The organism is Paenibacillus durus, from assembly GCF_000756615.1.
In the GTDB taxonomy this organism is placed as follows: domain Bacteria; phylum Bacillota; class Bacilli; order Paenibacillales; family Paenibacillaceae; genus Paenibacillus_AQ; species Paenibacillus_AQ durus.
The window spans coordinates 3,689,183-3,746,853 of record NZ_CP009288.1 but is presented as its reverse complement, the minus strand read 5'-3'; the positions used below and the strand labels follow the sequence as shown (position 1 = coordinate 3,746,853).

The 57,671-nt window shown below is 51.4% G+C and carries 54 protein-coding genes and 1 pseudogene (2 of these 55 running past the window's edge); all 55 read left to right on the top strand.

All coding sequences use genetic code 11. The features are described 5' to 3' along the window. Positions 1–181, top strand: partial view of a flagellar motor switch phosphatase FliY gene (gene fliY / locus PDUR_RS15900; protein ID WP_042207134.1) — the 3' portion only. The gene continues 1,091 nt to the left of window position 1, outside the view; the window shows 181 of its 1,272 coding nt (coding positions 1,092–1,272); its start codon lies off the left edge, out of view; its stop codon occupies positions 179–181. 26 nt (positions 182–207) lie between these two features. Continuing rightward, complete coding sequence (locus PDUR_RS15895) at positions 208–573, top strand: response regulator (RefSeq protein WP_042207132.1); 366 nt, start codon at positions 208–210, stop codon at positions 571–573. Positions 574–581: 8 nt separating this feature from the next. Continuing rightward, entirely contained in the window at positions 582–1,109 is a 528-nt protein-coding gene (locus PDUR_RS15890; RefSeq protein WP_052410247.1) for a flagellar biosynthetic protein FliO, read from the top strand. Beyond that, positions 1,106–1,870, top strand: coding sequence for a flagellar type III secretion system pore protein FliP (gene fliP / locus PDUR_RS15885; RefSeq protein ID WP_042207131.1), 765 nt, complete (start codon positions 1,106–1,108; stop codon positions 1,868–1,870). The genes PDUR_RS15890 and fliP overlap by 4 nt, the downstream gene beginning before the upstream one ends. Positions 1,871–1,892: 22 nt before the next feature. Next, positions 1,893–2,162, top strand: a complete 270-nt coding sequence (gene fliQ, locus PDUR_RS15880) for a flagellar biosynthesis protein FliQ (RefSeq protein ID WP_042207129.1) — start codon at positions 1,893–1,895, stop codon at positions 2,160–2,162. 5 nt (positions 2,163–2,167) lie between these two features. Then, the gene (gene fliR, locus PDUR_RS15875) at positions 2,168–2,956 is read left to right on the top strand and encodes a flagellar biosynthetic protein FliR (protein ID WP_042207128.1); all 789 of its coding nucleotides are present in this window, start codon (positions 2,168–2,170) and stop codon (positions 2,954–2,956) included. 23 nt (positions 2,957–2,979) lie between these two features. After that, entirely contained in the window at positions 2,980–4,068 is a 1,089-nt protein-coding gene (gene flhB, locus PDUR_RS15870; protein WP_042207127.1) for a flagellar biosynthesis protein FlhB, read from the top strand. A 20-nt stretch (positions 4,069–4,088) separates the two neighbouring features. Further along, on the top strand, positions 4,089–6,122 hold the full coding sequence (gene flhA / locus PDUR_RS15865; protein WP_042207126.1) for a flagellar biosynthesis protein FlhA: 2,034 nt from the start codon (positions 4,089–4,091) through the stop codon (positions 6,120–6,122). Continuing rightward, entirely contained in the window at positions 6,119–7,489 is a 1,371-nt protein-coding gene (flhF, locus tag PDUR_RS15860) for a flagellar biosynthesis GTPase FlhF (RefSeq protein WP_042207125.1), read from the top strand. Before flhA ends, flhF begins: the two co-directional genes overlap by 4 nt. Next, on the top strand, positions 7,486–8,367 hold the full coding sequence (locus PDUR_RS15855; RefSeq protein WP_042207124.1) for a MinD/ParA family protein: 882 nt from the start codon (positions 7,486–7,488) through the stop codon (positions 8,365–8,367). The genes flhF and PDUR_RS15855 overlap by 4 nt, the downstream gene beginning before the upstream one ends. Positions 8,368–8,404: 37 nt before the next feature. Next, complete coding sequence (cheB, locus tag PDUR_RS15850; protein WP_042207122.1) at positions 8,405–9,808, top strand: chemotaxis-specific protein-glutamate methyltransferase CheB; 1,404 nt, start codon at positions 8,405–8,407, stop codon at positions 9,806–9,808. A gap of 34 nt (positions 9,809–9,842) precedes the next feature. Beyond that, entirely contained in the window at positions 9,843–11,912 is a 2,070-nt protein-coding gene (locus PDUR_RS15845; protein ID WP_042207121.1) for a chemotaxis protein CheA, read from the top strand. Positions 11,913–11,939: 27 nt separating this feature from the next. Further along, on the top strand, positions 11,940–12,401 hold the full coding sequence (locus PDUR_RS15840; protein WP_042207120.1) for a chemotaxis protein CheW: 462 nt from the start codon (positions 11,940–11,942) through the stop codon (positions 12,399–12,401). Positions 12,402–12,405: 4 nt separating this feature from the next. Next, positions 12,406–13,026, top strand: a complete 621-nt coding sequence (locus tag PDUR_RS15835) for a chemotaxis protein CheC (RefSeq protein ID WP_042207119.1) — start codon at positions 12,406–12,408, stop codon at positions 13,024–13,026. Further along, the gene (locus PDUR_RS15830) at positions 13,023–13,520 is read left to right on the top strand and encodes a chemotaxis protein CheD (protein ID WP_042207118.1); all 498 of its coding nucleotides are present in this window, start codon (positions 13,023–13,025) and stop codon (positions 13,518–13,520) included. Before PDUR_RS15835 ends, PDUR_RS15830 begins: the two co-directional genes overlap by 4 nt. A gap of 1 nt (position 13,521) precedes the next feature. Then, positions 13,522–13,941, top strand: coding sequence for a hypothetical protein (locus tag PDUR_RS15825; RefSeq protein WP_042207117.1), 420 nt, complete (start codon positions 13,522–13,524; stop codon positions 13,939–13,941). An 86-nt stretch (positions 13,942–14,027) separates the two neighbouring features. Further along, positions 14,028–14,816 (top strand): FliA/WhiG family RNA polymerase sigma factor, encoded by a 789-nt coding sequence (locus PDUR_RS15820; protein ID WP_042207115.1) that lies wholly within the window; start codon positions 14,028–14,030, stop codon positions 14,814–14,816. Between the two features lie 27 nt (positions 14,817–14,843). Further along, positions 14,844–16,250: a flagellar assembly protein A gene (locus PDUR_RS15815; protein WP_042207114.1), complete on the top strand. Its 1,407-nt coding sequence runs from the start codon at positions 14,844–14,846 to the stop codon at positions 16,248–16,250. 51 nt (positions 16,251–16,301) lie between these two features. Further along, positions 16,302–16,607: a hypothetical protein gene (locus PDUR_RS15810; protein WP_042207113.1), complete on the top strand. Its 306-nt coding sequence runs from the start codon at positions 16,302–16,304 to the stop codon at positions 16,605–16,607. A 78-nt stretch (positions 16,608–16,685) separates the two neighbouring features. After that, complete coding sequence (locus PDUR_RS15805) at positions 16,686–17,264, top strand: hypothetical protein (protein WP_042207112.1); 579 nt, start codon at positions 16,686–16,688, stop codon at positions 17,262–17,264. Then, a complete protein-coding gene (locus tag PDUR_RS15800) occupies positions 17,261–17,884 on the top strand; it encodes an endolytic transglycosylase MltG (RefSeq protein ID WP_042207111.1) in 624 nt (207 codons plus the stop codon). The genes PDUR_RS15805 and PDUR_RS15800 overlap by 4 nt, the downstream gene beginning before the upstream one ends. Before the next feature lie 248 nt (positions 17,885–18,132). Beyond that, positions 18,133–18,834, top strand: a complete 702-nt coding sequence (gene rpsB / locus PDUR_RS15795; RefSeq protein WP_042207109.1) for a 30S ribosomal protein S2 — start codon at positions 18,133–18,135, stop codon at positions 18,832–18,834. A gap of 209 nt (positions 18,835–19,043) precedes the next feature. Further along, the gene (tsf, locus tag PDUR_RS15790) at positions 19,044–19,694 is read left to right on the top strand and encodes a translation elongation factor Ts (RefSeq protein WP_036589126.1); all 651 of its coding nucleotides are present in this window, start codon (positions 19,044–19,046) and stop codon (positions 19,692–19,694) included. A 239-nt stretch (positions 19,695–19,933) separates the two neighbouring features. Continuing rightward, positions 19,934–20,662 carry a UMP kinase gene (pyrH, locus tag PDUR_RS15785; RefSeq protein WP_042207108.1) on the top strand — a complete coding sequence of 243 codons (729 nt, stop codon included), beginning with the start codon at positions 19,934–19,936 and terminating at the stop codon, positions 20,660–20,662. Further along, positions 20,662–21,216 (top strand): ribosome recycling factor, encoded by a 555-nt coding sequence (gene frr, locus PDUR_RS15780; RefSeq protein ID WP_025690375.1) that lies wholly within the window; start codon positions 20,662–20,664, stop codon positions 21,214–21,216. The genes pyrH and frr overlap by 1 nt, the downstream gene beginning before the upstream one ends. Before the next feature lie 78 nt (positions 21,217–21,294). Further along, positions 21,295–22,062, top strand: a complete 768-nt coding sequence (locus tag PDUR_RS15775) for an undecaprenyl pyrophosphate synthase (RefSeq protein WP_042207106.1) — start codon at positions 21,295–21,297, stop codon at positions 22,060–22,062. A gap of 20 nt (positions 22,063–22,082) precedes the next feature. Next, positions 22,083–22,886 carry a phosphatidate cytidylyltransferase gene (locus PDUR_RS15770; protein WP_042207105.1) on the top strand — a complete coding sequence of 268 codons (804 nt, stop codon included), beginning with the start codon at positions 22,083–22,085 and terminating at the stop codon, positions 22,884–22,886. 22 nt (positions 22,887–22,908) lie between these two features. Further along, on the top strand, positions 22,909–24,048 hold the full coding sequence (locus PDUR_RS15765) for a 1-deoxy-D-xylulose-5-phosphate reductoisomerase (RefSeq protein ID WP_042207103.1): 1,140 nt from the start codon (positions 22,909–22,911) through the stop codon (positions 24,046–24,048). A gap of 140 nt (positions 24,049–24,188) precedes the next feature. Then, complete coding sequence (gene rseP / locus PDUR_RS15760) at positions 24,189–25,463, top strand: RIP metalloprotease RseP (protein WP_042207102.1); 1,275 nt, start codon at positions 24,189–24,191, stop codon at positions 25,461–25,463. A gap of 68 nt (positions 25,464–25,531) precedes the next feature. Then, positions 25,532–26,980: a proline--tRNA ligase gene (gene proS / locus PDUR_RS15755; RefSeq protein WP_042207101.1), complete on the top strand. Its 1,449-nt coding sequence runs from the start codon at positions 25,532–25,534 to the stop codon at positions 26,978–26,980. Positions 26,981–27,286: 306 nt separating this feature from the next. Continuing rightward, complete coding sequence (locus tag PDUR_RS15750) at positions 27,287–31,612, top strand: PolC-type DNA polymerase III (RefSeq protein WP_042207100.1); 4,326 nt, start codon at positions 27,287–27,289, stop codon at positions 31,610–31,612. Between the two features lie 51 nt (positions 31,613–31,663). Next, positions 31,664–33,502, top strand: a complete 1,839-nt coding sequence (locus PDUR_RS15745) for a sensor histidine kinase (RefSeq protein ID WP_169744916.1) — start codon at positions 31,664–31,666, stop codon at positions 33,500–33,502. Between the two features lie 152 nt (positions 33,503–33,654). Next, a complete protein-coding gene (locus PDUR_RS15740) occupies positions 33,655–34,950 on the top strand; it encodes an ABC transporter substrate-binding protein (protein WP_042207096.1) in 1,296 nt (431 codons plus the stop codon). Positions 34,951–35,039: 89 nt separating this feature from the next. Beyond that, positions 35,040–35,957 carry a carbohydrate ABC transporter permease gene (locus PDUR_RS15735; RefSeq protein ID WP_218918408.1) on the top strand — a complete coding sequence of 306 codons (918 nt, stop codon included), beginning with the start codon at positions 35,040–35,042 and terminating at the stop codon, positions 35,955–35,957. 17 nt (positions 35,958–35,974) lie between these two features. After that, positions 35,975–36,805 (top strand): carbohydrate ABC transporter permease, encoded by an 831-nt coding sequence (locus tag PDUR_RS15730; RefSeq protein ID WP_042207095.1) that lies wholly within the window; start codon positions 35,975–35,977, stop codon positions 36,803–36,805. Between the two features lie 110 nt (positions 36,806–36,915). Next, entirely contained in the window at positions 36,916–38,532 is a 1,617-nt protein-coding gene (locus PDUR_RS15725) for a response regulator transcription factor (RefSeq protein WP_042207094.1), read from the top strand. 161 nt (positions 38,533–38,693) lie between these two features. After that, positions 38,694–39,155 (top strand): ribosome maturation factor RimP, encoded by a 462-nt coding sequence (gene rimP, locus PDUR_RS15720; protein WP_042207093.1) that lies wholly within the window; start codon positions 38,694–38,696, stop codon positions 39,153–39,155. A 26-nt stretch (positions 39,156–39,181) separates the two neighbouring features. Then, positions 39,182–40,279, top strand: coding sequence for a transcription termination factor NusA (gene nusA, locus PDUR_RS15715; RefSeq protein ID WP_042207092.1), 1,098 nt, complete (start codon positions 39,182–39,184; stop codon positions 40,277–40,279). 23 nt (positions 40,280–40,302) lie between these two features. Further along, positions 40,303–40,611: an RNase P modulator RnpM gene (rnpM, locus tag PDUR_RS15710; RefSeq protein ID WP_025691720.1), complete on the top strand. Its 309-nt coding sequence runs from the start codon at positions 40,303–40,305 to the stop codon at positions 40,609–40,611. After that, positions 40,604–40,925 (top strand): annotated as a pseudogene (locus PDUR_RS15705) (YlxQ family RNA-binding protein); the annotation flags it as partial. The gene rnpM and the pseudogene PDUR_RS15705, both read left to right, overlap by 8 nt. Beyond that, a complete protein-coding gene (gene infB / locus PDUR_RS15700) occupies positions 40,920–43,601 on the top strand; it encodes a translation initiation factor IF-2 (protein WP_042207090.1) in 2,682 nt (893 codons plus the stop codon). The pseudogene PDUR_RS15705 and the gene infB, both read left to right, overlap by 6 nt. A 20-nt stretch (positions 43,602–43,621) precedes the next feature. Further along, positions 43,622–43,981 carry a 30S ribosome-binding factor RbfA gene (rbfA, locus tag PDUR_RS15695; RefSeq protein WP_025335322.1) on the top strand — a complete coding sequence of 120 codons (360 nt, stop codon included), beginning with the start codon at positions 43,622–43,624 and terminating at the stop codon, positions 43,979–43,981. 16 nt (positions 43,982–43,997) lie between these two features. Next, positions 43,998–44,975, top strand: coding sequence for a DHH family phosphoesterase (locus tag PDUR_RS15690; protein ID WP_042207089.1), 978 nt, complete (start codon positions 43,998–44,000; stop codon positions 44,973–44,975). Next, the gene (gene truB, locus PDUR_RS15685; RefSeq protein ID WP_042207088.1) at positions 44,972–45,886 is read left to right on the top strand and encodes a tRNA pseudouridine(55) synthase TruB; all 915 of its coding nucleotides are present in this window, start codon (positions 44,972–44,974) and stop codon (positions 45,884–45,886) included. Before PDUR_RS15690 ends, truB begins: the two co-directional genes overlap by 4 nt. Before the next feature lie 98 nt (positions 45,887–45,984). After that, positions 45,985–46,929: a bifunctional riboflavin kinase/FAD synthetase gene (locus PDUR_RS15680; protein WP_042207087.1), complete on the top strand. Its 945-nt coding sequence runs from the start codon at positions 45,985–45,987 to the stop codon at positions 46,927–46,929. Positions 46,930–47,107: 178 nt separating this feature from the next. Beyond that, a complete protein-coding gene (rpsO, locus tag PDUR_RS15675; RefSeq protein WP_025690244.1) occupies positions 47,108–47,377 on the top strand; it encodes a 30S ribosomal protein S15 in 270 nt (89 codons plus the stop codon). A gap of 397 nt (positions 47,378–47,774) precedes the next feature. Beyond that, a complete protein-coding gene (gene pnp / locus PDUR_RS15670) occupies positions 47,775–49,871 on the top strand; it encodes a polyribonucleotide nucleotidyltransferase (RefSeq protein WP_042207086.1) in 2,097 nt (698 codons plus the stop codon). 325 nt (positions 49,872–50,196) lie between these two features. Continuing rightward, positions 50,197–51,180 (top strand): polysaccharide deacetylase family protein, encoded by a 984-nt coding sequence (locus PDUR_RS15665; protein WP_042207085.1) that lies wholly within the window; start codon positions 50,197–50,199, stop codon positions 51,178–51,180. 81 nt (positions 51,181–51,261) lie between these two features. Continuing rightward, on the top strand, positions 51,262–52,545 hold the full coding sequence (locus PDUR_RS15660) for a M16 family metallopeptidase (protein WP_042207084.1): 1,284 nt from the start codon (positions 51,262–51,264) through the stop codon (positions 52,543–52,545). Then, complete coding sequence (gene dut / locus PDUR_RS15655) at positions 52,505–52,951, top strand: dUTP diphosphatase (protein WP_179945162.1); 447 nt, start codon at positions 52,505–52,507, stop codon at positions 52,949–52,951. The genes PDUR_RS15660 and dut overlap by 41 nt, the downstream gene beginning before the upstream one ends. A gap of 154 nt (positions 52,952–53,105) precedes the next feature. Continuing rightward, the gene (gene dpsA / locus PDUR_RS15650) at positions 53,106–53,999 is read left to right on the top strand and encodes a dipicolinate synthase subunit DpsA (RefSeq protein ID WP_042207082.1); all 894 of its coding nucleotides are present in this window, start codon (positions 53,106–53,108) and stop codon (positions 53,997–53,999) included. A gap of 2 nt (positions 54,000–54,001) precedes the next feature. Then, the gene (locus PDUR_RS15645; RefSeq protein ID WP_042207081.1) at positions 54,002–54,598 is read left to right on the top strand and encodes a dipicolinate synthase subunit B; all 597 of its coding nucleotides are present in this window, start codon (positions 54,002–54,004) and stop codon (positions 54,596–54,598) included. A gap of 199 nt (positions 54,599–54,797) precedes the next feature. Next, a complete protein-coding gene (dapG, locus tag PDUR_RS15640) occupies positions 54,798–56,018 on the top strand; it encodes an aspartate kinase (protein WP_042207080.1) in 1,221 nt (406 codons plus the stop codon). A gap of 15 nt (positions 56,019–56,033) precedes the next feature. Next, positions 56,034–56,909, top strand: a complete 876-nt coding sequence (dapA, locus tag PDUR_RS15635; RefSeq protein WP_042207079.1) for a 4-hydroxy-tetrahydrodipicolinate synthase — start codon at positions 56,034–56,036, stop codon at positions 56,907–56,909. A gap of 534 nt (positions 56,910–57,443) precedes the next feature. Next, positions 57,444–57,671, top strand: partial view of a ribonuclease J gene (locus tag PDUR_RS15630; RefSeq protein ID WP_042207078.1) — the 5' end (the start) only. It continues 1,452 nt past the right edge of the window; the window shows 228 of its 1,680 coding nt (coding positions 1–228); it begins with the start codon at positions 57,444–57,446; its stop codon lies beyond the right edge, outside the window.

Genomic DNA, 57,671 nt, shown 5'->3' with positions numbered 1-57,671 from the left:
CATTCTTGAAATGTCGCAAGGATCGATCATTGAGCTGGACAAGCTTGCAGGCGAGCCTGTTGATATACTAGTGAACAACAAGCTGATTGCCAAGGGAGAAGTAGTGGTAATCGATGAAAACTTTGGGGTTCGTGTAACGGATATCGTAAGCCAATGGGACCGGGTTCAAAAATTACAATAAGCATACTTAGGGAGGATATTTTTAAGATGGGTAACCGAATTTTGATCGTGGACGATGCTGCATTTATGAGAATGATGATTCGCGATATTTTATCGAAAAACGGTTTTGAAGTGGTGGGTGAAGCCCAGGACGGTTCCCAGGCGATTGAAAAATTCAAGGAACTGCGTCCCGACCTGATTACCATGGATATTACCATGCCTGAAATGGACGGAATCGCGGCACTGAAAGAAATTAAAAAAGTGGATGCCAACGCCAAAGTCATTATGTGTTCCGCCATGGGTCAGCAGGCTATGGTTATCGACGCAATCCAAGCTGGAGCAAAAGATTTTATCGTTAAGCCATTCCAGGCGGACCGCGTTATCGAAGCCATCAGTAAGACGCTTGGCGTGTAGGATTATTCATGCCGCTCAACACCGAGCCGCTCGGTACAGGCAATAACCTGCTGAATTTACTCAATGTTATTTTTGTGCTGGCGGTCATCATCGTTATTATAATACTGCTAATCCGGTTTCTGGGGCGGCGCAACCAAGCTTGGATGAAAGGCCGTTCCATGCGCACCTTAGGTGCAGTGGGACTTGGCCCTAACAAGTCGATGCAGGTGATAGAAATTGGGCGCAGTCTCTATTTGATCGGGGTTGGCGAGAACGTAACGATTGTGGATAAAATCACCGATCCCGAAGAAGTAGCGTTAATCGTATCGGCATTCGAGGAGCAGTCTGTGCCGGGCAGCAAGTTCTTTATTCCGCTGATTACCAGGGTTAGAGAAAGGCTGCGCGGGGAAGTTCCGTCTCAGGAAATCGATCTGAACGAGACTTCTTCTTTCTATGAAATGCTGCAGACCAAGCTGCGCTCCGCTTCGGACCGAGAGAAGAAGATGGAGGAACGGCTTGACGGCGAAGATCAAAAGGGCAGGCAGGGGGATTTATGAAGAAAAAAATATGGTTAGCCTTCCTGCTGATTGGTGTTATCAGTTTTCTGGCTCTGCGTCCGATTTATGCCGCCGATCCTATTCCGAACATTGACATTCAAGTAGGAGGAGACGGCGGTCAAACCGGCACCAGTTCCATTTCCATCCTGCTGCTGATTACGGTTCTTAGCGTGGCTCCGGCTTTTCTGGTTCTGATGACCAGCTTTACCCGGATCGTAATCGTGCTGGGATTTATCCGCACTTCGCTCGGAACGCAGCAGATGCCGCCGAACCAGGTGCTGGTGGGACTCGCTCTTTTTCTGACGCTGTTCATTATGTCACCAACTTTGTCAACAGTGAATCAGACGGCGCTGCAGCCTTACATTAAAGGCCAAATCACGCAGACGGAAGCGATGAACAAGGCCGCCGTTCCGATGAAACAATTCATGTTCAAGTATACGCATGAGAAGGATTTGCTGCTGTTTATGAAATATAACGGCTACACAGGCAATAACAAGCCGGCGACTTACACTGATATTCCACTGACCGTGCTCGTGCCTTCCTTTGCGATGAGTGAATTGAAAACGGCCTTTCAAATGGGCTTTATGATTTTTATTCCTTTTTTAATTATCGATATGGTGGTAGCCAGCACGCTCATGGCGATGGGGATGATGATGCTGCCGCCCGTAATGATCTCGCTGCCCTTTAAAATCATGCTGTTTGTGCTGGTGGACGGTTGGTATCTCGTAGTCAAATCGCTGCTGCTCAGCTACGGCTCGTGACGGGGAAGAGGAGGCGAAGGGTATCAATACGGAGTTTATTATCGGTCTTGCGGGTCAAGCCGTATATCTCGTGCTTGAGATTAGCGCGCCTATGCTGATCCTGGGTCTGGTCGTCGGGCTGATTATCAGTATTTTTCAAGCGACGACTCAGATTCAAGAACAGACGCTGGCCTTTGTCCCTAAGATCGTTGCTGTGCTGCTGGCACTGCTTTTGTTCGGCCCGTGGATCATAACAAAGCTTGTCGACTTTACTACCCAAATTTTGGGTAATCTCCATTTGTATATCGGATGAATACTATGATAGATTCCATTTTACGCAGCTTTCCAGTCTTTTTGCTTATTTTTTGTCGAATTACGGCCTTTTTTGTTATCGTGCCTGTCTTTTCTTCCCGAAACGTACCAAGGTCTTTCAAAATCGGAATTTCCTTCTTTCTATCACTTGTCGTGTTTAGCGCCAAAGGAAGCGGTGTTACGGTTCCGGAAGATCTCGGTATAATTTTACTGGTCATCAGAGAATCTCTGATCGGGCTGCTGCTCGGGTTCATAGGCTATCTGATGTTTATGACCATTCAGACTGCGGGCTCGTTTATTGACATCCAGATTGGCTTCGGCATAGCGAATGTTATCGACCCGCTGACCGGGGCGTCTTCGCCCATACTTGGCAACTTCAAATATATGATTGCCCTGCTGTTGTTTTTAGGGATGAATGGCCATCATTATTTGCTTGATGCTATTGTCAACAGCTATAACTGGGTTCCTCTGGATAATGAGCTGCTGCTTAAAATGATGGACGGAAGTCTGGCGGAGTTTCTTCTCCGTTCGTTCGCGCAGTCGTTTATGCTTGCTTTTCAAATGTCAGCGCCGCTGGTGACCGCGCTGTTTTTGACGGATGTCGGGCTAGCTTTTTTGGCAAGAACTGCGCCGTCATACAATGTGTTCGTTATCGGCGTGCCGCTGAAAATCATTGTCGGCCTCGTGCTGCTGTTTATTCTGATGCCTGCTTTAGCCGTACTTTTTCAAAGCCTGTTCAATATCATGTTCGAATCCATGCGCAATTTGCTGAGTGCAATGGGGAACAGTCCGTAAGATAAGAGTGGGAGGGCCCAGACATGGCATATCGATATAAACTCGACCTCCAGCTCTTCGGCGGAGAAAAGACGGAAAAGGCGACCCCGAGGAAGCGGCAGGACGCCCGCAAAAAAGGCCAAGTTGCCAAAAGCGCTGAACTTTCAGGTGCAATGGTACTATTGTCCGGGGTGCTAAGTCTGATGATGTTCGGCGGATTTATGAAGGAACGGTTTACCGCGCTGTATACAGACGTCTTTATGAACCGTCTCATGATGGAGGTCACTAAAGAAAATGTGCTGCAGCTGATGAACGAATATGGAGTACAAATTCTGATTCTGCTGGGACCGATGCTGGGCATAACCTTCATTTTGGCATTGATCTCCAGTGTAGCACAGGTTGGCTTTATGGTTACCGGAGAGGGTGTCACCCCGAAGTTCAGTAAGATCAATCCGATTAAAGGCTTTAGGAACATTTTTTCCATGCGGTCACTAGTTGAAATGCTCAAATCAATCTTTAAGCTGCTGGTAATCGCATATCTGGTTTTCAGTACATTATGGGGGCAAAAAGGAGATTTTTCGTCCCTGGCGCATGTTAGTGCGGAAGATGTTTTTCGTTTTACTGCAAAGATGACTCTGAATCTCGGAATCAAAATCGGGGCGGCTCTGCTTATTATGGCTGTGCTCGATTATATGTACCAGCGATACGAGCATGAAAAGAGTCTAAGAATGTCCAAGCAGGAAATTAAGGATGAATTCAAAAAAATGGAAGGCGATCCGCTGATTAAAGGGAAAATCAAGGAGCGGCAGCGCCGGATGGCGATGCAGCGGATGATGCAAGAAGTCCCCAATGCAGATGTCATCATTACGAACCCGACCCATTTTGCGGTTGCGCTGAAATATGACGGATCTAAAATGGAGGCGCCTCAGATCGTGGCTAAAGGCCAGGATTATGTCGCTCTTCGAATTAGGTCGATTGCCAAGGAACATGGCGTCATGACGATGGAAAACAAGCCGCTTGCACGGGCGCTCTTCCAAAGGGCGGAAATCGGGGATTCGGTCCCTGCCGATCTGTTCCAGGCGGTAGCCGAAGTGCTCGCTTATGTATATAAGTTGAAGGGCAGAACCAGATAATTTCAGGGAGGTAAGAAACATTGAAAGCTAGGGATTTAACGGTACTAATCGGCATAATCGGAATCGTGCTTATGATGATTCTGCCAATTCCCTCTGGGCTGCTCGACCTTCTGCTGGTCATTAACATTTCGATCGCGTTGACGATTATCCTGGTGGCGATGAATACAAAGGAGCCCCTTCAGTTCTCCATCTTTCCATCACTGTTGCTGATTACGACCTTGTTCCGCCTAGCGCTGAACATCTCGACAACCAAGCTGATTTTATCTGAGGGTAAAGCCGGTTCAGTTGTGGCGACGTTCGGCGGCTGGATTGCGCGCGGCCAAGTTGCGATCGGATTTATCGTGTTCCTGATTCTGGTTGTTGTTCAGTTCATCGTTATCACCAAAGGCTCTGAACGCGTAGCCGAGGTAGGGGCAAGATTTACACTCGACGCCATGCCCGGCAAGCAGATGAGTATTGATGCCGATTTGAATGCAGGCATGATCAACGAGCAGCAAGCACGGGAGCGCCGGCGCAATATCGAGCGCGAAGCGGATTTCTACGGCGCGATGGACGGGGCGAGCAAATTCGTTAAGGGGGATGCGATAGCCAGCATTATTATCCTGTTGATCAATTTGATCGGCGGCTTCATCATCGGGATGGCGGTTCATGGGATGCCATTCCAAGATGCGCTCTCGACCTACTCCGTTCTGACAATCGGGGACGGTCTGGTTAGCCAAATACCTGCTCTGCTCATTTCTACCGCAGCCGGCCTGATCGTTACCCGGGCTTCTTCGGATGGTAATCTGGCGGAAGATCTGACAGGGCAGTTGCTGTCTTATCCGAAGCTTCTGTACATCGTTGCAGTTACAGTTGCCTTTTTAGGTTTTTTTACACCTATTCATGCGATAACAACCCTGCCGTTAGCAGGACTTATGGCCTATTCGGCCTACCGGATGACGCAGAACTTGAGCCGTAAGGCCATCGCAGAAGAGCAGCTCGTCGAAGAAAAGCAGATCGAGGAGGTGCGCAGTCCGGAGAGCGTGATCAGCCTGCTGAATGTCGATCCGATCGAATTCGAGTTCGGCTATGGCCTGATTCCGCTGGCTGATACCCAGCAGGGCGGGGATTTGCTCGATCGGATCATCATGATTCGGAGGCAGTGCGCGCTTGAAATGGGACTTGTTGTCCCCGTAATCCGAATTCGCGACAATATTCAACTAAAACCGAATGAATATGTCATCAAAATTAAAGGAAATCAGGTCGGCGGCGGTGAATTACTACTTAATCACTACTTGGCAATGAGTCCAGGGTATGATGACGAATCAATTACCGGGATCGAAACGATCGAGCCGTCATTTGGATTACCTGCGTTGTGGATTAATGAATCGGTCAAGGAGCGGGCCGAGCTGGCCGGCTATACGGTCGTTGATCCGCCTTCCGTGGTTGCTACCCATCTTACCGAATTGATCAAACGGTATGGACATGAGCTTATCGGGCGGCAGGAAACGAAAATGCTGGTCGACAATATTCGCGAAAGTTATCCTGTGCTGGTCGATGAATTGATTCCATCCGTACTCACCGTCGGGGATCTGCAGAAAGTGTTGGCTAAGCTGCTGCGAGAGAAGATATCGATCCGGGACTTGGTTACTATTTTTGAAACGCTGGCAGACTACGGAACCTATACTAAAGACCCGGATGTACTGACGGAATATGTAAGGCAATCGCTATCGCGGCAGATTACTCAGCAATTCTCCCAGTCCGGTGAAACCCTTAAGGTAATTACGGTAGGACCAACGCTTGAGAAAAAAATTGCCGAAAGCGTTCAGCAATCGGAGCAAGGCAGCTACCTTGCGCTCGATCCCGTATCAACCCAGACGGTATATCAGCGCCTTAGCGAGCAGATTAACCGTCTAATGCAATCCGGTCAGCAGCCTATTGTATTGACTTCACCTACCATCCGTATGTATCTGCGGCAGGTCATAGAGCGGACGATGCAGGATATTCCAGTGCTGTCGTATAGCGAATTAGAACCCAATATTGAAATTCAAAGCGTTGGGGTGGTGAATCTATGAGAGTGAAGCGTTACGTTGTCGATACGATGCCGGACGCCATGCATTCCATTCGCAGCGAGCTTGGTAGTGACGCCGTCATCCTGAGCACGAAGGAAATCAGAACCGGTGGTTTCATGGGAATGTTCAAAAAAAAGAAAATCGAAGTGGTTGCCGCTGTAGAGAATGAACAGAAGCAAGCAGCTTCCGAACAGAGGGAGCAGCCGCTTCAGTCCGTCCCCCGGGCAGGTGTTCCCAAGGCCTACCGGGAGGCCTATGCCTCGGTTTCGGGAAATGTCGCCGCAAGCGGATCGGAGCCTTCACGGAGCTTTGCCGAGATTGCCGCGTCGCTCGAAGGTGCCGCTAAGAAGCAAGCAGCCATCGCCGTGCTGGAAGAGAAGGCGGTGCCGGAAATGCCAATGGAAGCTTCAGCGAGTTACCGTCCGGAGGTATTTGATCCCGTTATGCAGCCTCCTTCGGCTCCGCTTCCTTCAGACCGAAAGGATCGTTCGTCTGATACCAGCGTTTTTGATGAGATTAGAGAGATGAAGCAGTGGATCGAGCGAATCGCCCGGCAGTCCGCCGACTCGAGAGAACTTCCGGAAGGGCTGGAACGGCTCCGCCTGCGGTTGATCGAGCAGGAAATGGACGACGCACTGGTAGAAGAATGGATCAGTGATGTGCTGGATAATTGGAATAAGGACGGAAGACTGTGGCCGGAAGAAAAGTTTGAGGAAGCTCTAAGAGTACAGGTGGAGGGATTTCTTGCCGATAAAATAGGAGAAGGCATTTCTCCGGATACTCGGCTCCTGTATGTCGCTGGTCCTACAGGGGTAGGGAAGACGACGACCTTGGCCAAGCTGGCGGCCGATCAGCTCTTCAGGCATGGCCGAAAGGTCGGGATGATCACATCCGATACATACCGGATATCTGCGGTGGAGCAACTTCGGACCTATGCTTCCATTCTGAATGTCCCCCTAGAGGTTGTTCAGTCGCCGGGTGATTTGCAGCGGGCCTTATCCAGGCTGGAGGGCTGTGATCTCGTATTAATGGACACGGCTGGAAGAAACTACCGCAATGAACTTCTCGTTGCCGAACTGCAGAGTCTGCTGTCACCGGCAATGAAGAGCGAGACATACCTGGTGCTCAGCATGACGTCAAAGAGTAGAGATATGAAGCTGATTACCGAGCATTTTAGCAAATACAAGCTGGATAAAGTCATTCTGACGAAACTTGATGAAACGGGAAGCTACGGACCATTGTTCAACCTGCTTAACGATTACCCGTTCATGCTGTCATATATGACTAATGGTCAGTCCGTACCTGATGATCTTCTAATACCATCCGGAGAACTGGTATGCAATTTGCTGCTCGGAACGGGTGAACAATGACGGATCAGGCTCAATCGTTGAGACAGCTTGTCGCTGGACAAAACAGAAAGCTTAGCGATAGAGGAACAGGCACCGCACGAATAATCACTGTATGCAGCGGAAAAGGCGGAGTCGGCAAGTCGAATTTCACTCTTAACTTTGCGCTTACACTCAAGAGTATGGGAAAAAGGGTGCTTCTTTTCGACGCCGATATCGGCATGGCCAACCTGGATGTTCTGATGGGTGTCTCGGCGGAATACAATCTTTACCATTTACTTGGCAGAGAAGCCAGCATTGAGCAGATTATTCAGACGGGCCCTAACCACCTGCCTTTTATTGCCGGAGGATCCGGCCTGGAAGAGCTCTTCTCGCTTTCGGAAAGCGATTTAAACTACTTCACATCCCAAATTGCCGCAATCGCCGATGAGATGGAGTATATTCTATTTGATACGGGTGCCGGACTTTCCAAAGAAACGATGAATTTCATCGCTTCAGCCGACGATTGTCTCGTTGTTACGACTCCTGAGCCGACGGCGATTACCGATGCTTACGCATTGATGAAGGTTGTTCACACTAGTCATCCGAGCATCGTGTTCAAGCTAATTATTAATCAGGTATCCAATATAAAGGAAGCGACTGCAACGAGTGACAAAATCCGGCTGACCGCCCGCCGTTTTCTGCAGGTGGATATCCCGTTCCTCGGCTATATTAGCAGCGACAATCATGTAGTACAAGCCGTTAAACGCCAGATTCCTTTCTCATTGGCCTATCCAAACAGTGCCGCTGCGAAGGATCTTCACAGACTGACGCTGCGATATTTGTCATCCGACCGTTCATCAGCCTCGGCTGAATTGCAAGGAATTAAAGGGTTTCTCAGTAAGTGGCTTCACCGTATATAAGAAATGTTCTGAATTTAAGGACAGAGGTGGACATGATATGAAGCCATATAAAGTTCTGGTAGTGGATGATTCAGCATTTATGCGCAAAATCATTTCCGATTTAATTGAAAAGGACGCCGACTTCCAAGTAACGGCAACGGCAGTCAACGGACGACAAGCGGTTGAGAAGGTGAAGGAACTGCAGCCGGATCTTGTCACCATGGACGTGGAAATGCCGGAAATGAATGGCCTTGAAGCATTGAAGCTGATCATGCTTGACCATCCCCTTCCTGTCATCATGCTGTCCGGTATTAATGAAGAAGGAATGAAAGAGACCATCCTTGCACTGGAAGGCGGGGCCTTCGACTTTATTCGCAAACCCTCGGTTTCCAGCTCCCATGATATCAACAGTGTTGGGGAAGCGCTGAGGGAGCAAATGAAGGAAGCCATGCTTGCTCGCGAACGCCGGGAAGCGCGGTCTGCGTCGGAGCTTCAAAGCACAGGCGGTTCACCCGCATTGCAGCCGCCCGAACCTGCTTCTCCCCCGCCGCCAGTCAAGCCGGCGGATAAGCCGGACGGAGGCGCAGCGGAACACATCCCTAGCCGGGAAATAAAGGATATTAAAGCGCCGATCACACGGCCGCCCTCGCCGGTTACCGGGAAGCCCGCCGAAAGCAAGAGTGCAGACAAGCCGCCGGTTCCTCGCTCAGAGCGAACAAAAAGCGTCCCTCCTAGAGCGAAGCCGGAAGCCGGACAAATCAAGACTTTTTCCCAGAAGAAATCGGACGTCCCGGCTGATCTTGCTGCGCCGAAGCCGCCGAAATCAGGAGCGGGTCCAGATACTCCCGTAGCGGCAGGCAAGGATCGCAAATTCAGCGTGAATGGGCTGACAAAGCTTGTGGCCGTCGGATGTTCAACAGGCGGACCGCGCGCGCTGAAAGCTTTGCTTGAGAATATTCCGGCCGATTTTCCCGCACCGATTGTTATCGTGCAGCATATGCCCCCCAATTTTACGAAGTCGCTTGCCCAGCGGCTGAATACCTTTAGTCCTTTGGATGTCATGGAGGCGGAGCAGGGAATGATTCTGCGGAAAGGAGCGGCTTATATTGCTCCGGGGGGGTATCACATGAAGGTCACGGAAACCGCTGGAGGGCAGTATGCTGTAGCTCTGTCAAAGGAGGAAGCCCGTAACGGTCATCGTCCTTCGGTGGACACGCTGTTCGAGTCACTGCTTCCACTAAAAGCTTTGGAGCGCCATGCGGTTATTATGACCGGAATGGGAGGCGATGGCGCCAAGATGATGAAGTCGCTATATGACGCGGGTATCACCTCAACCTTTGCCGAGAGCGAAGAAACCTGTGTCGTTTACGGGATGCCGCGTTCCGCAGTTGAGCTCCAGTGTGTCACTTATATTTTGCCGTTGCAAGACATTGCTCCAAGACTGGTTCAAGTCGTTAAATAACGCAAAGCGAACGTGAAGGGTAGGTGTCTCAGACATGGACATGAATCAGTATTTATCCATGTTTATTGATGAGTCGAATGATCATCTGCAGTCTTTGAACGAGAATATGATGGGCCTGGAGGCCAATCCGGACGATCTCAGTATTGTGCAGGTGATCTTCCGCTCCGCACATACCTTAAAAGGCATGGCGGCGACAATGGGATTTGAAGATCTGGCTTCGCTAACCCACCAGATGGAGAATGTACTGGACCTGGTGCGAAACGGCAAGCTGGTTATGCAGGATTTTATTTTTGACACTTTATTCAAGAGTCTTGATGCGCTTGAAGCCATGGTTCAGGATATTACTGCCGGTGGAGAGGGTAAAGCCGACGTATCTGCCATTGTGTCCTCTCTTCAAGCAATTGTGCGCGGCGAAGTGCCGTCGGCTCAGGGAGAAGGCGCCGCGCCGGCAGCCGCTGCACCCAAGGAAACGGAAGCACCGGCTCTTCTCGATGAATTCCAACTATCGGTTCTTGAACAATCGATTCAGGAAGGACTTCAGGTGCTATTCATTCAAGTATCGCTTCGTAAAGACTGTCAGCTCCGCGCGGTGAGGGCTTATATGGTCTTTGAACTGCTAGAGCGTTTCGGTGAAGTCGTGAAATCCTTCCCTTCGGTTCAGGATATCGAGCAGGAAAAGTTTGATTACAGCTTTTCACTCTATTATATCTCCCAGAAGACTGCCGAGGAAATGCAGACTCTGATCATGGGAGTATCCGAGATCGATAATGTAACGTCGGTGGCGCTTGATGTGGAGACGCTGAGCCAGCTTGGAAAGGCGGAAGTCGCCGCCGCTGTGGAGGAGGCCCCCCCAGTTCCTGCGCGAGAGAACATCCCTCCGGCTAACGAAACGCCCGCAGCAGCCCCCAAAAGAGAAGAAGCCAAGAAGGCTCCTGCCAAAAGCGCCGGCGCTCCATCACGCACCATCCGTGTCGATATCGACCGTCTGGATGTTCTTATGAACCTGCTCAGCGAGCTTCTAATCGACAGGGTGCGGCTGGAGCAGCATGCTTCGGATATCCAGAGCGGAGAATTGACCGAGACGGTTGAGCATATGAGCCGAGTGAGTGCCGACCTGCAGAATATAGTCATGAAGCTGCGGATGGTACCGGTGGATACGGTGTTCAATCGTTTTCCCCGTATGGTTCGCGATCTTGCCAAGTCACTCGACAAAAAGGTGGACCTGATCATTACGGGCGCTGAAACCGAGCTCGACCGGACCGTCGTCGACGAAATCGGCGATCCGCTCGTTCACCTCTTGCGTAATGCGCTCGACCATGGGGTCGAATCCGTATCCGACCGGATCGCCGCCGGCAAACCGGAGACCGGCTCCATTCATTTGCGTGCCTTCCACAGCGGCAACCACGTCTTTATAGAAATTCAGGATGACGGCGCCGGCATTTCCCGCGAGAAGGTGCTGAAATCCGCGATTAATAAGGGAATCGTCACTGCGGAGCAAGCTGCGGCAATGAGTGACAATGAGGCCCATCAGCTGTTGTTCGCCGCAGGATTCAGCACAGCCGAGGTTATTTCCGATATATCGGGCCGGGGGGTCGGGTTGGATGTCGTGAAAGCTAAGATTTCATCGCTTGGAGGCAACGTCACCATCTATTCCACTCCGGGGAAAGGTACTACATTCTCTGTTCAGCTTCCGCTTACGCTGTCCATTATAGCCGCCATGCTGGTCCGGCTGGGCTCGGAGAAATATGCGATTCCGCTCTCTTCCATTGTGGAGACAGGAATCGTGAAGCGGTCGCAGATTCGCAGCGTCCATGGTGCCAAGATGTTGGAGTTCCGGGGTTCCCATATCCCGATCGTATCCCTAAGCACCATTTTTAATGTGCCAGACTATGACGATAGCGACGAAGAAGAGACCGAAATTGTTGTCATTCGCAAAGGTGACAAGCTCGTTGCGCTCACGGTGCAGGATTTCATTGGCCAGAACGAAATTGTCATTAAGAATCTAGGCAAGTACTTGCCTAGTATCCAGGGAATATCGGGAGGCACAATTCTTGGCGACGGACAGGTTGCGCTAATTATCGATGCCAACGCTTTTATTAAGTAAAAGAAACCATAAATGGAGGTACTTTCCATGGCAGAAGATATTAAAGTCATTGTCTTTAAATTAGCTACCGAGGAATATGGGATCGAAGTGGATAAAGTTCAAACAATCGAGCGTCTGATGCCGATTACGCGGGTTCCGAAGACGTACAACTTTATCAAAGGGGTCATCAATCTGCGCGGCGTCGTTATCCCCGTGATCGATCTTCGAGGAAGATTTGGTCTGGAGGAGGCAGAGCATACCGATCAGACCCGCATCATTATCGTTGTTGTCAATGAGATGGAGGTCGGCTTTATCGTGGATTCGGCCAACGATGTGATCGATTTGAACAGGGAATCCATCGATACACCTCCGGAAGTGGTAGGGGGCATTAAAGCCAAGTACTTGGATGGTGTGGCCAAAATAGGAGAGGATCGCCTGCTCATTATGCTTAATTTGTCAGAAGTCCTCAATAAGAACGAAATCGTGCAACTGGAAAGTTTCGAGGGCTGATGCCATGGAAATGTTCAAATATCAGAAAGATTTTAAAATGGATGTCCTAAAGGAAGTCGGGAATATCGGAGCTGGGAACGCCGCCACAGCTTTGTCCCAATTGCTGAACAAGCCGATTGATATGGCGGTTCCTAAAGTTCAATTGCTTGGATTCGAGGAGATCGCTGAAAAAGTGGGCGGTGCCGAAGAGGTTGTCTTTGCAGTTTTTCTGCGCGTCGAAGGCGAGGCGCCGGGGAATTTGTTCTTTATACTGTCGCCGGATGCGGCACGCAATTTGCTGAGACGTGTAGCGGGCATCTCTGAGGTGTCGGGCGAAGAACTGAGTGAAATGGAACTCTCCGCACTCAATGAAATTGGTAATATATTGGCGGGGTCCTACCTCTCGTCCCTGGCCGACTTTACTTCCCTTTCCATGTACCCGACGGTACCGGCTTTGGCGATGGACATGGCGGGAGCGATTTTGAGCTACGGGCTTTTGCAGTTCGGACAGATGGGAGACGACGCACTCCTGATCGATACAACATTTTTGGAAGGGCAGGATGAGATTGAAGGCCAGTTCTTTCTTATTCCGGATCCTGAATCGTTTCCTAAAATTTTTCAATCTCTGGGAGTGCCGTTTGAATGATAGAGGAGCAAAGTGTTATAAAGGTGGGAATGGCTGATCTGAACGTAGGCAGCCACGATAAAGTAATCCGCACCACAGGTCTTGGCTCATGCGTTGGACTTACACTTTACGATCCCGAGAAAAAATTGGGGGGAATGGCTCATGTCATGCTGCCATCATCGGAGATCGCCCGCGAAGGGAAGCTTAACATTGCCAAATTCGCAGATACGGCAATCCCCGAGCTTTTATCCCGCTTGCTCAGTCTCGGTGCGATCCGCAGCCGGATTGTGGCCAAAATGGCCGGCGGTTCCCAAATGTTCGCTTTTGCCGGCGGGAACGACACAATGAGAATTGGCCCGCGCAATGTGGAATCCTGTAAGCGAACTTTGGAGAATTTGAATATTCCTTTATTGGCGGAAGATACGGGGGGCAGTTACGGCCGTACGATCGAGATCGCCTGCAGTTCCGGATTATTGTATATCCGCAGTGTGCAAAAAGGTGTTAAGGAATTATAATATGATGACTAGAACTATTTTAATTAACTTGACCTGCGGGCTGGCCGGTTTTATTTTCACCTATCTGTTTTCGCTGCGGAACAATTTGCCAATGACCAGTTTGTTTCGGGGATTAGCGGGATTTATTCTCTGGTTCTTACTTGCCTATGCCCTGCAATGGGTTTTGGGGCTTATTACTAAGCAAACTGCAAATTCGGACAAACTCTTCTCCTCTTCAGGCGGTGTTCAGAAGACTTTGGGCGCTCAAGTGGATATTTTGACTCCGGACGAGAATGAGGAATTAAAGGATTTGCTTAAACCTAAGCCTGAACAAGAGAAACAAGAAAACGGTGAGTTTAAGCCGCTTCAGCCTCCCAAACTGGTCTCGATGAAGGATCCTGAAGAATTGGCCAAGGCCGTTCGTCACTTAAAAAATGAATGAGCGAGCGTAGTGGGAGACATATTGTGGATTTCAATGAACCCTGGCCCGCGGACTCGCCGACTACACTGTGGGAAGGGTGAAAGCCGTTGAACGAGCATAAAGCTTCTCATTTGGAACACCAGGCCCTCTGGGAACAGTGGAAAGAAGAAGGGAACCCGGAAGCCAAAAAAAATCTGATCGAGAAATATCTGCCCATAGTGGATTATGTTGCCGGGCGTTTGGCCGTAGGTCTGCCTAAAAACGTCTCGAAAGACGACCTGGCAAGCAATGGCGTTATGGGACTGATTGACGCGATTGAAAAGTTTGATTACAAAAGGGGACTGCAATTTCAAACTTATGCCTCCTGGCGTGTCCGAGGCGCAATTCTCGATTCTCTACGTCAAGGCGACTGGGTTCCGCGCTCGGTCCGGGAAAAGGCGAAAAAGATTGAGGATGCATACCAGCAGCTCGAACAGAAATATTTAAGATCTGTCAGCGATGAAGAGATGAGCCGCTATTTAGATGTAACCGAACAAGAGTTTCAAAGCATGCTCCAGGATGTGGCGGTGATGACGCTCTGTTCTTTAGAGGATCCAATTCGGGAAGAAGAATCAGAGACCCGTATGTCGGTATTGGTGGATGATAAAGCCAAGAACCCTGATCATAAAGTAAATGAGTTCTATCTTCGTGAAACGCTTACCAAAGGCATCGAGAAACTAACTGTGAAAGAACGGACCGTCGTGTCCCTTTTATATTATGAAGACCTATCTTTGAGCGAAATTGCAGAGGTCATGTCCTTATCTCCTTCACGGATATCGCAGCTGCATTCCAAGGCGATACTGCGGCTGCGGGGAACGCTTGAGAAGAATCGGGATCTCTTAATGCAAAATGATTAGCCAGGTATGGCGGCAAGGAGGCGGAAAATGGTTGTTCAATCTGCGTTGAGCGAATATTTGAGCATCAGCTTTTCGGAGGACAAGGAAATTGCGTATCTTGAATTTTATCAACGGGATGAAGGATTCGCCTGCTCGGTTGAAGAACTGGGCGTTTTTTTGCAGCGAAATAAGGTTCTCTACGGTGTACAGTGGGATATCGTTCAGCGTTTTGCAGATCACCCGGAAGAGTACATATCCGGCAAAGTGCCGATTGCTCTGGGCAAGGCACCCGTAAACGGTACAGACGGACAAATATTGCTTACTTTTACTAAGGATGATAATGACCACCGCCCGATGGAAAAGGAAGACGGCAAGGTCGACTTTAAGGAATTAATCCGGCTGAGCAATGTCCGCAAGGGACAACTGATTGCCACGCTTATTCCCCCTGAACCAGGGCAGCCCGGAATGTCTGTCACCGGGGATCCGATTCCCTGCAAGGCAGGGAAGGCTGCCCACTTCAAGGTCGGTAAGAACGTCCTGCTTAATGATGATGGAACCCTAATGTATGCGGCAATAGATGGACTGATATCCTATACCGATAAAGGTAAAATCAATGTTTTTCCCGTATACGAAGTGCAGGGCGATGTGGATTACAACACTGGGAATATCGATTTTGTCGGCACCGTCGTCATCCGAGGCAATGTACTGTCCGGGTTTACGGTGAAATCAGAAGGGGACATTCGGGTAAGCGGCGGTGTTGAAGGGGCTGAACTATTTGCAAAAGGTTCAATCGAAATCAATGGGGGCATTATCGGTTATAACAAAGGATTAGTCAGCGCCGGAACCAATGTGAAGGTGTCCTTTATTCAGGATGGAAATGTGACGGCGGCGGAGGATATCATTGTCTCCCAGAGCATCATGCATTCAAATATCCGCGCCGGCAAGAACGTGTTATGCAATGGGTCTAAGGGTCTTATCGTAGGCGGAACGGTGCAGGCGGGGGAAAAAGTAGTTGCGCGCACGATTGGAAACACGATGTCGACGGCAACAGCTATCGAAGTTGGAGTGCTGCCCGAGCTGAGAAATGAAATTAACGACCTTCGTCAGCAGCTTCGCTTGCTCCTGGATAACGCCGATAAAACGAAAAAGGCGCTCTATCTGCTGAATCAGTTGGCGATAAACGGTTCCCTGCCCCCGGACAAGGTTGCCTTAAGGATCAAGCTTAATGCTACTCAGCAATCTCAGCAAAGAGAGGAAGCCCATATTAAAGAACGGATTCTGGAGATCGAAAGAATGCTTGAGGATACGGATTCGGCCAGAGTTGAGGTCGTCAAAACCATTTACGGCGGCTCGAAAATCGTAATCGGCAGATATACCAGATTTATTAAGGACACGGCAGAGCGAGTTACGTTCTACTACTCCGAGGGCGACATTTATATGGCGCCTAACGTCTAAATCCTCTGATGAGGGTGAATAGATTCTAACGGGGAAGGGCAGGGGATTACCGTGAACTTAAAGCCAGTTGAATTGCAAATTGCAGTGCCCCGGACAACTGAGGCGAGTAAGCTCCAGCAAGAACTTCAGCATCGGCCCGGGCTTGAGCAGCAGGGATTGGCGGGTCAGAACATAAAGGAATCTCGTGAACTGGCCCACCGCAGCACGGAGGTCAGCGAGTCATCGGAATCCGCCGTAAGGGATGAAGGACACCGGGGGGGCTCTACTGGTAACGGTACTTCCCGGGAACAAAAGAAAGACAAAGAGCGAAACGCGGAGCATCCCTATAAAGGGCACCGCTTCGATATTAAGCTCTAGATTTAGAGTTTAGTAATTAGAAGCCCTGTAATTAGAGAAGCGGAATATTTATTCTATTAACTAAAGGAGAGCGGATACGTGCAACCATGGGCGTACATTGTTATGCTTGGCGGATTTGCGCTGGCTTATGCGCTGTTTCTGCCGTCGCGTGCCCGTAACAAGGACAGCGGTGCGGACAAGCAGAGCCTGAAAGAAGTCGAAGCGGCGCTGGAATTATATATGACCGATGTCGAACGTGAAAACCGTGAACTGCTGGAGCTGCTAGATTCCATCAAGACCCAGTCCCAGAGCAACCAGGCCGCGGTTCAAGAGCAGCTTAGCGAACTGAATGGGCGGCTGGACGCGATGCAGCAAAGAACATCACAGTTGGAGACGCGTATGGCTGCAAATGAGAACGGGCTCCTTCAGTTGGCGTTATCCGGCGGAAAAGAAACAAATGCGCATGCGCAGCAACCGGAAGTTCAAACAAAAGCGACTGACGACCCGGCAGTTGATATTAAGGCCAAACCGGTCAGCACGATTAAGCTTCGTTATCCGCAGCTATTCGAACTTCATAACGAGGGGAAATCTATCGATGCCATCGCCAAGAAAACGGGAATGCAATCAGGAGAAATTCAATTGATTCTGCAGCTCGCCAAACAGGAGGAATCAGCGTGATCAGGAATCGTTCCTTTATCATCGGGCTCGGCAGCGGGCTCGTGGCTGGAGCGCTTCTTCTTCAGCTTATGATTTCGGCGGGTATGGCTACACCAACGAAGGCGCAGCTTGCCAAGGAAGCTTCGAAGCTGAACATGAAGGTTGCCGATGCGGGATCGAATCTGCTGACAGCTGACGAGTGGCGAGCGTTGGAGCAGCAAGAGGAAGCCTCAAAAGGCCAAGACGCAAAGGGTAAAGTCAATAGCGGAGGCACATCGCAGCCTGCGGCCCCGAAATCTCCTGCTGCACAGAGCCAGCCAGCATCACCGCCCAGCCAGGCGGCTTCTCCTATGGCTCCGGCTTCGCCCGCTAAGCCGTCCGCTGCGGCATCGCCGTCGTCCGATACATATGCCAAGAAACCGGTTGTTTCCAGTATTGTCCTGCGTATTCCGAAGGGAGCCAATCTAACCAAAGTCTCGGATTTGCTGGCGGGAGCGGGAGTAATCCATGACAAGGACGCATTTTTGGATGCCGCCCGCAGCCGCAAGGCAAATACACGGATTCAATACGGGCAGTACAGTTTTGAGGCAGGACAGAGCGTTGAATCAATCATCGATGAGCTGGTTATGGCGAAAAAGTGAGCGCCGCTATTAAAAATGGGCGTTTTTTAAGTGAATATGGACCCGTATTATCAAGCATCGCGTTTTATGACAAAAATCGTGCGCCAGACGTTGCATCCCATGTAGTCTTGTGATATATTAAATGACGGTGTTAAAACACACGTCGGTTGATTACAGCAAGCGGTGCTTTCTTCCGAAGAAAGTCTTGCTGCAAGATGATACCTGGCGGAGGGACACACAATACAACCAAACTTAGGAGGTGTGTGAAGATGGCAGTAATCTCCATGAAGCAGCTTCTCGAAGCTGGGGTACACTTCGGTCACCAGACTCGTCGTTGGAACCCGAAAATGGATCGTTATATCTTCACTGAAAGAAACGGAATCTACATTATCGACCTGCAAAAGACGGTCAAGAAAGTAGAAGAGGCTTACAACTTTGTAAAAAGCGTAGCAGGCGACAATGGTACGGTCCTGTTCGTGGGAACAAAGAAACAAGCTCAAGACTCTGTAAAAGAAGAAGCCGAACGTTCGGGCATGTACTACATCAATCAACGCTGGCTCGGCGGCACGCTGACGAACTTCCAAACGATTCAAAAGCGTATCGACCGTCTGAAAAAGCTGGAAGCTTGGGAAGAGGACGGCACATTCTCCGTTCTGCCCAAGAAAGAAGTCATCCTTCTCCGCAAAGAGAAAGAACGTCTTGAGAAATTCCTTGGCGGTATCAAGAACATGAAAGGTCTGCCAAGCGCGCTGTTCATTATTGACCCGCGTAAAGAGCGCATTGCCGTTGCCGAAGCACGCAAATTGGGTATTCCGATTGTTGCTATCGTCGATACGAACTGCGATCCGGACGAGATCGACTATGTTATTCCGGGCAATGACGACGCAATCCGCGCCGTTAAGCTGCTGACGGGTAAAATGGCTGACGCTGTAGTGGAAGCTCATCAAGGCGAAGACACAACTTCAGCATAAATCCTGCTGATTGCACATCGAATATGAAATTAAATGAAAAGGGTGGTCGGCAGGTGGATAACCTCTCACTGCCCTTTTTTTACCGAATGAATAGCTTTTAAGCTTCCAGGTCCCCGCAAAGTACCAACTAAGGTTCCATAGCCAAGGCTGTTCTTTGTGGGGGCGTTTTGAATTTAGAAGGCAAACAATTTATCTGGAGGGATTAAACAATGGCAGTAGACGCAAAATCCGTAAAAGAGCTCCGCGAAAGAACCGGCGCCGGCATGCTGGATTGTAAAAAAGCACTGGAAGAAGCTGGCGGCGATCTGAACAAAGCGGTTGAAATTCTCCGCGAAAAAGGCCTTTCCGCAGCGGCAAACAAAGCTGGACGCGCTGCAACTGAGGGCGTTGTTGAATCATACATTCATGCAGGCGGCCGCATCGGCGTTCTGGTAGAAATCAACTGCGAAACCGATTTTGTCGGCAAGACCGACCAATTCAAGGATTTCGCACGCGATATCGCCATGCAAATCGCCGCAGCTGCTCCGCGTTTCGTACGCCGTGAGGAAGTTCCTGCGGAAGAAATTGAGAAGGAAAAGGAAATTCTGAGAGCGCAAGCGCTGAACGAAGGCAAACCGGAGAAAATCGTTGACAAAATGGTCGAAGGACGCATCAATAAGTACTATGAAGAGCATGTACTGCTTGAACAAGCCTTTATCAAAGACCCTGATAAGACAATCTCCAACCTGCTCAACGAAAAGATCAGCACGATCGGCGAGAACATCTCCATTCGCCGCTTTGTCCGTTACGAACTGGGCGAAGGTCTCGAGAAGAAAGTCGACAACTTCGTAGAAGAAGTAATGGCGCAAGTAAAACAATAATAAGCATTCGCGGCTAGCGCCGCAGAGTGGAACATATATCAGGCACTTTCAGGAGCGGAACACAGGTACATGGTGTTCCGTCTTTTGCAAGCGGAAGTATACGGATCTGCTCTCCTTACGGGGATGCCGGACCGGAGTGAGACAGCTTGGCCGCCGATACACCCTCGCCGCTCATGCGGCAGGGATGTACGAGTAACCTGGGGCCTGTAAGGCACCATTGCAAAGTGAGGGTATACAATTTGGAACAGCCGGTATTTAAAAGGGTAGTCCTGAAGGTCAGCGGCGAATCGCTGGCAGGGCCTAACGGTTACGGTATCGATGCGGATACGATTAGCTCTATTGCCGAGCAGGTGAAGGAAGTCGTGGAGCTTGGCGTCCAAGTCGCCATCGTTTGTGGCGGGGGCAACATTTGGCGCGGCATTGCTGGCAGCGCAAGCGGCATAGACCGTGCGACGGCTGATTATATGGGCATGCTGGCTACGGTAATGAATTCACTGGCTTTGCAGGACTCTTTGGAACAGATCGGTGTGCCGACCAGAGTACAGACCTCGATCTCGATGCAGCAGATCGCAGAGCCTTATATCCGGCGCCGGGCTATTCGCCATCTGGAGAAAGGGAGGGTTGTTATTTTTGCAGCCGGTACGGGCAATCCGTTCTTCTCGACCGATACGACTGCGGCGCTGCGTGCGGCCGAAATCGAGGCCGAAGTCATTCTGATGGCCAAGAACAAAGTCGACGGCGTCTATTCCGCTGATCCGTTCAAAGATAGCACCGCCCAAAAGTATGAACAGCTTACTTACTTGGACGTGCTCAACAAGAATTTGGGGGTCATGGACTCCACCGCATCCTCTCTCTGCATGGATAACGATATACCGCTTATTGTGTTTGCCATTACGGAACAGGGCAACATCAAGCGCGTTGTTCTGGGAGAACGCATCGGAACAATTGTTAAAGGGAGTGTAGAATAATGCCACAATCGGTTAAAAAAAATGCCGAAGAGCGCATGGAGAAAGCGATTTTGTCGCTCAAACGCGATTTGTCGACGCTTCGTGCCGGACGTGCAACCCCTTCGCTGCTGGACCGCATTCAGGTGGAATATTACGGTTCGCCGACTCCGGTTAATCAGCTTGCCAACATTAACACCCCGGATTCCCGCACGCTGCTTATTCAGCCATGGGATAAATCCTCGCTTGCCGATATCGAACGGGCGATTATGAAATCCGATCTCGGTCTTACGCCTGCTAACGACGGCAGCACAATCCGTCTGTCCATTCCTGCGCTTACGGAAGAACGCCGGGGGGAGCTTGTTAAGCTGACGAAAAAATTCGGCGAAGAAGCCAAAGTAGCGATCCGCAACATCCGCCGCGATGCTAATGACGATATCAAGAAGATGGAGAAGAACGGCATTTCAGAAGACGAGTCCCGGGGACATCAGGAGAATATCCAGAAGACGACGGATAAGTTCATTGCCGAGGTCGACAAAGTGCTCCTGACTAAAGAAAAAGAGATCATGGAAGTATAAAGATAGCGCAGAGATTAAGGCCCCTCCTCAATTGGTGGGGTTTGTCTCTTTCTCGCATGAAACATGGAGGAAACGTTAATGATCAAACGGGTTCAATCTTGGCTGGGCCGGGAAGAGCGGCAGCAGCCGGTCGATATTTCACCGGATAATATTCCCCGGCATGTGGCCATCATTATGGACGGCAACGGCCGCTGGGCCAAACGCCTTGGATTGCCGCGCATTGTCGGCCATCAGAACGGTATGAAGGCGGTTAAGCGCGCCGCGATTGCCGCCGACGAGCTAGGTATTGAATACTTGACGATGTACGCGTTCTCAACGGAAAATTGGAAACGGCCCAAAGAGGAAGTCGATTTTCTGATGCGTCTGCCGGAAGAGTTTTTGGCTATCGAACTGGACGAACTGATCGAAAAGAACGTCCGGGTACGAGTCATGGGCGACAGTGAGGCACTGCCTTCGTATACCCGTAAAGCGATGGACGAAGCGGTGCTTCGCACACAGCACAACACCGGACTGATTTTGAATTTTGCGCTAAATTACGGAGGGCGTAAGGAAATTGAGGACTGCATGCGCAGTTTGGGGAAAGATATTGCTGCGGGACATTTAGCGCCGGAGCAGATAACGGCAGAATTGATTGACAGCCGGCTGCTCTCCGGAGGGCTGCCCGATCCCGACCTGCTTATCCGGACTAGCGGTGAAATGCGTCTCAGCAACTTTATGCTCTGGCAGCTGGCCTATAGCGAATTGTGGTTTACCGATATTTACTGGCCGGAATTCGGCAAGGAGCATCTGCTTCAGGCTGTGGCCGAGTACCAGCGGCGCACCCGCCGTTATGGCGGCCTGAAGTAGCTGATAGGAGTTGAGAACGTTTGAAGCAGCGACTAATAACCGGGGTGGCGGCCGGTGCATTATTTTTGGGACTATGCCTGCTTGGCGGTTGGTGGTTTCACCTTCTGCTGATCGCCATGGCTTTGATCGGCTACTATGAATTCGTCAAAATGATCGGCTGTTCACCTGCAGGCCGCAGTGCAGTGGCAGGCTATGCCGCTGTGCTGGGTTTTATGATGCCTTGGGACTTAATTGGGTTTTCCGCGCCTTTATCTTGGATGCAGGGAGTATGGCTCTTGATGCTGTTATTCCTTGTCATAACAGTGTTTACCAAGAATAAAGTGGATATTCGCATAACCGCGCTGCTGTTCATCGGCGCTTTATACATAGGGACAGGCTTTTCCTATATGGCGGTTTCCCGTTCTGCGCCGGACGGCAATGGACTATTCTGGACCCTTCTGCTTCTCTGCTGCATTTGGAGCAGTGATGCCGGAGCATATTTTGTCGGCAGAGCGATGGGAAGAACAAAGCTCTGGCCTGCGATCAGCCCCAATAAGACCGTCGAAGGAGCAGTAGGCGGAATCGTCATCGCGATGGCGGTTGCTTTAATTTTTGCCTTAATATCTCCCGATTTGCTCTCCTTAGGGCGTGCGCTAGTTATCGGTCTTGCCAGCGCCGTGGTCGGACAGCTTGGGGATCTTGTTCAATCAGCCTATAAAAGGGCATACGGTATAAAGGACTCGGGAACGCTGCTGCCCGGACATGGAGGCATTCTCGACCGCTGCGACAGCTGGATTATCGTATTTCCGTTCGTACATATCATGATGCTGATGCCTTATCACTAACTAGAAAGAGGGTGCGTGACGTTTGAAAAAGATCAGCATTCTCGGCTCAACCGGTTCAATCGGAACGCAAACGCTCGATGTTGTGGCCATGCATCAGGACAGCTTTGAAGTGGACGGCCTGGCTGCGGGAAGCAATACGGCGCTTCTGCTGGAGCAGGTTCGCCGCTTTAAGCCCAAGAGGGTATCCGTCGCCAGCAAGGAGCTTGCAGACGACATTCGGACACAGCTTCCGGCTGGAGTAGAACTTTATAGCGGCGATGACGGACTGGTGCAAATTGCAGCCGGAGGAGATGCCGAGTATGTAGTGACCGCAGTTATGGGCAGCGTCGGCCTTCGTTCCACACTTGCCGCCATCGAGGCCGGCAGGGACATTGGACTCGCGAACAAGGAAACGCTGGTGACGGCCGGACATCTTGTCACTGAGCAGGTCCGGCGCAAAGGGGTAAAGCTGCTGCCCATCGACAGCGAGCATTCGGCGATTTTTCAATGCCTGAATGGAGAAAGCAAGGAGGATATTGCTTCGATTACGCTGACCGCCTCAGGGGGGTCCTTCCGGGATCTGTCCAGGGAGCAGCTCCGAGATGTCACGCTCGAAGATGCGCTTCGCCATCCCAATTGGGCAATGGGCACCAAGATTACGATTGATTCCGCTACTATGGTTAATAAAGGGCTGGAAGTCATCGAGGCCCACTGGCTGTTTGATCTGACTTACGAACAAATTGAGGTGTTGCTTCACCCGGAGAGCATCATTCACTCTTTTGTGGAGTTTCGTGACAGCAGTATCATCGCCCAGCTCGGCAATCCCGATATGCGTGTGCCGATCCAGTACGCGCTAACCTATCCCGGAAGATGGCATTCTCCGGCTCAGCGATTGTCGCTTGCGCAGGCGGGACGGCTGACATTCCGCGAGATGGACTTCGCACGTTACCCGGCGCTAAAGCTTGCCATCGAATGCGGAAAGACCGGCGGAACTGCGACAACCGCCTTCAATGCCGCGAACGAAGTTGCCGTCGCAAGGTTTTTGCGGCGCGAGATTTCTTTTTTGCGTATCGAAGAGATATTGGAAGAGGTTCTTGGGCGCCATTCAGTACAGAGTGATCCGAGTCTGGAGCAAATCGAGGAATGTGACCGCACAGTGCGCGCGCTGGCACAAAGTCTGTAATCCGCGTGAAATCAATGGAAGTTGGAAACCAAAAACCGGAAAAATTGGTTTGGACGGTTGATTCTCTTGTGCCGGATCGGAGAATAATGATAAATTAAGAGGACATACTTCGGTCTTTCACCTAAAGGGGGCTGCCTAACTTGGAAATGGTTCAAGTCGTTTTTTTGACGGTGCTCATGTTCTTCGTCCTGGTGACGGTTCATGAATGGGGACATTATTATTTTGCTAAACGCGCCGGCATTCTTGTGAGAGAGTTCGCTATCGGTTTCGGTCCGAAACTGTTTTCTTATAAACGCAATGAAACACAGTTTACGCTCCGTCTGCTGCCGTTTGGCGGTTACGCGAGGATGGCCGGTGAAGATCCCGAGGTGATCGAGATTTCACCCGGGCAGACGATAGCGGTACGGCTCGGCGAGGACAATATCGTAAAGACCGTATATCTCGACCAATTGGATACGCGCAGAAATGTTATCCGCGGGGAAGCGCAGTATGCCGACTTGGAGAAGGATCTGAGCATCCGGCTGGATGTTGACGGAGAGGTTACAACCTATTCCTTGCATCCAAAGGCTATGTTGGTTAAAGGTAATCAGCAAATCCAGATCGCTCCCAAGGATCGGCAGTTCGGCAGTAAAACGGTCGGACAGCGGGCGCTTGCCATTGTAGCCGGTCCGGTAATGAATTTTCTGCTCGCTTTTCTTCTTTTTGGCGTTTACATTCAAATGGCGGGCGTTGCGGTAGAGAATCCAACCTATTTATTGATCGGCGACGTCTCCAAGGGCATGCCAGCCCAGCAGGCGGGACTTCAAAAGGGCGATATCGTCTATTCGATTAACGGCGAGACCATCGGAGCGGATTATAAGAAGATGATCAGCCTGACTTCAGCTTCTGAAGGAAAAGCAATGAATTGGACGATCAAGCGCGGAGATCAAATGATCACTGTAACGATGACGCCCCGTCATATGAAAGGGCAGGAAGGCGGTAAAGTCGGTATTTCGCCGGAGCTTCCGACCCGAAATGCGACAATTGGAGAAACGCTCAGCGGAGCGAGTCATGCCATGGCCGATACGACCAAAGCGATTTTTCTCGGTTTCAAGCAGCTGATTAATCAGTTTAATATGGATGATATCGGCGGACCGGTGCGTACTTTCGAGCTGACTGGCCAAATCGCCCAGCAGGGGATTGTGCATCTGATCCACTGGACGGCCATACTCAGCCTGTACCTTGGCATCTTCAATTTGCTGCCGATTCCGGCGCTTGACGGAAGCCGGCTCGTATTCCTCGGTGTGGAGGCGCTGCGCGGCAAACCGGTTGACCCAAGCCGGGAGGGCATGGTCCATTTCGTCGGCTTCGCGATGCTGTTTCTGCTGATGATCGCCGTTACCTATAATGATATATTACGCCTAATCAGCGGTTAATTTTGTTTGAGGCCCTAAGCTGCAGCCATCTGCTGCCTTGGGCTTATTAACGGGGGGAATTCCATTCTATGTCAAAAGAAAAACAGTTTGTTACGGAAATAACGCCGCAGGGCGAAGATTTCTCGCGTTGGTATATCGATGTAATCAAGAAAGCTGACCTGATGGATTATTCTCCGGTACGCGGCTGTATCGTGTTCAAGCCGGACGGCTATGAAATCTGGGAGCATATCCAAGAAGAGATGAACCGGCGTTTCAAGGCAACGGGACACCGCAATGCTTATTTTCCGCTGTTTATTCCGGAAAGCTTTTTTCAGAAGGAGAAAGAGCATGTCGAAGGCTTTAATCCGGAGCTGCCATGGGTAACGGAAGCCGGCGGCGAGAAGCTGGAAGAGCGTCTGGCGATCCGGCCAACCTCCGAAACGATGATCGGACATATGTATTCCAAATGGATTCAGTCGTACCGGGACCTGCCGGTGCTGATCAATCAGTGGGCGAACGTCGTCCGTTGGGAGAAGCGGACGCTTCCTTTCCTGCGCACAAGCGAGTTTTTGTGGCAGGAAGGCCATACGGCGCATGAAAATGAGGCCGAAGCGCGCGAGGAAACGATGCAGATGCTGGAAGTTTACCGCGATTTCGTCGAAGGGTATCTGGCGATTCCGGTCATTACCGGACAGAAGACGCCTTCCGAGCGTTTTGCCGGAGCGGTAGACACGTACTCGATCGAGGCGATGATGAAAGACGGACGGGCTGTTCAGGCGGGGACCTCCCACTATCTGGGCACCAAGTTTGCTGTTGCGTTCGACATTCAGTACCTCAGCCGCGATAACAATCTGGAATATGTGCATACGACTTCCTGGGGGACAAGCACTCGCATGATCGGTTCGATGATTATGGTGCACGGGGACGACCGCGGTCTTGCCCTGCCGCCTAAAGTGGCGCCGACCCAGGTTATCATGATTCCGATCGGCCCACCGAAGACGCGGGAAGCGGTCATTGCCCGGACGGACGAGCTGTTCAAGGAACTGAAATCGGCAGGCATCCGTGTGCGCGTTGACGACCGTTCCGATGTAACGCCCGGCTGGAAATTTAATGAATACGAAATGCGCGGAGTGCCGGTTAGACTGGAGCTTGGCCCCCGGGATATGGAGAACGGCGTCTGCGTACTGGTCTCGCGGATTAGCGGCGAGAAGAAAATCGTTCAGCAGGATCGCCTAGTTGAAGAAGTCCAGACTATGCTGGAGCAGGTTCATAACGAAATGTTCGAGCGGGCGCTTAAATTCCGCGAGGATCATTTCTATTCTGTCGAGACGCTGGATGAGATGAAAGCGGCGATGGAAGAGAAACGCGGTTTTGCGCTAGCCGGCTGGTGCGGTGACGATGCCTGCGAGGCACAGGTGAAGGAAGAAACCGGAGCAACGAGCCGCAACATTCCTTTTGAACCGGGCGAAACGAAGAAGACTTGCGTCTGCTGCGGCAAACCGGCAGAGCATACAGTTGTATTCGCCAAAGCATACTAAAAGTCTACAACACCCATTTCGGGCATGATTGCAAGCTTCTGGTGAAAAGAGGACGGCGGGCGGACAGCCCGGGCGCTTTTTAAACATATAGGCAGGGATAAGCCGAACGCTTGCCCTGCCTATATGTCTACGAGAGACGGATGCCGTTTCGTCTTCTCCGGAAGCTTTATTAAATTGCAAGAACTTATATGCTGGCCGTATATCATCTTTAGTCTTATTCTTGTTTTGCAAAATTATACAGTTGAAATTTTTTAAGAGTGACAGCAAAGACCTCGCTTTATCGGGGAATGTAAAGGTGGGGGAAGCATGGAATACAGCGATGAGAGAAGAAAGCGGTTCGAGCTGCTGATGAAACAGGGAGATATCCCACCGGCACTTATAGATCCTTATTTTCTGGATGGTTATATCGACAGGGTGGAGATCAGCCGAGGCAACCGGGATTGGCGCGTCGTTGTAGTGAAGCAGACTCTCGTTCCGGCACAGGCATATCGGACGTTTTGCTTGAGAGTGCGGGAGCGGATGCAGCATATCGCGAAAGTCGGGTTCTTGTTCAAGTACGAGGAGCAGGTGAGCCGGGCTGACATTTTCCACGAATATTGGGGACTGTTCCTCGAATGGGTTCACCGTGAGATTCCCTCCGTCAATGGCTGGTTAACTCGTTCGGGACAGGAGCTTCAGGGAGACACGCTGCTGCTGAACATGAGCGATCAGATGTCATTGGAGCTGGCGCGGAAAAAAGGCATCGACGGAGCGATTGTCCGTTTTTACGATACGTACTTTGGACTATCCCTGCGTGTAAAAGTGCAGCTTGCGGAAAAAGGAAACGGCGCGGAGGAATTCGAGGAATTCCAGCAAAAGCTCCAGCAGGAGCAGCGGGAAATTATTGAGCAGATGATGACGGCCATCGAGACTGAAGTATCCTCAGAAAATGAAGACGGCGAAGAGGTCGTTCCGCTTCAGGTCGGTTACGATATCAAAGACCAACCCGTGCCAATTATGGAAATTCAGGACGAGGAGAAAAAAATCACCATTCAGGGAACGATTTTCGGACTCGACCGCAAGGAGCTGCGCAACGGAAGCACGCTGTTCACGTTCAGCTTGACCGACTTTACGGATTCCCTGCAAATGAAGATGTTCGCCAAAACAAAAGACGACCTGAAAGTGATGAGCCAGCTCGCAAACGGGAAATGGGTAAAAGCGCGTGGACGGGTGGAGTACGACCGTTTCATGCAAACTCCGGAACTGGTGATGATTCCGTCGGACCTGTCCGAGGTGTCTGCTCCGCCGGCCCGCAAGGACAATGCGCCGCAGAAGCGGGTGGAGTTTCATCTTCACAGCGCAATGAGCACAATGGATGCGGTAGCCCCAATCGACGCCTATATCAAAACCGCGGCCAAATGGGGGCATCCGGCAATTGCCGTCACCGACCATGGCGGGGTCCAGTGCTACCCAGAAGCCGGCAAAGCGGCAAAGAAGAACGGCATCAAAATGCTGTACGGCGTAGAAGCGAATGTAGTCAATGATGCGGTAAATGTGGTCGAGAATCCGCAGCCGCTAGAGCTTAAAACCGCTACCTATGTCGTCTTCGATATCGAGACCACCGGGCTGTCCATTACGCGGAACAATATCACTGAGCTTGCCGCCGTCAAAATGCAGGGCGGGCAGGAAATCGACCGCTACACAACCTTTGTCAATCCGCATGAGAAAATCCCTTATCATATCCAGCAGCTTACGAATATCACGGACGATATGGTTAAGGATGCGCCGGATTTGGAGCCGGTGCTGCATGATTTCGTGAAGTTTGCCCAGGACAGCGTGCTTGTGGCGCATAACGCCCGGTTCGATATGGGGTTTATCCAGGCATCGCTTGCCAAGTTTGGGCTCCCGCCTTTGCCCAATCCTTCACTTGATACGCTGGAATTGGCGCGACTGCTGCATCCGAATATGAAAAATCACCGGCTCAACACGTTGGCCGACAAATATAAAGTTTTGCTGGAAAGCCATCACCGCGCGGTAGACGATACGGTGGCGCTAGGTGGAGTTCTGAACGGACTTTTGGCAGACGCCGAGAAGCTGAAAGGGCTGACGATGCTGGACCGTCTGAACGACGAGGTCGGTAAGGATCTGTCCAACACACGTCCGTTTCACTGCTGTATTTACGCACTGAATATGACCGGAAAGAAGAACCTGTACAAGCTGGTATCCTTATCTCACACCGATTATTTCAAGCGCGTGCCTTGCATTCCAAAGTCGAAGCTGGAGGAAATGCGCGACGGCCTGCTGGTTATTTCCGGATGCGAGCGGGGCGAGTTCTTCGAGGCCGTCTTGAACAAAACGGTAGAGGAAGCGATGGAAGTCGCCGCCTTCTATGACGTGCTGGAAATCCAGCCGCTGACGATGTATATGCATTTGGTGGATAAAGGCTTTGTGGCAAGCCCCGAAGAGCTGCGCGGCGTCGTGCGGCGAATCTGCGAAATCGGGGAGAAGCTGAACAAACCGGTCATCGCTACCGGAAATGTGCACTATTTGGAGCCGCGCGATAAGCTGTTCCGCGACATTACAATTCACGGTATTACCGGATTCAGTCCGCTGAAGGATCAGCGCAAGCCGGATGCCCATTTCCGGACGACGGAAGAAATGCTGCAGGAATTTGATTTCCTGGGCGAGGATAAGGCGCTTGAGGTCGTCGTGACCAATACGGTGGAACTGGCGGAGCGCTTCGAAGCGATTGAGCTGTTCCCCGACAAGCTGTTTACGCCGATTATTGATGGGGCGGATGAGGAAATCCGCGAAACCTGCTACCGGACTGCAAGATCCATTTATGGTGAGGAACTGCCCGAGGTGGTTGTCGCCCGCCTGGAAAAAGAGCTGGAGCCGATCATCAAGTACGGCTTCTCCGCCAACTATCTCATATCTGAGCGGCTGGTTAAAAAATCGAACCAGGACGGGTACCTCGTCGGCTCCCGGGGTTCGGTCGGCTCTTCCGTCGTTGCAACCTTCCTCGGCATTTCCGAGGTCAATCCGCTCCCGGCGCATTACATCTGCCTCAATCCGGAATGCCGCCACAGCGAGTGGTTCCTCGACGGCAGTGTGCCGAGCGGCTTCGACCTGCCGGATAAGGCATGTCCGAACTGCGGCGGGAAGCTGAAAGGTGAGGGGCAGGATATACCGTTCGAGACATTCCTCGGCTTCAAGGGCGATAAGGTGCCTGATATCGATCTTAACTTTTCCGGTGAGTACCAGCCGCATGCGCATAATTATACGAAGGTGCTGTTCGGACCGAAAAGCGTCTTCCGGGCGGGTACGATCGGTACCGTGGCCGAGAAGACCGCGTTCGGTTTCGCCAAGAAGTACGAGGAGGATCATCATAAGCGCTGGCGCGGCGCCGAGCTCAGCCGTCTGGCTGCGGGCTGTACGGGCGTCAAACGGAATACGGGCCAGCATCCCGGCGGCATCGTCGTCGTGCCGGATTACATCGAGGTTGAAGACATTACACCGATTCAATATCCGGCCGACGACGTGAATTCGGAATGGAAGACGACACATTTCGACTATCACGCCTTCGACGCCAACCTGCTCAAGCTCGATATTCTGGGCCATGACGATCCAACGATGATGCGGATGCTGCAGGATTTGACCGGCGTCGATCCGACTTCGATTCCAATGAACGACCCGAAGGTCATGAGCATGTTCAACTCGACGGATGCACTTGGCGTGACGCCGGAGCAGATTCGAACGCCTGTCGCCACCTACGGGGTGCCGGAGATGGGCACAAAGTTTGTCCGTCAAATGCTCGTTGAATCGAAGCCGTCGAGCTTTGCCGATCTTTTGCAGATTTCAGGCTTGTCCCACGGAACGGGAGTTTGGCTTGGCAACGCGCAGGAGCTCATCAAGAACAACACCTGTAACATCAAGACGGTTATCGGCTGCCGTGACGACATTATGCTCTATCTGATTTACAAAGCGGGCATGGACGCTGGGCTGGCGTTCAAGATCACGGAAAGCGTGCGGAAAGGCAAAGGATTGACACCTGAATGGATTGAGGAAATGAAGAAATGCAAGGTGCCGATGTGGTATATCGATTCCTGCCTCAAAATCCAGTACATGTTCCCGAAAGCCCACGCCGCAGCCTATGTCATCTCCGCCGTGCGGACCGCGTATTTTAAGCTGAATTACCCGATACACTATTATGCGACATACTTCTCGGTTCGCGCCGAAGATTTCGACATTGAGCTGTGCTGCCAAGGCTATGACGCTATTCATAGGCAGATTGTCGAGATTGAGGCGAAGGGCTTCCAAGCTCTGCCAAAAGAAAAAGCAATGCTGCCGATCCTCGAAATGGCGCTCGAAATGACGGCCCGCGGCTTTACGTTCAAGAGCATCGATCTGTACCGCTCGGACGCCACCAAGTTCACGGTTGACGGAGACAGCCTCATCCCTCCATTCTCTGCGCTGGCCGGTATCGGCGATAATGCAGCGAAGAATATCGCCGCGGCTAAAGATGCCGGAGAGTTTCTATCGATTGAGGATTTTCAGCAGAAATCCAAGGCGAGTAAGACGATCGTCGAGCTGCTCACCGGTATGGGCTGCTTCCGTGGATTACCGGAGAGCAACCAGCTATCCTTGTTCTGAGTCTTGACAGTCCCGCTGCTTAAAGGCGATATGAATTCGGAGGTCGGTCTTGTGCGGAGAGTCAAAACATTTCTGTTTCAAATGAGCCTGCGGACCAAGCTGACGCTCTCCTTTATCGCTGTGACCGTCTTATCTCTATCGGTTATGGCTGTGGGATATACCGTCAAAAGCTCCGATGTGATTCTGAAGAATGCCAGTGAAACGTCACTGGGACTTGTGCGGATGGGCAATCAATCGCTGGACAGCAGCCTGGTCAGGGTGGAGCAGAGCGCCATCAACATGCATCTGGATGAGGATCTGTTTCAATTTTTCAATACGGAAAACTTGCGGCTAAGGGACATCACCAATGACTCGGACCGTAAAATTACGCGGATATTGCAAAAATACTTTCCAAGCTCGGAGGATATGTTCTCGGTTAATCTGGTAACAAGGGAGTACACCTTTGGAGAAACACCTTCCTTTTGGATTCCCAAGAAGGATTACTCCCTCTCCAACATTTATAAGATAGGAACCGAATCGCGCAGCAGCATAACCTGGATTCCCACCTATAATCTGCTGGAGCAGTTTTACTCGACCGCTCCTTCGGAGAAAGACCAATATGTCTTTACGGCGACACGGTTAATGAATTTTGCGATTGTCCGGAACAACATCCTGATCCAAATGAAGAAGAGTGTGGAGCGGCCGATTTTGGTTGTGAACTTTCAGGAATTCATGTTTCAGCATGCCCTCGAGGAAAGTTTGAACGTTGAAGGCTCTTATTACCATATGTTCACCCGGGAAGGGGCTGTTCTATCCAGTTCGGAGTTGGCTGGTGATCCAGCCAAAATAAGCCGGAAATGGATAGCGAACGCTATAAGCAAGAAGAGCGGCACGGAATACATTACGCTCGGCGGGCAGAAACTGGTCGTCTGCTTCGATACGATGAAGACGACAGGCTGGCTGTCGGCGGTGTTTATTCCGTATAAAAATTTGAAGCGGACACTCCCCGACATGTTCGAGTACACCCTGTACTCCATGGTGATCATTACCCTGATATCGGTGGCGGTCGCGGCGCTGCTGTCCGGCCGCATCATCATGCCGCTTATCAAGCTGCTGCGCGGCATCAACCGAAGCGGAGACGGTCACTTTAATACCTATATCGAATCGGCGGGCACCAAGGAGCTTAACATTATCATTCACAAATTCAACCAGATGAATGAAAGCATCTACACGCTGATTGAAGAAAACTACACAGCAAAGATGAAAGAGCTGGAGGCGGAGCTTAAAGCTCTTAATTTCCAGTTCAATCCACACTTTTTATATAATACACTGAATATTATCAACTATTTGGCGATTGAAAATAAACAGTCCCTGATCAGCAAAATGCTGGTTGAGCTGTCGGAAATGCTGGAGTATACGGCCCATAGCCCGGGGAAGGTTATTTTCTCCGAGGATCTGAACTATCTGAAAAATTACGTGTTTATTATGAGCCGCCGTTTTGAGGACAAATTCGCGGTGACTTATGAGATTGATCCGGAACTGGAAAGCCACTGGGTGCCCAAGTTTTTTTTACAGCCGTTTATTGAGAACGCCCTGGTTCACGCACTTGAGGATAAGGAGCAGGGGGGACTTATTCATGTGACGGGGCAGATTGACGATACCGGCAGAATATTCACCGTGACTGACAACGGTAAAGGGATGTCCCCCGAGATGATAGCCCGTGTGCTGGAAATTCATGAGGATTCTGGCGCCGCAGTTTCCATTGGAATCCAGAATGTGAACCATCGGATCAAGCTGCTGTATGGTCCAGCTTTTGGTGTGGACATCCGCTCGCAATTGAATATGGGGACGACTGTCATTTTACGGCTTCCCCTGGATATGGCAGAGTCCGGCTTAAGGCACTTGGAGTAGTGTCCCAAGCCGGATTTTGTTTGTTTTCATCACAACAAAAATACTTTCAGTAGAAAAGTCCACCATTCTCCTTTTTTTAGAGTAGGAGGAGAACGCATTTCCTTTTATGATGAAAGCGTAATCAAAAACTTCATTTGATAGGACGGTGTCATATGAAAAAGGGGATTCTACTATCACTCTTGGCCGTGTCACTGCTCGCGGGATGCTCCGGCGGCGGGACCCAAAACGCCAATTCAAGCAGTGGCGGACAGGGAGAAGGATCGGCGGTTGAGCTCACCTTCTGGCGTCCGCAGGCCAGCGAAGTTGAGGACAATGTGTATGTAAAGCGGATTGAAGAGTTTAATCAGGCCAATAAAGGGAAGATCCATGTCAAGATGGAGGTCATTACCCGGGGCAACTCTTTTGCTTACGAAGACAAAATCAATGCCGCCGTCGCTTCCCATACTCTTCCGGATGTTCTGGCAATGGACGGACCTAACATCGCCAACTATGCGGCCTCGGAGATTATTATCCCGCTTGATGAGTATTTCTCCAAGGAAGATCTGGACGATTTCGTCCCTTCGATCCTTCAGCAAGGCTCGTACCAGGGCAAATTTTACGCGCCGGGCTTGAACGAGTCCTCCGTCGTCCTTTTCTATAACAAAAAAATTATGGCTGAACACGGAATAACGCCTCCGGACAAAATCGAAAATGCCTGGACCTGGGACGACTGGTACGACGTGATGAAGAAGACGTCCAAGGACGGCGTGTTCGGCACGAACATGATCAACGACAAAGGGGAATGGATGACCTACGCCTTCGAGCAGTTATGGATTTCCGGCGGAACGGATATTGTCAATAAGGAAGGGACAACCGCCGAAGGATTTGTCAACAGCCCGCAGGGTGTTGAGGCGGCCAATTTCCTGCAAAAGCTGGCTAATGAGAAGCTGTTCAATATTGATCCGAAGCCGACGGAGTTTGAGGAAGGGAAAGCGGCTACCAAGCTCGGCGGTCCCTGGAACATTCCGGGCTTCAAAAACTATCCGGACCTGGAGTGGGGCATCACTTATTTCCCCAAAAAAGCGGGAGGCATTCAAACGGCTCCTTCGGGCAGTTGGGCCGTAGGGGTATCGGCCGACACGAAGCATCCGAAAGAAGCGGCGGAGGTCATTAAATGGATTACGAATAAAGATAGCTCGACCCAATTAGCAAGGGCGATCAGCATGCCCGCCAGCCGCAAATCGGCGTTTGAGAGCTTGACGGAATATAATGAACTTCCGCTTCGCATTATCAAGGAGCAGGTTACTGGCGTGTCGCATGCGAGACCGGTTACTCCGGCGTATCCGGTGCTGACGCAGAAATTTGCCGAGGCCTTGACGGATATTATGGTCGGCGCGGATGTCAAAAAGTCCCTGGACAACGTGGCGTCCACTTATGATGAAGAGTACAAGCGCAATTTTGCCGAATAGCTGGGGGTAAGACTCACCCGCGGCAAAGGTGCTGCGGAGTGCCTTTGCCTAAGCTTTTTTTTCAGCTTCGAAGAAAGGAAGAATGGATAATGCAAACGGCAATGAATGCGCATAAGCGCGAGCATATATCAACTTTTAGCCGGCAGAGAAGACGGGAAACGCTGGTTGGCTATTCATTTGTCACGCCGGCGGTTCTCCTGCTGATCTTTTTTCTGGTGCTGCCTTTTCTGCTTGCCGTGGTCTTCGGATTTACGAAATTCAATCTACTGCGTCCGGATAAAATTCATTTTACCGGGTTTGACAATTACAAGCTGCTCTTTACCGACGGCCTGTTCTATAAATCGCTCTGGAACACTTTATATTTCACGATAATTGTCGTGCCGGTTCAATCGGGCGTAGCCTTGATGCTGGCTCTGCTCGTCAACAACAGCCTCAAGCTGCGGAATGTGTTCCGGATTGCCTACTTCAGTCCGGTTGTCACCTCCATGACTGTTATCGCAATTCTTTGGATTTCTCTCTATAACCCGAATGAAGGATTGATTAACTCGGCGCTTCATTTCTTCGGCATTTCGAACCAGCCTTTTCTGCGCAGCTCCTCCCAGGCGATGAATTCGATTATCTTTATGTCGGTTTGGCAGGCGGCCGGCTACCAAATGATGATTTTTCTGGCCGGTCTTCAGGGAATCTCGAAGGATTTATATGAAGCCTCCTCAATTGACGGGGCGAACAAGCTTCAGCAGCTTCGCTACATTACCATACCGAGCCTCTACAATGTAACGGTCTTTGTGCTGACGATTACGACGATTCAGGCTGTGAAGCTGTTCGTTCAGCCTTACATCATGACGAATGGCGGTCCGGAGAACTCGACCCGAACGCTGGCTCTGCTGATTTACCAGCAAGGCTTCCAGTTCCGAAATGCGGGATACGCTTCCGCCATTTCCGTTATCTTCTTCCTGATTGTCGTCTTGATCTCATTTTCGATGAAAAAATTTCTCAGAGATAAATAACGGAGGGGAGATCAGGCATGAGAAATACCCGGACGAAGCTGCTGTTGTACGTTCTTAATTTTATAATGTCACTGCTGTTCATTATCCCGCTGTTATGGATGATTGTTTCCTCGCTCAAGCCGGAGAACCAAATTTTTGCCGATCTGAGCTCGCTGAAATCATTGCTGCCTCTTCATATCACCTTGGACAATTACAGGTCGGCGTTTGAGCGCATCCCAATGTTGAAATATCTGTTCAACAGCATTTTTTACGTGTCCGTCATTTGCATCAGCGGCCTTGGGGTAAATTCGATTTGCGGATATGCGCTGGCCAAGCTGCGGTTCAGGGGCAGTGAGTTCATTCTTGTGAGTATAATCGCCTTGATGATCGTTCCGTTTGAGAGCATCCTGATGCCGCTGTACCTGGTAGTTAACGCTTTGCATTGGGTCAATACCTGGTTTGCCTTGATCGTTCCGTTTATCGCGAACTGTTTTAGCATTTTTATGTTCCGCCAGTTTTTTATGGACATTCCGAATGAAATATTGGAGTCCGCTTCTATCGACGGATCGGGTCCGCTGAAGACCTTTGCATCCATCGTTGTTCCGCTCTCGGGACCGGTTTTTGCAACCGTGTTCATCCTGGATTTCATAAGTCATTGGGGAGATTTCATGTGGCCGATTCTGGTGACAACAGGGGAATCACTGCGTAATATTCAGCTTGGCATCCAGACTTTCTTCACGCTGCCCCCGATCTTTTACGGGCAAATTATGGCGACGCTGACCTTCACGACCGTCCCGATCATTGTACTGTTCCTGCTGCTGCAAAAATATTATGTACAAGGAATTACCAGCGCAGGAATCAAAGGTTGACCGGACTCGGGCTTAAGAGGAAGAGCAGCAGAGGAGGGGAAGCCGTGCTACAATAGTAAGGTATAATTCCCGAAGCCAAACTAAATTCAATACAGTAGGTGAACGCGGCCATGAACAGAATTATGGTTGTCGATGATGAAGCGATTCAGAGAAGGGTGCTTGGCAAAATGATCCGGGAATACCTGCCTGGATGTGAGGTTGTCGAGGCCGGCAACGGAAAGACCGCGCTGGATATTGTCCAAATGGCTTCATTTGATGTCGTAATTACAGATATTAAAATGCCAATCATGGACGGATTCGATTTCATTGAGCATATGAATAAGCTTTCCTCCGCTACCCGAATCATCATCTTAAGCAGCTACCGTTATTTTGAATATGCCCAGCGGGCCCTCCGGTTAGGCGCTTTCGATTATGTGCTCAAGCCAGTGAAGGAGGAGACCATTGGTGTTCTGCTCGACAAGGTTCGGGAAAGTATAGAAAAAGAAAAAAGGATTTCGCCCGAAGAGATCAGCAGGGAGCAATTTCACATCAGCATGAATGCGTACTATGGGCATTTGCTGGGAGAATGGATACAGAACGGGGTTTCCGCAGCGAAATTCCAGGAGCTTCAGCAGCAGTATTCGCTGGAGCCCTGCGGGGCGGTCATTGTAACGCGCATTGAGGACAATACTCCCGGCGAGCTGTACCCTGAAGGTCTGGATGATATTCGGGGGGGAATGCCCGGGATGCTCGCGAACCTGCTGAGTTCCTCGGACCGGGTCGTGTCCTTTTTTGCTTCGAATCGCAACCTGACCATGATCTCGGTAATTACGGCGAAGCATCCTGACGAAGTAATCACCCCTATATTGCTCTCGGATCTGGAAGAATATGGACACCGACTTTCCGCAAGATATCAGCTGTCGTTTGCCGTAGGCGTAGGCAATGTGCGCGCCGATTTCTTCCGCGAAGCCGCCGGCTCCTATAAAGAAGCGGTTGACGCAGCCGATTTTCGCTACTTTTTGGGCGGGGACCGTGTCGTTTCGTATGCTGCAATTTCCGGCCGGATTGCACCATTGCATTACGACTTCCATAAAGATGAGGAATTGTTCAAAGAATATATCAGAACGGACAAGGCCGATTTATTGCTCAAGCATACGGATGACTTGTTCCGCCAGTTTCTGGAGAATGGGCTGCCTTACCGGGAGCAGTGGCTTAAATCGATCGTTCAGCTTGTGCTGCATATCGCTCCGGCGGTCAAGGGATTTTTCAGTGAAGAGGCTTACCAGTGCGCCCTGCAGAAGGCGGAAAGCAGTCTGACAGCTTGCATCAGCTTTAAGGATTGTAGGGAGCAGTTTGTCGAAATCCTGAAAGGGTTCATGATGATTATGCAAACCAGCCGCAGAAAGAAACATGCCGAAGTCATTGAAAAATGCGTCAATTATATTGAAGAGCATTATACCATGGACATCTCTCTTGAGCATGCAGCCAATCTGCTGTATTTCAGCCCCAACTACTTAAGCATGATTTTCAAAAACTATCTTGGAGTTTCCTTTACGAAATATTTGTCGGATATCCGGCTGGAAAAGGCGGTTCAACTGCTGAGAGCCGGCGACATGAAGGTATATGAAATTGCTGGAAAAGTTGGATTCAAGGATGAAAAATATTTTTACCGCGTGTTTAAAGCGAAATATGGCCTTACTCCTGATGAATACCGTAAAAAGAATGCTTTGCCATTGTCACCGTCCTGAGAGGTTATAAGGCAGTCAAGGGCCGACACTTGTCAGTATTGCCATGCTATGGTATAATTTTTTTGGTAATAATGAGATAAGTCCGTTGTGTAAAGAGTGGGGAAACCCACTCTTTATCTTTGGTATACAGCAAAAGACAAGTTCGTGGAGGTTAGTTTCATTTGAGCACACCCAAAATTAAAGGTACGGTTGAAGAAATGCTGAAGCCTTACCTTGACGACAATGGATTCGAACTGGTGGACGTAGAATATGTAAAGGAAGGCTCCAACTTCTTTCTGCGCGTATTCGTGGACAAGGAAGGCGGAATCGACATCGATGATTGCGGAAGCATCAGCGAATTCTTAAGCGCCAAGCTGGACGAGAACGATCCTATTCCCGGCGCTTATTTCCTGGAGGTATCTTCTCCCGGGGCGGAGCGGCCGCTTAAAAAAGCCGGCGATGTGGAAAAGGCGGTCGGTAAGGACGTATTTGTGACGACCTACGAGCCAATCGACGGACTGAAGGAATTCGAAGGCCGGCTGCTTTCATTCGAGAGCGGGGAAATGCTCATCTCTGCGGGCAAAAAACAGCATGTTGTTCCGTATGCCAAAGTTGCCAGCGCGAGACTGGCCATTATTTTTTAGCTTTTGAAAGGGGGACCGGATTTTTCATGAGTATGGATTTTATTGAAGCTATGAATGAACTGGAGAGAGAGAAAGGCATCAGCAAGGACGTGCTGTTCGAGGCCATCGAGGCTGCGCTGATCTCCAGCTATAAACGAAATTTCAACGCCGCGCAAAATGTTCGGGTCGATATGAACCGCAACACAGGCGTAATAAAAGTATATGCCCGCAAGCTGATCGTGGAAGAAGTGCTTGATCCGCGCACCGAAATTTCGCTGCCTGCGGCCCGGGAACTCAATCCGCATTTTCAGCTTGAGGATGTCGCAGAGCAGGAGGTAACGCCTCGGGATTTCGGCCGTATCGCCGCCCAGACGGCTAAGCAGGTCGTTACTCAGCGCATCCGTGAAGCGGAGCGGGGACTGATATACAACGCTTTTATCGACAAGGAAGAGGATATCGTCACCGGGATCGTGCAGCGCCAGGATCTGCGCAACGTATACATCGACCTTGGCAAAATCGAAGCGGTGCTGCCGCTGAACGAATTGATGCCCGGTGAGAAATTCAAGCATGGCGAGCGTATCAAGGCTTACATTACCAAAGTCGAGAATACGACCAAGGGACCGCAAATTTTGCTCTCCCGAAGTCATCCCGGCCTGTTAAAGCGCCTGTTCGAGCTTGAAGTTCCCGAAATCTTCGACGGCGTTGTCGAGATTCGCTCCGTAGCCCGTGAAGCGGGCTTCCGTTCCAAAATCGCGGTATTTTCGCGCAATCCGGAAGTCGATCCCGTCGGCTCCTGCGTAGGCCCGAGAGGGATGCGCGTGCAGACAATCGTCACTGAACTGCGAGGCGAGAAAATCGACATCGTGCGCTATTCCGAATTGGTGGAAGAATATGTAGCCAATGCGCTCAGTCCTTCCAAGGTGCTTGAGGTTCAAGTGTTTGAGGCGGAAAAAATGGCGCGCGTTATCGTTCCGGACTATCAACTGTCTCTGGCCATCGGAATCAAAGGGCAAAACGCCCGTTTGGCGGCCAAGCTGACGGGATGGAAAATCGATATCAAGAGCGAAAGCCAGGCGGAGCAGGAATTCGGCAGACCTAAAACGTCCAGCGACGAAATGCATCAGGATTCCGTCTCCATAGATTAATAACGAGGGGCGGGTGGCTTACGATGAAACAGAAAAAAGTGCCGCTGCGCAAATGCGTCGCCAGTCAGGAAATGATGCCGAAGAAAGAACTCATCCGTATCGTGAGAACGCCAAGTGGCGAAGTCATGATCGATCTTACCGGGAAGAAATCGGGCCGGGGAGCGTATATTTGCGGCAAGCTCGAATGCTTCAAGCTGGCTCAAAAGACCAAGGCGCTGGACCGTGCGCTCAAGGTTCCGGTTAGCCCGGAAATATACGAACAGCTCGCCAGGGATTTCGTGTCCGTGGAGGAGCAGTTCCTTGCGGCTAAGGAAGCTGCGGAAGATGAGTAAGGCGCTCTCTAATTTAGGGCTCGCCATGCGCGCGGGGAAAATTGTCACCGGCGAAGAGATTGTGCTGAAAGCGGTCCGTTCGGCGCAGGCGAAGCTGGTTCTCTTGGCGGGAGACGCTTCGGATAATACGCAGAAGAAATTCCGCGACAAATGCGGAACATACAATATTCCGCTGGTGATCGGATTCAGCCGCGACATCTTAGGTGCTTCTATCGGCAAGGACAGTCGCGTCGTGTTGGCTGTCACGGACAAGGGATTCGCGGAAATGATCTCCAAGCAGCTCGGAGATAAAGTCGGAGGTGGAATCATTGACTAAACAAGACAGCAAAGACAAACTGCGGGTTTACGAGTACGCCAAATCGCTTAACATGAGCAGCAAAGAGATTATCACCATTTTGAAACGTCTGAACGTTCCGGTGAACAACCACATGAGCGTTATGGAAAATGACGCCGTGTCAAAGGTGGAACAGTTCTTTAAGGATATTAAGTCGAATGCTGCAGCCAAACGGGAGAGCGGAGGAGCCAGCCGCTCCGCTTCTTCAGCAACGGCTACAGTCGAAGCAAAAAGTGTTGACAAAAATCAAATAGAAAAGCAGGTAGGTATGAACAAACCACACAATAACTCATCGACAATGTCGTCAAGACCCCAAAGCGGGCAGGATTCCCGCAGAAACCAGACCGGCTCCGGACCGCGCCCGCAAGGGCAAGGCGGAGCATCTCGCCAAGGAGGACGCCCGCAGGGCCAAGGCGGCGCTCCCCGTCAAGGCGAATCCCGTCCGCAGGGCCAAGGCGGCGCTTCCCGTCCGCAGGGCCAAGGCGGCGCATCCCGTCCGCAGGGCCAAGGCGGCGCATCCCGTCCGCAAGGCCAAGGCGGCGCACCCCGTCCGCAGGGCCAAGGCGGCGCACCCCGTCCGCAAGGGCAAGGCGGCGCACCCCGTCAAGGTGATTCCCGTCCGCAAGGCCAAGGCGGTGGAGGCCAGCGTCAGGGCGGATTTGGCGGCGGCAACCGTCCGCAGGGCCAAGGCGGCGCTTCTCGTCAAGGCGATAGCCGTCCGCAAGGCCAAGGCGGCGATTTCTCCCGCGGCGGAGACCGCAATTCCAAAAACCGGCCAGGAAGCAACCAGAAGCGGTTCGATGACGGTAGAGGCGGTAATTACCGGAATAACGGACGCGGCGGCAAAAATCAGCGCGGCGGCAGAAACCAGCAGCCGATGGAGCGCCGGGAGAAAATCGACAATACGCCGAAGAAAATTATCGTACGCGGCAATATGACAGTCGGCGAAACGGCAAAGCTGCTGCATAAGGACGCTTCAGAAGTCATCAAGAAGCTGATTCTGATGGGCGTTATGGCAACGATCAACCAGGAACTGGATATCGAGACAATTCAACTGCTTGCCGGTGAATTCGGCGTTGAAGTCGAAGTGAAGATACCGGTAGAGGAAGACCGTTTCGAAACCGTGGAAGAGAACGACGCTCCCGAAGATCTGCAGGCACGTCCTCCGGTCGTGACTATCATGGGTCACGTCGACCACGGCAAAACTACTCTGCTCGACGCCATTCGTTCCACGAATGTAACCGGCGGCGAAGCCGGCGGAATTACGCAGCATATCGGCGCTTATCAGGTCGAAATCAACCATAAGAAAATTACGTTCCTTGATACCCCGGGCCACGAAGCGTTCACTGCGATGCGCGCCCGCGGAGCACAGGTTACCGATATTACGATTATCGTCGTAGCGGCTGACGACGGCGTTATGCCGCAGACCGTTGAAGCAATCAACCACGCTAAAGCTGCGGGACTGCCGATCATCGTGGCTGTCAACAAAATTGACAAGCCGGGCGCGGATCCGGACAGAGTGAAGCAGGAGCTTACTAATTACGAGCTTGTTCCCGAAGAGTGGGGCGGCGATACCATTTTCGTTAATGTGTCGGCTAAACAGCGCATCGGTCTTGAGGATCTGCTTGAGATGATTCTGCTCGTTGCCGAAGTCAATGAATATAAGGCGAACCCGGATAAACGGGCTCGCGGTACCGTAATCGAAGCCGAATTGGATAAGAGCCGCGGTCCGGTAGCTCGCATTCTCGTTCAGAACGGAACGCTGAAAGTGGGCGACGCCTTCGTAGCGGGCAACTGCTTCGGACGTGTACGGGTAATGGTGAGCGACAAGGGACGCCGTCTGAAGGAAGCTGGACCTTCCACGCCGATTGAAATTACCGGTCTGACGGAAGTTCCGCAGGCGGGCGATCCGTTCATGGTGTTCGAAGACGAACGGAAAGCGCGCCACATTGCCGATATACGGGCGACTACTCAGCGTCAATCGGAGCTCAATACGAACAGCCGCGTTACACTGGACGATCTGTTCAAGCATATTAAAGACGGCGAGATCAAAGACCTCAACGTCATTATCAAAGCGGATGTTCAAGGTTCGGTCGAAGCTCTTAAAGGTTCCCTGGCCAAGATCGAAGTGGAAGGCGTGCGCGTTAAGATTATCCACAGCGGAGCGGGTGCAATTACGGAATCCGATATTACGCTGGCTGCTGCTTCCAACGCTATTGTCATCGGCTTTAACGTTCGTCCGGATGCCCAGACGAAGGCTGCCGCTGAGCAGGAGAAGGTCGATGTGCGTCTGCACAATATTATCTACAATGTAATTGAGGAAATCGAGCAGGCGATGAAGGGTATGCTTGATCCGATATTCAAGGAGAGCGTTATCGGTCATGCCGAAGTGCGCAGCGTCTTCAAAATCAGCAAAGTGGGCGCTGTTGCCGGCTGTATGGTTACCGACGGCAAAATCACGCGCAATGCGGAGACACGCCTGATCCGTAGCGGCATCGTCGTATTTGAAGGCAAGATCGACTCTCTGAAACGCTTTAAGGATGATGCCAAAGAAGTAGCGCAGGGTTATGAATGCGGCATTACTTTGGAACGCTATACCGATCTCCAAGAAGGCGACATCATCGAAGCGTTTATCATGGAAACCGTGGAGCGCTAACTTAAAGAGGTGAATGAATCATGTCCAAAATCAGAGCCGGACGCGTCGGCGAACAAATCAAGAAAGAACTCAGCCGTCTGATTCAAGGCGAGCTTAAAGACCCCCGGGTCGGATTTGTTACCGTTACTGGCGTCGATGTTACCAATGATCTTTCTCAGGCCAAGGTGTACCTTAGCGTATTCGGAGACGATGAGCAGAAGAACGCCTCGCTCAAGGCGATTGAGAAAGCGAACGGCTTTCTGCGTTCCGAGCTTGGCAAGGCGATCCGCCTTCGGCATACGCCGGAACTGATCTTCAAGTTCGACGAATCCGTCGCCTACGGCAGCCGGATCGAGAAGCTGCTTGGCGAAATCGGCAAGCAGGACGAGAGCCAGGAATAACCAAAGGAGACGGCGAATGCAGAGCTATGAACAAAGTCTCCGGCAGACACATCAGTTTCTGCTGGACCATGACGATTATCTTGTAGTGTCGCATATTCAGCCGGACGGAGATGCAGTCAGCTCTACCCTAGCGGTGGGCTGGCTTCTCTCATGTCTGGGCAAGAAATACACTATGCTGAACGAAGGGCCGATCCCGACCCGAATGAAATACCTGTGGAAGGCAGAGCAAATTGCCGATATGTCGGTAAATCCTCCGGAACGCACGTTCAGCAATGTCATTTGCGTCGACTGCGCCGACTTTCAGCGTGTCGGGCAGACACAGCGCTATTTTGAACCCAATGCTTCGATTGTGAACATCGATCATCATCCGACTAATAACGGCTACGGCACGATTCAACTCATCAGGCCGGACGCTGCGGCTACGGCCGAGATATTATTTGATCTGCTGAAAGAATTTAACATAACATGGGATGCCGATATTGCGACAGCTATTTATACCGGCCTTTTAACCGATACGGGCGGTTTCCGTTATTCCAATACTTCTCCCAAAGTAATGGAAGCTTCCTCTGAGCTGCTATCTTTTGGAGTAAATGGACCGGAACTTGCGGAAACGCTGCTGGAGGAAATGACTCTCCCTCAAGTGAAAGTTCTTAGCAAGGCGCTGAACAGACTGCAATTATCACCTAAGGGCGACATTGCTTGGGTATATGTTACGCCTCAGGATATGATTGACTGCGGAGCGGCCAACGAGGATTTGGAGGGGATCGTCAATTATCCCCGCAATATCCAGGGCGTTGAGGTCGGCATGCTGTTCAAGGTCATTAACGACCAATCGGTTAAGGTCAGCTTGCGTTCCGCCGGCAAAGTGGATGTAGCTGCTCTGGCACAAGTTTTTGGCGGCGGAGGGCATACCCGTGCAGCCGGCGCCCGGGTTGACATGCCGCTGGAACAAGCGATTTCACTTGTGCTTAAGGAGGTCAACCGGCTGTTATGAGTGAGCTTGAAGGCGTTCTGGCTGTGTACAAGCCGGCCGGCTTTACCTCGCATGACGTTGTAGCCAAGACGCGGCGTATACTCGGGATGAAAAGAATTGGGCACGCCGGCACGCTGGACCCTCAGGTTACCGGCGTTCTGCCGCTTTGCCTCGGACGGGCCACGCGCGTCGTGGAGTACATTCAAGAGCTTCCTAAGGAATATATCGCCACACTGCGGCTTGGCATGTCCAGCGACACGGAAGACCTGACCGGCACCGTGACGGAAACGGCGGATGACATAAGGGTAACTGAAGATGAGGTAAGACGTACGCTGGATTCGTTCCGGGGAATTATTTCTCAGACGCCTCCCATGTATTCTGCCGTTAAGGTGGGCGGCAAACGTCTTTATGAGCTGGCCCGTGAGGGCAAGACTGTGGAGCGCAAAAGCCGTGAGGTTGAAATTTACGAGATCGAGATGTTGGAGATGGTCTGGAACGGGAGATTCCCGGACATCACCTTCCGCGTCTTGTGTTCCAAAGGCACGTATATCCGCACGCTCTGCGTCGATATCGGCCAGGCGCTGTCGCTGCCTGGTGTGATGGTTAAGCTGGAGCGCACGATGTCGGCGGGAATCCGGGCTGATCGCTGCCTTACACTTGAGGAAATCGGTGAGCGCATGGCGAATGGAAGTCTTCAGGAGTTTCTTATCCCTGCCGATGAGGCGATTCATCATCTGCCGGCCCATAAGGTGGCGGACGAGAAGAAAGCAGCCGCCCTACAGGGCCAGCGGCTGGCCGCCCGGTTTGTGGCGCCTGAAGTTCTAGTGGACGGCCCCATTCGTCTTTACGATCTTCAAGGCAGTTTTCTTGGCATTTACAAACGCGAGGAGACCGGTTCGATCGCTCCTGTGAAAGTATTTGCTCAAGGTTGACGGCCGGGCGCCGTATTGCCGGCGGCAATAATTCCAGTATAGTATTTTTAAATCTAAGAGTATAAGCTTAATTAAGTGAAGTGCAGGTGAGAAACAGCGTGAGAACCGTAACGTTAACCTATCCGCTGCCGCCCCATGCGGCAGCGGAGTGGGCACAGCCTCAGATTGCCGCCCTGGGGCAATTCGATGGCCTGCACCGCGGGCATGCCAGTGTAATCTCCTCCGCCGTAGCCTTGGCTCGCACAGAAGGAGTGCCTGCGGCTGTCATAACATTCTACCCTCATCCAAAAGATGTTATGGGTAAAGGCGATTATGATGGATATTTGACGCCGCCCCGGGACAAGCAGGAGCTGCTCGCAGAAATGGGCGTTGATATTCTCTACGTCATCGAATTCAATGAACAGCTCTCCCAGGTGAGTCCAGAGGACTTTGTGTCCGTCATGCTGCTGCCTCTGCGAATCACTACGGCGATTGTCGGTTTCGACTTCCGCTTTGGTTACATGGGTGAAGGCGATGCTGCAATGCTGCGGCGGCTTGGCGGCGGCTCCATGAAGGTGGAGACCGTGCCGCCTTTTTTACTGGATGGCGTAAAGGTAAGCAGTTCCGGTATCCGCAAAGGCCTTCAGATCGGCGATATGGAGCTGGCTAACTCCTGGTTCGGCCGCTGCTACCATCTGCGGGGAACGGTCTCGCATGGCGAAAAACGCGGGCGCACCATTGGATTTCCGACCGCGAATCTGGAGCTTGAAGACCGGTATGTCATTCCCGCGAAAGGCGTCTACGCCGTTCGGGCCATTCATAATGGAAAGACCCTGCCGGGAGTCATGAATGTCGGCGTGAAGCCGACCTTTCACGAAGGAGTTACCAGGCCGAGTTTTGAGGTCCATTTGCTGGATTTTGCCGGAGATTTGTATGGACAGGAAATGAGGGTAGACCTCGTCGCCTTCATCCGGCCGGAGCGCAGATTCGATTCGGTCGAATCGCTTATTTCGCAAATTCGCGAGGATGCGAAGACAGCTGAGAGAATACTGCTTGAATCGTGATTTATCGCCCTAATTTTTCTGCCGGTGACTTTCCATAAGTGACGTTTACTTTTGCCTTGTATAGTGCTATACTGATTAACGTTGCTAGATTTCTGGCATCCATAACCTTGGCTTGGTCATTCGAGTGTCACCGACGGTGACGAGGCCAATGGCGATTATATTGAAGGAGGTGAACAGGATGGCATTGACTCAAGAACGCAAGCATCAACTGATCGACGAGCACAAAACTCATGAATCCGATACGGGATCTCCAGAGGTGCAAATTGCTATCCTCACGGAGAATATCGTTAATCTGACCGACCACTTGCGTACGCACAAGAAGGATCATCATTCCCGCCGCGGATTGCTGAAGATGGTAGGTCAACGCCGTAAACTGCTCGCGTATTTGAAGAACAAAGACGTGCAGCGTTACAGCGCACTGATCGAGAAACTGGGATTGCGTCGTTAATAACCCATATGTTTACCCTTAAAGCAGCCTGGTTGTTTACCGTATGTGCTTCCGAGAAGCGTCAGCGGGACAGCTGGGTTGCTTTTTGAAAATTTGGGAAAAATTTGGCAACTGGCAGGATAATATGAATGTCAAAAACGGCTCCTTTTTCAAGAAGAAGCGGCTTCGCCGTCCTGTTAGGGACGGTACCGTTTCTCGTAGAAATATAAGACAAAATGATAAGCGCTCAGCTTATACATTCTTATATTTCAAAAAAAGGCCAAGCCGTTTTTGCTTGTATTGCATAGAGAACGTGCGTAAGCCTTATTATAGGGATACGGCGTTTTAATTTTGACAAAATTCAGATGAACCTGCCCACGAAGTTGAGCGGGTCTGCTGTCATCCAAGGAGGGACTTTATGGAAAAACGTGTTGAAATGCAGCTCGGGGGCAGAACCCTGGTGCTGGAAACGGGACGGCTTGCCAAGCAGGCAAACGCCGCTGTTATGGTCCGTTACGGTGATACGTCGGTGCTGTGTACGGTAACGGCTTCAAGCGAACCGAAGGACTTGGATTTTTTTCCGCTGACAGTAAACTATGAAGAGCGCTTGTACGCGGTCGGCAAAATTCCGGGAGGCTTCATCAAGCGGGAAGGCAGACCGAGCGAAAAAGCGATTCTGTCCAGCCGCCTGACGGACCGTCCGATTCGTCCGCTGTTCCCCGAAGGCTTCCGTAACGACGTACAGGTGCTGAATCTGGTAATGAGCGTCGATCAGGACTGCTCGCCGGAAATCGCGGCAATGATCGGAACGTCGGCGTCGCTGAGCATTTCCGATGTGCCGTTCAGCGGCCCAATCGGCGGTGTAGTGGTGGGACGCATTGACGGGCAATTTATCGTCAACCCGACAATCGCCCAGCAGGAAGTAAGCGACATTTATCTGGTGGTGGCCGGAACAAAAGACGCCATTATGATGGTGGAAGCGGAAGCGAATGAAGTGCCGGAAGAAATCATGCTCGAAGCGATCATGTTCGGACATGAAGAAATCCGCGGCATCGTAGCGAAGATCGAAGAGCTGGTGCAGATTGCCGGCAAGGAAAAAATGACCGTGAAACTGCACGCCGTAAACGCCGAAGTGAACGCTGAGGTTCGCGCATACGCCCAGGAGCGGCTGGTTGAGGCGGTTAAGATTGCCGAGAAGCATGCCCGTCAAGATGCGATCGACGCGGTCAACAACGAGACGGTGGAATATTTCACGGAGAAGTATATCGAAACGCCTGAGCTGATTGGCGATGTGAAGGAAGTGCTGCATGATATCGTTAAGGAAGAAGTCAGACGTTTAATCACCCATGACAAAGTTCGTCCGGACGGCCGGAAGCTAAGCGAGATTCGTCCGATCGAGTGCGATACGTCGCTGCTGCCGCGCACGCATGGTTCGGGACTGTTCACCCGCGGCCAGACGCAAGCGCTCAGCGTGTGTACCCTCGGTGCCCTCGGCGATGTGCAAATTCTCGACGGTATCGATTTAACCGAAACGAAACGCTTCATGCATCATTATAACTTCCCGCCGTTCAGCGTAGGGGAAGCCCGTCCGCTGAGAGCGCCGGGACGCCGTGAAATCGGTCATGGAGCACTCGGTGAACGCGCCTTGTCCAAGGTTATTCCGAACGAAACCGAATTCCCGTACACCATCCGCCTCGTATCCGAGGTGCTGGAATCCAACGGATCGACTTCCCAGGCGAGTATTTGCGCAAGCACACTGGCGATGATGGATGCGGGCGTACCGATCAAAGCACCGGTTGCGGGCGTAGCGATGGGTCTGATCAAGGACGGCGAGCATGTCTCCATCTTGACCGATATCCAAGGTATGGAAGATCATCTCGGAGATATGGACTTCAAAGTGGCAGGTACGGCGGAAGGCGTAACCGCGATTCAGATGGACATCAAGATCGACGGGATCGACCGCAAAATTCTGCAAGAAGCTCTTGAACAGGCCAAAGAAGGCCGGATGTTTATTCTTAGCAAAATGATGGAAGCTATCTCCAAACCAAGAGAGAGCCTTTCCCAATACGCGCCTAAAATTATCATCCTGCAGATTAATCCGGACAAAATCCGCGATGTTATCGGCGCAGGCGGCAAAATCATCAACAAAATCATCGAAGAAACCGGCGTAAAAATCGACATCGAGCAGGACGGCCGCGTGTTCATCGCATCCTCGAATGAAGAGATGAACCAAAAAGCGCGTTCCATCATCGAAGGCATTGTGCGTGAGGTTGAAGTCGGCGAAATTTATGTCGGCACCGTCAAGCGGATCGAGAAATTCGGCGCTTTTGTAGAAATACTGCCGGGTAAAGACGGTCTGGTGCATATTTCCCAGCTGTCCACGGAGCGTGTAGGCAAGGTGGAAGACGTGGTTGCCATCGGCGATACCATCACTGTAAAAGTGACTGAAATCGACCAGCAGGGCCGCGTGAATCTGTCGCGCAAGGCAGTGCTGACCGCAGAAGCCAAGGCTTAATTGCCACGGTTTTAATCAAAGAAGCGCAGCGATGACTCTCATTTAGATTGAATGGACGAAAAGAGGCAGAAGCTTACATTCTGGCTCTTTTTTGAGTTGCAGCTCAAATTAGTGAAGATCTTGTCCTTACAGAAGTCTCTTACGTGACCCTACCGCGTTCTGCCGCGTGCTCAGTTCTTCTTAAGCCGCTTGAAGGCATATTGCCCCTTCTTGTCTCATAGGCTGGGACAGAGGGTTGTACATCGTCTGCCGAGCCTTTGGCATAAGCAGATGGTGTACGTTAAGCGAAATTGAATGACGGCGAATCACGTAGGAGGAAGTCGTAATGAGACTGGAAAAAGCGGCTGTAGTGCTGGCTTGTATAGCTATAGTGATCGGAATCGGCAGCAGCGTAGGACCGGTAAAAAGTATGCTGGGGCAGCTCCGCGCCTTCGGTGGACTGGCTGTTCTGAAGCCTAATACCGATGCGGGAAGTGATCTGAGGAGCGGCATTGAAGCCAAAGCCGCGCAGGTTGACACCCCGCCGGTGGACGCCAGAGTGGATCGCGTATGGAAAGCCATTCCCGGCTATAACGGACTGAGTGTTGACGTGGACGCAACATACAAAGAAGCTCTGCTGCTTCCAAAAGGCGGAGCGATCAAATATGTTTACAAGCAGACAGCCCCTGCTGTCTCGCTGGATGCTCTCGGGGCTCAGCCGATCTACCGGGGGAATCCCGCGAAGCCGATGGTATCGCTGATGATTAACGTCGCTTGGGGGAACGAATATATTGTCCCTATGCTGAACATATTGGACGAGGAGCATGTGAAGGCGACGTTTTTTCTGGACGGAAGCTGGCTGAGCAAGAACCGCGAGCTTGCTATGGAGATCCAAAAGCGCGGGCATGAGCTTGAGAATCACGCCTATTCGCATCCTAATATGAGCACTCTCAGCCGGGCGCGCGCGGTAATGGAGATCGACAAGACCAAGAAGCTGCTGAAATCGAGCCTTGGAGTGGATAACCGCTGGTTCGCTCCCCCTTCGGGCGACTTTGACCAGGAGACTGTGGAGATTGCCCGCGAGCTGGGGCTGAAGACGGTACTGTGGACGGTTGATACGGTTGATTGGCGCAATCCTTCGCCGGAATCGGTAGTCGCCAAAATTACCGCGAATACAGAGCCGGGCACACTCGTGCTCATGCATCCCACCTCTTCGTCATCGAAAGCGCTGCGTAGGATGATCCGCGGCATCAAGGCCAAGGGGCTGGTGCTCGGAACGGTCAGCCAGACGCTGTCGCCGGAGCGGGTGCTGCCAAGCGATGTTGAGTGAATCCGCCGTTTCTGGTAGGATATAAGGCGCCCGGTTAAATGGAAAGGCGAACGAAGGGCTATGGCAGGAGGACTTTTTACTGTGGAAAAAATGGTATTATCAAACGGATTACGAGTAGTCATGGAGAAAATCCCGACAGGCCGCTCCGTTTCCTTCGGAATTTGGGTAAAGACGGGTTCCAGGAACGAAACGCCGGAAAACAACGGGATTTCCCATTTTATCGAACATATGCTGTTCAAAGGTACGGACCGGTTCGACGCAAAGGCTATCGCAGAGCGGTTCGATTCCATCGGCGGGAATGTCAATGCCTTTACCTCTAAGGAATACACCTGCTATTACGCCAAAGTGCTGGATGAGCATCTGCCGATCGCCGTTGATGTATTGGCCGACATGTTCTTCCGTTCGCAGATGGATGCGGAGGAATTGGCAAAAGAAAAGAACGTCATTCTTGAGGAAATCTCCATGTGCGAAGATACGCCGGACGATCTGGTGCATGATCTGATGTCCATGGCAGCCTACGGCAGCCATCCGCTCGCTTACTCCATTCTTGGACTCAAGGAACGGCTGGAGGCCATGACGCCGGATGATCTAAGGGCCTATATGCAGAAGCAGTATACGATCGAGAATACGGTAATCAGCATTGCCGGCAATTTTGACGACAGTGTGGGCGAACTGGTGGAACGGTATTTCGGAACGTTTGCCAATCATGGAACACAAGAGCGGCTGACCCCGCCGGATTTCCACGGGGATTTATTGTTCCGCCGCAAAAAAACGGAGCAGAACCACATTTGCCTGTCGCTGCCGGGCTGCGCTAACGACGACCCGTTGCAGTATGCGATGGTGCTAATTAATAACGCTGTCGGCGGCGGCATGAGCTCCAGACTGTTCCAGGAAATCCGCGAGAAGCGCGGACTGGCCTACTCGGTATATTCTTATCATAGTTCCCAAGCCGACAGCGGCCTCTTCACCGTTTATGCCGGAATCGCTCCTAAGCAGACCAAAGACGTCATGGAACTGACCAAAGAAATGCTGTATGAGCTTGCCGTAAAGGGAATGGACGAAGAAGAGATCCGCAAGGGCAAGGAACAGCTCAAAGGCAGTTTGATCCTAAGCCTGGAAAGCACAAGCAGCCGGATGAACCGGCTTGGAAAGAATGAATTAATGCTTGGCCGGCACATCACGCTGGACGAAATGATTGCCAAGATTCAGAAAGTCACGATGGATGATGTAAATAAGGTGCTTGACCGGATGTTCGCTGAGCCGCTTGCGGCTGCGATGGTCGGGTCTTCCGATAAAGCGATTGCCAATGTTAGGAGAGATGATCTTGTCTTACTACGTACAAATTTTAAAGCTTCCGGGCAATGAGGATGTGAATCCTCCCCGTCAAATGTCGGAGCAGGCTTCGGGCTACGACCTCTTCGCCGCAGTCAGCGGCGAAATGACCCTTGAGCCCGGAGCGCGGGCGCTGGTTCCGACGGGAATCGCGCTCGCTATGCCGGACGGACTGGAAGCGCAGATTCGTCCGCGCAGCGGACTGGCGCTGAAGCACGGCATCACCTGCCTTAACACGCCAGGCACGATTGACGCCGATTACCGGGGCGAGATCAAGGTGCTGCTGATCAATCTGGGCCAGGAGCCTTTTACAATCGCCCGGAATGAACGGATCGCCCAAATGGTCTTTCAGGCCGTGCCATCCGTAACGATGGTCGAAGTGGAAGAACTGAGCGATACCGGGCGGGGTGCGGGAGGCTTCGGCCATACCGGCAAATAGATTTATACTTGTTTATAATTCATGAATGCAGAGCTTGTGGGAGGGCCGTTACGGCTGAACACAGGCTCTTTTTATTGGCTTTCACCCATCCGCGTTTACCCGCATAAGATGCTCTATGGCCTTACAGTGTAATGTTGAAAGGAGCGTCATCCCTATGCTGACTGGCGTCAGGATCGTGTTCCTGGGCGGGGACGCAAGACAAATTGAAGTGATTCGAAAATGTGTTGAGATGGATGCGGCGGTAAGCGTTGCCGGCTTTGATAAATGGAGTACCCCCTGTGACGGGGTTAACCTGGAGGCAATGTCCGCCGACCTATTGAGCGGCGCGGACGTTCTGGTGCTGCCGACCGTCGGCTGTGACGACGAAGGCCATATCAGCGCAAAGTACTCTTCGAAGCCGATGCCGCTGCTTAAGGAGCATATCGAGGCATTGCCTAAACACTGCACCATTTACACGGGCATGGCGAAAGAATATTTGAGACGGCTGTGCGCTCTTGGGGGGCTGGAGCTGGTGGAGCTGCTTGAACGTGACGATGTCGCAATCTACAATTCGATTCCAACTGCTGAAGGTGCGCTCGTCATGGCGATCCAGAATACGGATTTTACCATTCACGGCTCTGAAGCGATGGTGCTTGGAATAGGCAGAACCGGCTTTACAATGGCAAAAAGCCTTCAGGGACTTGGCGCTAAAGTCACAGCAGGCGTCAGAAAGCGGGAGCATTTTGCCAAGGCGGAGGTCATGGGCTGGAAACCATTTATGACGGATCGGCTGGAGGAGCATGTAACGGACGTTGATTATATTTTTAATACGATACCGAGCCTCATTCTAAACGCCAAAGTGCTGTCGTGGGTGCCCCGGCATACCTGCATTATTGATCTCGCTTCCGCGCCCGGGGGAGTGGATTTCCGTTATGCGGAAAAACGCGGCATTAAGGCACTGCTCGCGCCGGGTCTGCCGGGAATCGTCGCACCCAAAAGCGCGGGACAGATTATGGCAGGCGCGCTAGTCCAGTCCATTTCGGAGCGGATGTTGACAAAGGGGGATTAATAATGAACTGGCACGGTAAGACGGTAGGCTATGCAATCACCGGTTCCCACTGCACTTTTGCGGAGGTGATGCCCCAAATTAAGCGTTTTGTCTACGAAGGCGCGAACGTCGTGCCTATTGTATCGGCCTCGGTGCTCGGAACGGACACAAGGTTCGGCACATCGGAAAATTGGCTAAAACAGTTGAAAGATATAACGGGGAATGATATCATTTCTACAATTGTTGAAGCGGAACCGCTGGGTCCATCCAAGAGGCTGGATGTACTCACGATTGCACCCTGCACAGGAAATACCACTAGCAAATTGGCCAATGCCATGACGGACGGACCGGTGCTGATGGCGGCCAAATGCCAAATGCGCAACGGACGGCCGATTGTTCTGGCCATATCAACCAATGACGGACTCGGTCTGAACGCGGCGAATATTGCGAAACTTTTGGTAACCAAAAATATTTATTTTGTTCCATTCGGACAGGATAATCCCGAGCAGAAGCCGAATTCATTGGTGGCCCGCATGGAATTGATTCCAGAGGCCTGCTATGCGGCGCTTCATGGCTCCCAGCTGCAGCCGATGATCATCGAACGGTTTCATTCAGCATAAGCAACAGATATTAGCAGGGTAACGACAACTTGCTGATATGTACGAGGCTTCCAACATAATTGATTAACCGCTGCCGTCCTCCTTATGAGGGCGGTACAATCGTGTTTATTCCTTTAGATTTAGAGACGAAGTCCCGGGATTTTCGGGATTCATCCTGAGAATAAGTGCAGCCTGTCGTTAACTAATGGAGGAATTATTAATGGGCATTTTGGTACAGAAGTTTGGCGGGACCTCGCTTTCCACCCAGCAGGCCAGGGATCATGTGATCCGGCATGTCAAACGGGAGCTTGGGCAAGGATACAGCCTTGTCATCGTAGTCTCCGCAATGGGCCGCAAGGGCGAGCCTTATGCGACGGATACGCTGCTGGACTGGGTCTCCCAGAATGGCGATGCTCTCCCTCAGCGGGAACGGGATTTACTGCTGTGCTGCGGTGAGATCATTTCCGCGACCACACTATGCAGCCTGCTGGAAAAAGAAGGGATTCCCTCGACAGTGCTTACCGGAGCCCAAGCTGGTTTCCTGACGGATAACGGCTACGGAAACGCGCGGATACTCGATGTTCGTCCAGAACGGATTTTGCGGGAGCTGCGCGCCCAGAAGGTCGTCATCGTAACCGGCTTTCAGGGCCAGACGGAAGATGGGGACTTTACCACGCTTGGCCGTGGGGGAAGCGATACATCGGCAACGGCGCTCGGCGCCGCGCTGCGTGCGGAAATGGTCGATATTTACACGGATGTCGATGGCATTCTGACCGCCGATCCGCGTATCGTCGAAGATGCGAAGCCGCTGACCTATGTAAGCTACACCGAAATTTGCAATATGGCCTATCAGGGGGCCAAGGTCATACATCCCCGGGCTGTGGAGATCGCTATGCAGGCGCAGATTCCGGTCCGCGTCCGCTCCACCTTTTCGGAGAATGAAGGCACTCTTGTCACGCATCCGGAAGGCTTTCAGGAGTCCCAGCCGGGAATTGTCGACCGTTTCGTTACCGGCATCGCCTATGTCAGCAACATCACGCAGATCTCCTTGGACTGCCCGGAAGGGAACGGAACCGGAGTTCAGCTGCAAATATTCAAGAGCATGGCGGATAGCGGCATAAGCGTTGATTTTATTAATGTTACGCCGACCAGCGCCGTATACACCGTTTTTGATAATCATTCGGAAAAAGCGATCGCGACGCTTCAGGAAATTGGACTTCGTCCGAAGAGCCTGTCGGGCTGCGTCAAGGTATCCGTTATCGGTGGCGGCATCAACGGCGTTCCAGGGATCATGGCGCGCATCGTGGAAGCGCTCAGCGATCACAACATTCAAATTCTGCAATCCGCTGATTCCAATACGACGATCTGGGTGCTGGTCAAGAAAGAAGATATGGTGCAATCGCTGCGCGCGTTGCATTACAAGTTTGAATTACACCGTTAACAGGAGGAATTCTTAGTGGATTTCGGAAGACTAATAACAGCTATGGTAACTCCTTTTGACAAGGAGGGGGAGATCGACTGGGACGCGGTATCGAGCCTGGTTGACTACCTGATTGAAGAACAGAAGTCGGAGGGGCTCGTCGTCTGCGGGACAACGGGCGAGTCGCCTACGCTGAGCGATGAAGAAAAGCTGCAGATGTTTTCCTTTGTTCTGGAGAAAGCCGCAGGGCGCTGCAAGGTCATAGCGGGCACTGGCTCAAATAACACCAAGCATACGATCGAGCTGACTCAAAAAGCGGAGAAAATCGGCGTCGACGGCGCGCTTCTGGTCGTTCCTTATTACAACAAGCCGAACCAGGAAGGTCTTTATCGCCATTTTGCGGCAATCGCGGCGGAGACGCAGTTGCCCCTCATTCCGTATAACGTTCCTGGACGGACTGGAATCTGCATGAGTGCGGATACAACGATTCGGCTTTCGCAAATTCCGAACATCGTCGCGACGAAGGAATGTGCGTCCCTCGACCACGTCGCCTTGATCGTGTCCGGCTCGCCGCAGGATTTTCATGTGTACTCTGGAGACGACTCTTCGGCGCTGCCGGCATTGGCCGTTGGAGGTCACGGAATTATCAGCGTGGCAAGCCATATCGAGGGCGTAAGAATGACCGAAATGATCTCGGCTTATCTCTCGGGCAGCGTACAGCTCGCCGGGCAGCTTCACCGGGAACTATTTCCGATTTTTAAAGGACTGTTCGAATGTCCGCAGCCGCTGCCGAGTCCGTCCGCCGTCAAGTATGCGCTTGAGCTTCGGGGAGTCAAGGTGGGTTCGGTCCGTCTTCCTTTAACCCCGCCGAATGAGGCGGAGGCGGAATTTATCAGAAAGCTGGTACAATAGAAATTGGGCCCTGGTATTTATCTTTTATGAACCGGTTCTCGCTTACGAGGACCGGTTTTTGTATTGTTATTTTTGTGCGCAGTGAAATAATGCTCCGCTTTTACGGGAAGAATACGGCTAACTAAATCCCCCGACTTGTGTTTTGACAAAAATATCATGTATAATGTGGTTAAGTGACTGGGTGCGGTTAAAATTAAATATGCGGTAACTCTTATGTCATGTGCGGCGCTGCAGGTCTGTTCGTTTCAAAGGGTATATTTTTCCATCCTTGGATCTGTTTTGTCCGGCAAAGGTGCTTTGCGCAAGGGGCGCGGCCGAATGTTTACCGGCATAGGTTCGCTAACGAACGTAATGTATGCTCCTGCCCCGCAGGGAAGCTTTAATTAAGGTTTATTTTTTTACGCCTTAATATCCCTTTTGTCTTCACATCGGCAAGATTTCTGCGTTATTAAATGTGTTAAGTACCGCTAAATAATTGAAGTTCTTGATTAAAATAACATATGACGTCCAACATATTAGGAGGGTTAGATTCATTTGTCCAAAAAAAATAACAATGATAAACTGATGATCTTCGCACTCGGCGGAGTGGGAGAAATCGGGAAGAATATGTATGTGGTGCAATACGGCGGCGACATTGTGGTCGTTGACTCGGGACTGAAGTTCCCTGAAGAGGATATGCTCGGTATTGACATCGTTATTCCTGATATTTCTTATTTGACGGAGAATCGTGACAAGGTAAAAGGCATTGTGCTTACGCACGGC

Excerpts from the sequence above, each read along its gene's own strand:
- PDUR_RS15665 (WP_042207085.1), top strand. The coding sequence starts at position 50,197 with ATGAGACTGGAAAAAGCGGCTGTAGTGCTGGCTTGTATAGCTATAGTG.
- PDUR_RS15730 (WP_042207095.1), top strand. The coding sequence starts at position 35,975 with ATGAGAAATACCCGGACGAAGCTGCTGTTGTACGTTCTTAATTTTATA.
- PDUR_RS15840 (WP_042207120.1), top strand. The coding sequence starts at position 11,940 with ATGGCAGAAGATATTAAAGTCATTGTCTTTAAATTAGCTACCGAGGAA.
- rnpM (WP_025691720.1), top strand. The coding sequence starts at position 40,303 with ATGAAACAGAAAAAAGTGCCGCTGCGCAAATGCGTCGCCAGTCAGGAA.
- dapG (WP_042207080.1), top strand. The coding sequence starts at position 54,798 with ATGGGCATTTTGGTACAGAAGTTTGGCGGGACCTCGCTTTCCACCCAG.
- PDUR_RS15735 (WP_218918408.1), top strand. The coding sequence starts at position 35,040 with ATGCAAACGGCAATGAATGCGCATAAGCGCGAGCATATATCAACTTTT.
- PDUR_RS15740 (WP_042207096.1), top strand. The coding sequence starts at position 33,655 with ATGAAAAAGGGGATTCTACTATCACTCTTGGCCGTGTCACTGCTCGCG.
- cheB (WP_042207122.1), top strand. The coding sequence starts at position 8,405 with ATGAAGCCATATAAAGTTCTGGTAGTGGATGATTCAGCATTTATGCGC.
- flhB (WP_042207127.1), top strand. The coding sequence starts at position 2,980 with ATGGCATATCGATATAAACTCGACCTCCAGCTCTTCGGCGGAGAAAAG.
- PDUR_RS15815 (WP_042207114.1), top strand. The coding sequence starts at position 14,844 with ATGGTTGTTCAATCTGCGTTGAGCGAATATTTGAGCATCAGCTTTTCG.
- PDUR_RS15895 (WP_042207132.1), top strand. The coding sequence starts at position 208 with ATGGGTAACCGAATTTTGATCGTGGACGATGCTGCATTTATGAGAATG.
- PDUR_RS15645 (WP_042207081.1), top strand. The coding sequence starts at position 54,002 with ATGAACTGGCACGGTAAGACGGTAGGCTATGCAATCACCGGTTCCCAC.
- rpsB (WP_042207109.1), top strand. The coding sequence starts at position 18,133 with ATGGCAGTAATCTCCATGAAGCAGCTTCTCGAAGCTGGGGTACACTTC.
- pnp (WP_042207086.1), top strand. The coding sequence starts at position 47,775 with ATGGAAAAACGTGTTGAAATGCAGCTCGGGGGCAGAACCCTGGTGCTG.
- PDUR_RS15825 (WP_042207117.1), top strand. The coding sequence starts at position 13,522 with ATGATGACTAGAACTATTTTAATTAACTTGACCTGCGGGCTGGCCGGT.
- truB (WP_042207088.1), top strand. The coding sequence starts at position 44,972 with ATGAGTGAGCTTGAAGGCGTTCTGGCTGTGTACAAGCCGGCCGGCTTT.
- PDUR_RS15835 (WP_042207119.1), top strand. The coding sequence starts at position 12,406 with ATGGAAATGTTCAAATATCAGAAAGATTTTAAAATGGATGTCCTAAAG.
- proS (WP_042207101.1), top strand. The coding sequence starts at position 25,532 with ATGTCAAAAGAAAAACAGTTTGTTACGGAAATAACGCCGCAGGGCGAA.
- flhF (WP_042207125.1), top strand. The coding sequence starts at position 6,119 with ATGAGAGTGAAGCGTTACGTTGTCGATACGATGCCGGACGCCATGCAT.
- tsf (WP_036589126.1), top strand. The coding sequence starts at position 19,044 with ATGGCAGTAGACGCAAAATCCGTAAAAGAGCTCCGCGAAAGAACCGGC.
- PDUR_RS15845 (WP_042207121.1), top strand. The coding sequence starts at position 9,843 with ATGGACATGAATCAGTATTTATCCATGTTTATTGATGAGTCGAATGAT.
- PDUR_RS15855 (WP_042207124.1), top strand. The coding sequence starts at position 7,486 with ATGACGGATCAGGCTCAATCGTTGAGACAGCTTGTCGCTGGACAAAAC.
- PDUR_RS15725 (WP_042207094.1), top strand. The coding sequence starts at position 36,916 with ATGAACAGAATTATGGTTGTCGATGATGAAGCGATTCAGAGAAGGGTG.
- PDUR_RS15890 (WP_052410247.1), top strand. The coding sequence starts at position 582 with ATGCCGCTCAACACCGAGCCGCTCGGTACAGGCAATAACCTGCTGAAT.
- rpsO (WP_025690244.1), top strand. The coding sequence starts at position 47,108 with ATGGCATTGACTCAAGAACGCAAGCATCAACTGATCGACGAGCACAAA.
- PDUR_RS15830 (WP_042207118.1), top strand. The coding sequence starts at position 13,023 with ATGATAGAGGAGCAAAGTGTTATAAAGGTGGGAATGGCTGATCTGAAC.
- dpsA (WP_042207082.1), top strand. The coding sequence starts at position 53,106 with ATGCTGACTGGCGTCAGGATCGTGTTCCTGGGCGGGGACGCAAGACAA.
- PDUR_RS15775 (WP_042207106.1), top strand. The coding sequence starts at position 21,295 with ATGATCAAACGGGTTCAATCTTGGCTGGGCCGGGAAGAGCGGCAGCAG.
- PDUR_RS15690 (WP_042207089.1), top strand. The coding sequence starts at position 43,998 with ATGCAGAGCTATGAACAAAGTCTCCGGCAGACACATCAGTTTCTGCTG.
- fliR (WP_042207128.1), top strand. The coding sequence starts at position 2,168 with ATGATAGATTCCATTTTACGCAGCTTTCCAGTCTTTTTGCTTATTTTT.
- rbfA (WP_025335322.1), top strand. The coding sequence starts at position 43,622 with ATGTCCAAAATCAGAGCCGGACGCGTCGGCGAACAAATCAAGAAAGAA.
- fliP (WP_042207131.1), top strand. The coding sequence starts at position 1,106 with ATGAAGAAAAAAATATGGTTAGCCTTCCTGCTGATTGGTGTTATCAGT.
- nusA (WP_042207092.1), top strand. The coding sequence starts at position 39,182 with ATGAGTATGGATTTTATTGAAGCTATGAATGAACTGGAGAGAGAGAAA.
- PDUR_RS15750 (WP_042207100.1), top strand. The coding sequence starts at position 27,287 with ATGGAATACAGCGATGAGAGAAGAAAGCGGTTCGAGCTGCTGATGAAA.
- frr (WP_025690375.1), top strand. The coding sequence starts at position 20,662 with ATGCCACAATCGGTTAAAAAAAATGCCGAAGAGCGCATGGAGAAAGCG.